Annotated in this window: 36 protein-coding genes and 4 pseudogenes; 19 read left to right on the forward strand and 21 right to left on the reverse strand. The window is 68.8% G+C overall.

The annotated features are described in order from the left end of the window. Nucleotides 1-96: 96 nt before the first annotated feature. Nucleotides 97-315 carry a hypothetical protein gene (locus ACFY1L_RS54370; protein WP_351330819.1) on the forward strand — a complete coding sequence of 73 codons (219 nt, stop codon included), beginning with the start codon at nt 97-99 and terminating at the stop codon, nt 313-315. An 826-nt stretch (nt 316-1141) separates the two neighbouring features. Here ACFY1L_RS54370 and ACFY1L_RS54375 read toward each other — a convergent pair. The 3 genes and pseudogenes from ACFY1L_RS54375 to ACFY1L_RS54385 form a co-directional block, all read right to left on the reverse strand. Beyond that, on the reverse strand, nt 1142-1810 hold the full coding sequence (locus tag ACFY1L_RS54375; RefSeq protein WP_388843012.1) for an alpha/beta fold hydrolase: 669 nt from the start codon (nt 1808-1810) through the stop codon (nt 1142-1144). A 956-nt stretch (nt 1811-2766) separates the two neighbouring features. Further along, nucleotides 2767-3162: pseudogene (locus ACFY1L_RS54380) on the reverse strand (transposase); the annotation flags it as partial. Between the two features lie 137 nt (nt 3163-3299). Further along, nucleotides 3300-3875 (reverse strand): transcriptional regulator, encoded by a 576-nt coding sequence (locus ACFY1L_RS54385; protein ID WP_388843044.1) that lies wholly within the window; start codon nt 3873-3875, stop codon nt 3300-3302. Nucleotides 3876-4306: 431 nt separating this feature from the next. Between ACFY1L_RS54385 and ACFY1L_RS54390 the strand changes: the two genes are divergently transcribed. Further along, complete coding sequence (locus ACFY1L_RS54390; protein WP_388843013.1) at nt 4307-4858, forward strand: hypothetical protein; 552 nt, start codon at nt 4307-4309, stop codon at nt 4856-4858. On the opposite strand, the gene ACFY1L_RS54395 is transcribed toward ACFY1L_RS54390, so the two are convergent. After that, nucleotides 4815-5561, reverse strand: a complete 747-nt coding sequence (locus ACFY1L_RS54395; RefSeq protein ID WP_388843014.1) for an IS5 family transposase — start codon at nt 5559-5561, stop codon at nt 4815-4817. The two genes, ACFY1L_RS54390 and ACFY1L_RS54395, sit on opposite strands and share 44 nt — an antisense overlap. Between ACFY1L_RS54395 and ACFY1L_RS54400 the strand changes: the two genes are divergently transcribed. Continuing rightward, complete coding sequence (locus ACFY1L_RS54400) at nt 5556-6911, forward strand: IS4 family transposase (protein ID WP_388843015.1); 1356 nt, start codon at nt 5556-5558, stop codon at nt 6909-6911. The two genes, ACFY1L_RS54395 and ACFY1L_RS54400, sit on opposite strands and share 6 nt — an antisense overlap. A 17-nt stretch (nt 6912-6928) precedes the next feature. Here ACFY1L_RS54400 and ACFY1L_RS54405 read toward each other — a convergent pair. Next, nucleotides 6929-7167 (reverse strand): annotated as a pseudogene (locus ACFY1L_RS54405) (transposase); the annotation flags it as partial. A gap of 386 nt (nt 7168-7553) precedes the next feature. Between ACFY1L_RS54405 and ACFY1L_RS54410 the strand changes: the two are divergent. Both ACFY1L_RS54410 and ACFY1L_RS54415 read left to right on the forward strand, forming a co-directional pair. Further along, on the forward strand, nt 7554-8423 hold the full coding sequence (locus tag ACFY1L_RS54410; RefSeq protein ID WP_388843016.1) for an IS5 family transposase: 870 nt from the start codon (nt 7554-7556) through the stop codon (nt 8421-8423). Between the two features lie 256 nt (nt 8424-8679). Further along, complete coding sequence (locus tag ACFY1L_RS54415; protein ID WP_388843016.1) at nt 8680-9549, forward strand: IS5 family transposase; 870 nt, start codon at nt 8680-8682, stop codon at nt 9547-9549. 270 nt (nt 9550-9819) lie between these two features. Here ACFY1L_RS54415 and ACFY1L_RS54420 read toward each other — a convergent pair whose 3' ends face one another. The 3 genes from ACFY1L_RS54420 to ACFY1L_RS54430 are packed head-to-tail and all read right to left on the reverse strand — an operon-like array spanning nt 9820 to nt 12311. Next, nucleotides 9820-10692, reverse strand: coding sequence for a substrate-binding periplasmic protein (locus ACFY1L_RS54420; RefSeq protein WP_388843017.1), 873 nt, complete (start codon nt 10690-10692; stop codon nt 9820-9822). A gap of 30 nt (nt 10693-10722) precedes the next feature. Then, on the reverse strand, nt 10723-11535 hold the full coding sequence (locus ACFY1L_RS54425) for an amino acid ABC transporter ATP-binding protein (RefSeq protein ID WP_119104714.1): 813 nt from the start codon (nt 11533-11535) through the stop codon (nt 10723-10725). After that, entirely contained in the window at nt 11532-12311 is a 780-nt protein-coding gene (locus tag ACFY1L_RS54430) for an amino acid ABC transporter permease (protein ID WP_388843018.1), read from the reverse strand. Before ACFY1L_RS54430 ends, ACFY1L_RS54425 begins: the two co-directional genes overlap by 4 nt. Before the next feature lie 62 nt (nt 12312-12373). On the opposite strand from ACFY1L_RS54430, the gene ACFY1L_RS54435 reads away from it, so the two are divergent. Further along, nucleotides 12374-12580: a hypothetical protein gene (locus ACFY1L_RS54435; RefSeq protein ID WP_388843019.1), complete on the forward strand. Its 207-nt coding sequence runs from the start codon at nt 12374-12376 to the stop codon at nt 12578-12580. Between the two features lie 17 nt (nt 12581-12597). Here ACFY1L_RS54435 and ACFY1L_RS54440 read toward each other — a convergent pair whose 3' ends face one another. The 3 genes from ACFY1L_RS54440 to ACFY1L_RS54450 form a co-directional block, all read right to left on the reverse strand. Then, entirely contained in the window at nt 12598-14226 is a 1629-nt protein-coding gene (locus ACFY1L_RS54440) for an amidohydrolase family protein (RefSeq protein ID WP_388843020.1), read from the reverse strand. Then, nucleotides 14223-14579, reverse strand: a complete 357-nt coding sequence (locus tag ACFY1L_RS54445) for a hypothetical protein (RefSeq protein ID WP_388843021.1) — start codon at nt 14577-14579, stop codon at nt 14223-14225. Before ACFY1L_RS54445 ends, ACFY1L_RS54440 begins: the two co-directional genes overlap by 4 nt. Before the next feature lie 183 nt (nt 14580-14762). Next, nucleotides 14763-16151: a diaminopimelate decarboxylase gene (locus tag ACFY1L_RS54450; protein WP_388843022.1), complete on the reverse strand. Its 1389-nt coding sequence runs from the start codon at nt 16149-16151 to the stop codon at nt 14763-14765. 145 nt (nt 16152-16296) lie between these two features. Here ACFY1L_RS54450 and ACFY1L_RS54455 point away from each other — a divergent pair, with 145 nt between their 5' ends. After that, complete coding sequence (locus ACFY1L_RS54455; RefSeq protein WP_388843023.1) at nt 16297-17322, forward strand: Lrp/AsnC family transcriptional regulator; 1026 nt, start codon at nt 16297-16299, stop codon at nt 17320-17322. A 480-nt stretch (nt 17323-17802) separates the two neighbouring features. Here ACFY1L_RS54455 and ACFY1L_RS54460 read toward each other — a convergent pair whose 3' ends face one another. The 3 genes from ACFY1L_RS54460 to ACFY1L_RS54470 all read right to left on the reverse strand — a co-directional run bounded on the left by ACFY1L_RS54460 (nt 17803) and on the right by ACFY1L_RS54470 (nt 20234). Then, nucleotides 17803-18045 carry a transposase gene (locus ACFY1L_RS54460; RefSeq protein ID WP_388843024.1) on the reverse strand — a complete coding sequence of 81 codons (243 nt, stop codon included), beginning with the start codon at nt 18043-18045 and terminating at the stop codon, nt 17803-17805. 222 nt (nt 18046-18267) lie between these two features. Then, nucleotides 18268-19356, reverse strand: coding sequence for a maleylacetate reductase (locus ACFY1L_RS54465; RefSeq protein ID WP_388843025.1), 1089 nt, complete (start codon nt 19354-19356; stop codon nt 18268-18270). Continuing rightward, nucleotides 19353-20234 (reverse strand): dioxygenase, encoded by an 882-nt coding sequence (locus tag ACFY1L_RS54470; RefSeq protein WP_388843026.1) that lies wholly within the window; start codon nt 20232-20234, stop codon nt 19353-19355. Before ACFY1L_RS54470 ends, ACFY1L_RS54465 begins: the two co-directional genes overlap by 4 nt. Nucleotides 20235-20649: 415 nt before the next feature. Between ACFY1L_RS54470 and ACFY1L_RS54475 the strand changes: the two genes are divergently transcribed. The 4 genes from ACFY1L_RS54475 to ACFY1L_RS54490 all read left to right on the forward strand — a co-directional run bounded on the left by ACFY1L_RS54475 (nt 20650) and on the right by ACFY1L_RS54490 (nt 26057). After that, nucleotides 20650-21681 (forward strand): AraC family transcriptional regulator, encoded by a 1032-nt coding sequence (locus ACFY1L_RS54475; RefSeq protein ID WP_388843027.1) that lies wholly within the window; start codon nt 20650-20652, stop codon nt 21679-21681. Between the two features lie 294 nt (nt 21682-21975). Then, nucleotides 21976-23499 carry a streptophobe family protein gene (locus ACFY1L_RS54480; RefSeq protein WP_388843028.1) on the forward strand — a complete coding sequence of 508 codons (1524 nt, stop codon included), beginning with the start codon at nt 21976-21978 and terminating at the stop codon, nt 23497-23499. Between the two features lie 204 nt (nt 23500-23703). Next, the gene (locus ACFY1L_RS54485; protein ID WP_388843029.1) at nt 23704-24435 is read left to right on the forward strand and encodes a response regulator transcription factor; all 732 of its coding nucleotides are present in this window, start codon (nt 23704-23706) and stop codon (nt 24433-24435) included. Further along, nucleotides 24432-26057, forward strand: a complete 1626-nt coding sequence (locus tag ACFY1L_RS54490) for a sensor histidine kinase (protein ID WP_388843030.1) — start codon at nt 24432-24434, stop codon at nt 26055-26057. The genes ACFY1L_RS54485 and ACFY1L_RS54490 overlap by 4 nt, the downstream gene beginning before the upstream one ends. Before the next feature lie 27 nt (nt 26058-26084). On the opposite strand, the gene ACFY1L_RS54495 is transcribed toward ACFY1L_RS54490, so the two are convergent. Further along, entirely contained in the window at nt 26085-27071 is a 987-nt protein-coding gene (locus ACFY1L_RS54495) for an Lrp/AsnC family transcriptional regulator (RefSeq protein WP_388843031.1), read from the reverse strand. A 143-nt stretch (nt 27072-27214) separates the two neighbouring features. On the opposite strand from ACFY1L_RS54495, the gene ACFY1L_RS54500 reads away from it, so the two are divergent. The 6 genes and pseudogenes from ACFY1L_RS54500 to ACFY1L_RS54525 all read left to right on the forward strand — a co-directional run bounded on the left by ACFY1L_RS54500 (nt 27215) and on the right by ACFY1L_RS54525 (nt 33255). Continuing rightward, on the forward strand, nt 27215-28300 hold the full coding sequence (locus ACFY1L_RS54500; protein ID WP_388843032.1) for an urea transporter: 1086 nt from the start codon (nt 27215-27217) through the stop codon (nt 28298-28300). 44 nt (nt 28301-28344) lie between these two features. Beyond that, nucleotides 28345-29307 carry a dihydrodipicolinate synthase family protein gene (locus ACFY1L_RS54505; protein ID WP_388843033.1) on the forward strand — a complete coding sequence of 321 codons (963 nt, stop codon included), beginning with the start codon at nt 28345-28347 and terminating at the stop codon, nt 29305-29307. 125 nt (nt 29308-29432) lie between these two features. Continuing rightward, nucleotides 29433-29660 (forward strand): annotated as a pseudogene (locus ACFY1L_RS54510) (tautomerase family protein); the annotation flags it as partial. 220 nt (nt 29661-29880) lie between these two features. Then, nucleotides 29881-31173 carry a PucR family transcriptional regulator gene (locus ACFY1L_RS54515; protein ID WP_388843034.1) on the forward strand — a complete coding sequence of 431 codons (1293 nt, stop codon included), beginning with the start codon at nt 29881-29883 and terminating at the stop codon, nt 31171-31173. A gap of 203 nt (nt 31174-31376) precedes the next feature. Further along, complete coding sequence (locus ACFY1L_RS54520; protein ID WP_388843035.1) at nt 31377-32600, forward strand: acyl-CoA dehydrogenase family protein; 1224 nt, start codon at nt 31377-31379, stop codon at nt 32598-32600. 79 nt (nt 32601-32679) lie between these two features. Then, nucleotides 32680-33255: a flavin reductase family protein gene (locus ACFY1L_RS54525; RefSeq protein WP_388843036.1), complete on the forward strand. Its 576-nt coding sequence runs from the start codon at nt 32680-32682 to the stop codon at nt 33253-33255. A 56-nt stretch (nt 33256-33311) separates the two neighbouring features. On the opposite strand, the gene ACFY1L_RS54530 is transcribed toward ACFY1L_RS54525, so the two are convergent. Further along, nucleotides 33312-33518: a hypothetical protein gene (locus ACFY1L_RS54530; RefSeq protein WP_388843037.1), complete on the reverse strand. Its 207-nt coding sequence runs from the start codon at nt 33516-33518 to the stop codon at nt 33312-33314. Between the two features lie 74 nt (nt 33519-33592). Here ACFY1L_RS54530 and ACFY1L_RS54535 point away from each other — a divergent pair, with 74 nt between their 5' ends. Further along, nucleotides 33593-34366, forward strand: coding sequence for an SDR family NAD(P)-dependent oxidoreductase (locus ACFY1L_RS54535; RefSeq protein ID WP_388843038.1), 774 nt, complete (start codon nt 33593-33595; stop codon nt 34364-34366). 472 nt (nt 34367-34838) lie between these two features. On the opposite strand, the gene ACFY1L_RS54540 is transcribed toward ACFY1L_RS54535, so the two are convergent. From ACFY1L_RS54540 to ACFY1L_RS54555, 4 genes are read right to left on the reverse strand one after another with little or no spacing between them, the layout of a single operon-like run. After that, entirely contained in the window at nt 34839-35606 is a 768-nt protein-coding gene (locus ACFY1L_RS54540) for an SDR family NAD(P)-dependent oxidoreductase (protein ID WP_388843039.1), read from the reverse strand. A 39-nt stretch (nt 35607-35645) separates the two neighbouring features. Then, a complete protein-coding gene (locus tag ACFY1L_RS54545; RefSeq protein WP_388843040.1) occupies nt 35646-36650 on the reverse strand; it encodes a transketolase family protein in 1005 nt (334 codons plus the stop codon). Then, nucleotides 36647-37537: a transketolase gene (locus ACFY1L_RS54550; protein ID WP_388843041.1), complete on the reverse strand. Its 891-nt coding sequence runs from the start codon at nt 37535-37537 to the stop codon at nt 36647-36649. Before ACFY1L_RS54550 ends, ACFY1L_RS54545 begins: the two co-directional genes overlap by 4 nt. 20 nt (nt 37538-37557) lie before the next feature. Next, a complete protein-coding gene (locus ACFY1L_RS54555) occupies nt 37558-38910 on the reverse strand; it encodes an MFS transporter (RefSeq protein ID WP_388843042.1) in 1353 nt (450 codons plus the stop codon). Nucleotides 38911-39117: 207 nt separating this feature from the next. On the opposite strand from ACFY1L_RS54555, the gene ACFY1L_RS54560 reads away from it, so the two are divergent. Continuing rightward, entirely contained in the window at nt 39118-39792 is a 675-nt protein-coding gene (locus ACFY1L_RS54560; protein WP_388843043.1) for a GntR family transcriptional regulator, read from the forward strand. 428 nt (nt 39793-40220) lie between these two features. Here ACFY1L_RS54560 and ACFY1L_RS54565 read toward each other — a convergent pair. Further along, nucleotides 40221-40411: pseudogene (locus ACFY1L_RS54565) on the reverse strand (hypothetical protein); the annotation flags it as partial.

Consider the following 40411-nt stretch of genomic DNA (forward strand, 5'->3'; position numbering starts at 1 on the left):
CGGCGACACGACAGACCACCACTCCCACAGGAACACCGACCCTACGCCCGACCAGCGAAAACACCGTTCTCAAGCCCGGAAAGACAACAGCTTCTTATGGTCACCGTTCTGCGGACCCGGATCGTCTCGGTCTGGGAGGCCGTCCGGCCGTTCGTGGAACGAGAGCGGGAGCTGCGAGGCGAGGCCGGCGGAGGCTCATACATGTCGATCTTCGAGGAGCTGGCGCGACTGGCGGCAGAGCTGCCACCAGAACACGTCTTCGACAGAATGACACAGACCCGCAGACGACCAACACGCTCCTGGCTGCGCGGCTGAAACGGCCTCTCACAGTCGAGTCGCCACTCCGGACGCGCACGGCCTGTAAGACGGCACAGCTCACTCCATAGCGCACCCACAGCCCCTCGACCTGCTCGGCGAAGGTCACCCAGACGCACTCCGCGCATCGCAGAACAGCCGACCGATGGTCAGCTCGATGGATACCTGCCGCCCGCCCACAGCGCCATCCGCGAGACGGCCCTGATATCCGCTGTGCCATCGCCGGGACGACGCCCCCGCAATCCGGGCACGACACCGGAACCGACCCCGCGGTTCTCGCCACAAGGCACAACACCCCACCCCCGGCACTCACTTCCTCCACCAGCACCCCGCCCAGGTGCGACGATGCGAGCAATTGTCCAATCTTGTGGATCCGCTGGGGTTGATCACGCCGCAAGGGTCTCGGGGCGCTCAACGAGCTGACCTCGTTCCAAGCGGGCTCCGGCTCTGACCAGGGCCACGAGGCGGGTGCGTGCACGGTCCGCCAGCCGCAGGCCGAGCCGGCGATCAGCCGTGGATGGCATTGAGGACGGCGGCAAGCTTTTCGGGCGCACTGATCATGGCCATGCGGCCGGTGTCGAGATCGATGACGTCGGGCCGAAGCAGCGCAATGGCTGCTGGAGTTCCTCGACTTGACCTGCACCTCGGGCTGAGGCCCGAGGATTCTGGCCTTCTCGATCGTTGCTGTGCCGCTACGCGGCACGGGCTTCGGTCGGGAATCCGTGGCTTCCTGTTTCTTCGCGCTGTGCCGGGATTGCTCCCGGTCTTACCGGCGCTCCGCAGAGCAGATGCGGCGACGCTCCGCGTCGCCACCAACAGATTCGCTTCACCCCCGGCGTGAACGCCGGGGCACTGCGAATGAATCCCAGTAGCACTGGTCGCACGTGAGGTGCACGTACGTCCGGGGGATCTCGCGTCTGTAGCCGCTCAGGTTCACGGCCTCGCTCAGCAGGGCGGCCGAGTCGTCGGCCAGCCGGTCCAGGGTGGACGCGGTGGTCGCCTCGTCCATGTCGTTGCACAGCATTGCGGCGGCGCCCTCGCGGGTCTGGTGGTAGACGCCGTCGGCGATGGACTGCTCCACCAGACCCCGCACTCCGGGATCGATCTGGTCAAGCACCCGAGACCTGTCCGTCGGCACCACGGCCGACACGTGGACGACGTGGCGGATCCGGTCAGGTACGAGGTCCAGGACACGCGGGATCGTGACGCCCGCGAAGGAGTGACCGACCAGGACCACGTCGCGCAGATCCTTCGCTTCAACGTCCTCTCGGACCGCATCGGCGCAGTCCGCGAGAGTGACCGTGCCCAGGTCGACTTCGGCCCTGGTCCCACGCCCCGGAAGGTCGACCGCCAACGCTTCCGCACTTAGATAGGGGATCAGCTCGTCCCAACACTTCGCGCCGAAGCTTGCCCCATGGAGCCCCTTCGCCCGGTAGGAGATCCGGTCGTCGCGGAACAAACCGTTGGCGATCTGCGTGAACCGGTCGGCCGCCATCACCGAAGCGACTCAACGACGGACACAAACACGCGGCCGGTGCGTCGTGCAGCACATGCGGAACATCGGTGACGCCGTGGCAGTGATCAGACCTGCCCGCAGACAGCCAGCGACCGAGACGCAAGGCGCAGCGACCCAGCCGACTACAGCTGGGCCACGTCTGGGCGTGGCAGCCTCAACAGCGGCTTGAACGATCGAGCCTCAGACAATGGGGCGGCAGTTTCCGAGCAGCAGGCCGCTGTCAGACCCTTCAGGTTCACTGGTCTGCCTGACCACGAAAGGGCGACCTGATCGAGCTGGTGCACAACGATCCGCAGGGCTGGTTACACAACTACCTCACCAGGACACCTGTACCCGTTCACGCCTTCCAGGGCATGGGGTATCTCTACATCCTGGACGTCACCGGGCCCACCTCATACGTGAAGGTCGGAGCTACCAGCCAGCCCCGCACCCGTCTCGAGGGCTGCGGGCGGAGGCCCATCGGCTCGGTTCCGCAATCGCCAACGTCTGGTTGTCCCCCGGGCATCCCGAGAATCACCGGAGCGAGGCCCTCACCTTGCGCGCGTGCCGCGCGCTCTCCCCATCCGCGACTCCGCGAGGCGAGTAATTCCCAAACATCGCCTTCTCCACTGCGCGCCGTGAAGCGATCAAAGTCGTCCTCGGCCTCCATGGCCAGGGCAGTGCGCTGCCCCTCCAGCGGGCCGCAGGCCTCCACGAGGCTCTCCCCGACCGCGTGCAGAGTGAAGCGCTCCGGGATCGGTGGAGGCTCTATGCGCTGACTCCAGCCGCCGGTTGGGGCTGGTGTTGAGCGTAGTAGTTGGTTTCGTGCTCGTGAGGCGGGATATCGCCAGTCGCGGTGTGGAGGCGTTGGTTGTTGAACCAGTCGACCCATTCCGCGGTGGCACCTCGACCCCGTACATGCCGGCCAGGTGGGAGCGGATGTCCCGCACCGACATGCCCCGCGCATACAGCGACAGGATCTGCTCGTTGAAGCCCGCCAGCCGCCTCGCGTGCTTGGGCACGAGCTTCGGCTCGAAGTCACCATTGCGGTCCCGGGGAATGGCCACGGTGACCGCGCCCGCGTCGGTCAGCACGGTCTTCGGCGAGGTCCCGTTGCGGCTGTTGCCCGAGCCGCGGCCGGCCGGATCATGCTTCTCATAGCCGAGATGTTCGCTCATCTCGGCATCCAGGGCCCGCTCCAGCACAGCCCGGGTGACCTCGGTCAGCAGCCCGCCCTGGCCCAGCAGAGCGGCTCCCGAGGCATCGGCGCGGTCCATCAGCCGCTCGACGACCTCCTCCACCAGCTTGTCCTCGACCGACTCGACAGCCGAGGCATTCTCGTTGTCCGTCATGCCATGTCCGTCCCAGCTGACCAGAGCCCGAGCCTGGGCTCCGGCCAGCCTGTCACATCACGGACTTACACGATCTTTCAGACACGCTCGGGCCTTGAGGCACAGGACACGCGCGAGGGGTCTGATGGAGATTGCCGTCAGGCTGCGAATCCGATGTTGGTGACGTACTCGTATTCGCCCCACTGGCTGCCGAGGTCGACCGTAACGTCGTTGACCCAGGCATCGTCAAGTGCCTCGTCGTCGTCGGCAGCCCAGGCTTCCACAATGCGGTCCCAGTGCCTCACGTTGAGCGTTCGATACTCGATCACGCGCTGAAGGGGCCTGGGTACCTGGCTCTGGTTGAGGGGGTGGAACTCGACGCGGGTACCGCGTCCTTCGCGGTTGAGGCGAGCGAGCAGGTACCGGGCCACGTTGTGGCGGCGCACCGTGTAGTAGGCGGTCTCGATGGCCTGCAGGTTCTTCTTCGACGGGTTGCGCTTGCCGTCAAGCCAGGCCTTGAGGGTGCGGTCGGTGACGGTGAGGCCGGCCTCGCGGGCGGCTGCGCGGGCGTGGTCGGTGCGGGTGAGGTAGTGCAACCGTGCGAGGAGTCCGCGTCGCTGGGTGATCGGGGTGGAAATGAAGTTGGCGAGTGCGTCGAGTTGGCGGGCCACGGCCTCGTGTCCCTTGATGCCGCGTGCACCGAATTTGCCGAAATCGATATTCCTCTCCGGCACCCTCGACTCCTCGCTCGCCGGGTAATTGACGGACGCTCGCAAGCGTCAATCCAACGCAAGGCAATACTACAGGAATTCGGCCCTTGGATTGCCACTTTCGCGGGACCAGTCGGAGGGTAGCAGCGCGTCACTTGTGGCCTCACGAATTCTTCTCATCAAGCGTCACTGAACATGCGCAGTGATCTGCCATAGGTGGGCGGCAGGTGTGTTCTGGTTGACTTCTCCCCCTCCTGGAAGGAGGGGGATACTCACGGCTCGCGCTGTGAGGGTTTCTGCTTCGTCGCCGACTGCCCGCCCGGAGTACTCCGTTGAGGTCTTAGAAGCTGTTGTCTTTCCGGACTTGAGGACTGCGTTTCCGCTGGTCGGGCATAGGGTCGGCGATCCCGTGGGAGTTGTGGCCTGTCGTGCTGTCGCTGCCTGGGAGGTCGTGGATGCCGTCGGTGGTTGGGCTGTTGGAACAGCGTGAGCTGGGTGCTCGCCGTCGTGTGGACGAGCTGCGGGAGGAAGCCGACCGTGTCCAGGCCGAGTTGGCCGTGGCCGAGCGGGAATGGAAGGAGTGGGCCATCGCCTGCTCGCGGGTCGGCGAGGTGCTGGCCCCCGTGGACGAGGGCGGGCGGGACCCCGCCCGGGCCGAGGGGACCGCGCCGGCCGCCGAGGAGCAGACCGGAAAGACGCCGCAGGTGCCGGAGGCAGCGAAGACGAAGTCGCAGGTTCCGATGTGGCGTGAGGGGCTGGCCTGGTCGGTGCTGTCGGTGGACTACCAGCGCATCCTTAGGGCTCTCGCGGACCGGGACCGGCTCCATCAAGGGGCGCTGACCTGCCAGGAGATGGCCGCGGCGTTCGGCATGGACGTGGTGCCGGCACGGGTGGAGGCGCTGCGGTCGAAGGCGAAGCACCTGGTCGCGCGCGGCTGGCTGGCCGAGCAGCAGCCAGGCCGGTTCACGCTGGCTGCGGGCGTGGCCGGGCCAGGCGGCGGGTCATGAGCAGGGCCATCGACCAGTAGACCATCGCCTCGGCGCTGGTGGTGCGACGCTCGTAGTCGCGCACCAGGCGGCGGGTGCGCATGAGGTGGGCGAAGAGACGCTCGACGATCCACCGCTTGGGCAGCACCACGAAGCCGCGCAGGTCGTCGCTGCGTTTGACGATCGCCAGGACCAGGGCGAGCCTGGCCAGGCAGTACTCGACGAGGCTGCCGCTGTAGCCTCCGTCGGCCCAGACCAGCTCCAACTGGTGGTGCGCGTCGGCGACTTGTCGCAGCAGCACCTGGGCGGCGGTGCGGTCACCGGTGTCCGCGGCGGTGACCATCACGCCCAGCAGCAGGCCGAGCGTGTCGACCACGACGTGCCGCTTGCGCCCGTTGATCAGCTTGCCGCCGTTGAAGCCGCGGCTGTCCGACCCGACGACGGCGTCCGCCTTGACCAACTGCGAGTCGATCACGCCGGCCGACGGCTCCGCATCCCGCCCCTCCCTCTCGCGGATCCTCGCGCGCAACCGGTCGTGGAACTCCTTGACCAGGCCGTGGTCGCGCCAGCGGCGGAAGAACGCATAAGCCCGGTCCCACGGCGGGAAGTCGGCGGGCATCGCCCGCCACTTGATGCCGTTGTCGCAATGCCGTTGCTTGAGCGGTGCAAGTAGTTCCTCCCAGGGGTGACCGCCGGGGTGCTGGTTCGTTGACCGGACATGCATCCATGGATCGGGTTATCTGATGAGGTTCGGCTCGGGTTGCTCACCGAGTGGATCGTTCCTGAGTTGGTGGACGAGGTGCTGACCGCGTGCGGTCGGCGGGATACCAAGCCCCGTCCTCTGTCGAGCCGATTCATGGTCTACTTCGTGCTTGCTCTGGCGCTGTTCCAGCAGGACTCCTACGACGATGTCGCGGAGAACCTGGTCGGCGCCCGGGACGAGATGGACCAGTCGGTCCCGAACAAGTCGTCCTTCACCAGGGCTCGGCAGCAGCTTGGGGCCGCACCGTTGGAGGGAGTGTTCCGCCGAGTGGCCGGGGCGATCGCTCCGCCCACTCTCGAGGCCGCGTTCTGGCGCGGGATGAGAGTTGCCGCGGTCGACGGGTTCTTGCTGGACGTACCGGAGAACGACACGACACGCACCGCCTTTGGTGGGCAGGTGGACAGTGCCGGTCGACCCATCGGGTTCCCACAGGCCAGGGTGGTGACGCTGACCGAGACCGGTACGCATGCGACGATCGACGCGCGAATAGGCAGCTTCAAGGGTGGTGGTGGCGAGCCCGCCCTGGCGACAGAGATGGCCGGCAGTGCCGCCGGCATGCTGGTAATCATGGACCGGGCCTTCCCCGGTGTCGCACTGTGGAAGGCATATACGCAGGCCGGAGCGCACTTACTGATCAGAGCCCGCACCTTCGTCGCCGCAAAGCCCATGGAGCTCTTGCCTGACGGGACCTATCTGACCCGGATGAATCTCGCCGGGCAGCGGCGCTCCCATCCGGACGGGGTGACAGTCAGGGTCATCGACTACCAGGTCGATGACGGCGAGACAACCAGGCTACTGACCGACCTGCTCGATCCGGAGTCCTGGCCCGCTGAGGAGCTGGCTGCCCTGTATCACGAACGCTGGGAGGTCGAATCCGCCTACCGGCAGCTGAAGACCTTTCAGCGGGGAAAGACCGAGGTGCTGCGGTCGGCGTCGCCGGAACTGGTACAGCAGGAGATCTGGGCTCACCTGACCCTCCATCACTGTCTGAACCGGATCATCATGAGGCTGGCCGACGGCGAGGGCCTGGACCCCGACCGGATCTCGTTCGTCAAGGTCCTCAAGCACACACGACGCAGCGTCGTCCTCCAGGCAGGCCAATCAACCCGCCGTCTGCGTCAGTTCATGAAGCGGATGGCCACGAAAGTCGTGCGCAAGCTCGACAACGGTCTCCGGCGACTACGCGCAGCAGACCGCTACACCCGCCATCCGGTCTCGCAGTACATCGTGCGCAAGAAAGACCAGGTCAGGCGAGGTACACGACGGGTTCCGGAAAAGGTCATCACCCTCACGCCCGCGATACTTCAGTAGCTCAAGCAACGGCATTGGCCGTTGTCGACCAGGTAGCGGATCGCATCGAGTATCGCCCGGTGGCAGTACGCCTCCGGCTGCCCTCCCGGCCGCGCATCCAGCCAGGCACCGGCAGCAACGGCCGTACCGCCGCCCACTCCGCGTCGGTCATGTCCGTCGGGTAGCGAGACTGCCGAAACCCGTTGTCGGCGGCGTTTCCGAACCGGTGAGCCAGACAGTCACACTCCAGCGTGAGGGAACTGGACGGCCCGGCCATCGACACGGAAGACTGCGGCACCAGGGCCTCCTGATGTTGCTCGGTGATTCGACACCAACGAGCTGTTCAGGAGGCCCTGCTCGTATGCGCCGAACACCCCGCGACCACTCAATCGAGACTCCCGTTCGACAGACTGGAACGACAACAGCTACTTAGAGGTCGTTTTCACCTAATCCATTACGGTGTGTTCGTGTTTCTGCTGTCCGGTGCTTTGGTGCTGGTGAGACTGTCGGGCTGGTGGTGGATGCCGAGACGAATGGTGTGACTCCTGGGGCGGAGGACGGCCTGCGCCTGTCTCATTCCAGGACGCCCGAGTCTGTCCCGTGCTTCGATACGGCCGCACGCACGCCTGGGCGCACGCCCCTGAACGGCGATATCTCCAGGTCATGGCTGACCGTCGCCCGTATCCGAGTGATCTGTCCGATGCCCGCTGGGAGTTGATCGAGCCGGTCCTGAGCGCCTGGCGCTACGAGCGTCACGGCCGGGCCCTGGGTTTTGGCCGGCCGGCCGAGCTCAACCTGCGCGAGATCATGAACGCGATCTTGTACGTGGACCGCACCGGGGTGCAATGGCGCTACCTGCCGCACGACTTCCCGCACTGGAACTCCGTCTACGGCTACTTCGCCAAGTGGCAGAAGGACGGCATCTTCGCCCAGCTCAACGGCGTGTTACGGGAGTTGGTCCGCGAGCAGGAGGGCCGAGGCGCCGAACCCTCGGCCTGCGTGATCGACGCACAGAGCGTGAAGACCTCCACCAGCGTGCCCGCCACCAGCCAGGGCACCGACAGCGCCAAGAGGATCGTGGGCCGCAAGCGGAGCATCGTGACCGACACCCTCGGCCTCCTCCTCGCGGTCCTGGTCACCGCGGCCAGCGTCCAGGACTCCAACGCCGGCACCCACCTGCTTGACCAGGTCGCCACCAACCACCCAACGATCCGCAAGACTTGGGTGGACGGCGGCTACCGCAAGCACCTCGTCGAGCACGCCGCCGCCCTCGGCATCGACATGGAAATCACCGCCCGCGCCCCCGGGACCAGGGGATTCGCCCCGATACCCAAACGCTGGGCGGTGGAGCGGACCTACGGCTGGCTGATGTTGCACCGCCGCCTGGCCCGCGACTACGAGGCCCTCCCGGCCCGCTCCGAAGCCATGATCCACCTTGCCATGACCGACCTGATGGCCCGCCGCCTCACCGGTGAAGTCACCATCTCCTGGCGCGACCCCACAAAACAGAATCAAAGCCCTACTCCAGGATGAAACATCGGGAGAAAACGACCTCTTAGAGGTCGTTTTCACCTAATCCATTACGGTGTGTTCGTGTTTCTGCTGTCCGGTGCTTTGGTGCTGGTGAGACTGTCGGGCTGGTGGTGGATGCCGAGACGAATGGTGTGACTCCTGGGGCGGAGGACGGCCTGCGCCTGTCTCATTCCAGGACGCCCGAGTCTGTCCCGTGCTTCGATACGGCCGCACGCACGCCTGGGCGCACGCCCCTGAACGGCGATATCTCCAGGTCATGGCTGACCGTCGCCCGTATCCGAGTGATCTGTCCGATGCCCGCTGGGAGTTGATCGAGCCGGTCCTGAGCGCCTGGCGCTACGAGCGTCACGGCCGGGCCCTGGGTTTTGGCCGGCCGGCCGAGCTCAACCTGCGCGAGATCATGAACGCGATCTTGTACGTGGACCGCACCGGGGTGCAATGGCGCTACCTGCCGCACGACTTCCCGCACTGGAACTCCGTCTACGGCTACTTCGCCAAGTGGCAGAAGGACGGCATCTTCGCCCAGCTCAACGGCGTGTTACGGGAGTTGGTCCGCGAGCAGGAGGGCCGAGGCGCCGAACCCTCGGCCTGCGTGATCGACGCACAGAGCGTGAAGACCTCCACCAGCGTGCCCGCCACCAGCCAGGGCACCGACAGCGCCAAGAGGATCGTGGGCCGCAAGCGGAGCATCGTGACCGACACCCTCGGCCTCCTCCTCGCGGTCCTGGTCACCGCGGCCAGCGTCCAGGACTCCAACGCCGGCACCCACCTGCTTGACCAGGTCGCCACCAACCACCCAACGATCCGCAAGACTTGGGTGGACGGCGGCTACCGCAAGCACCTCGTCGAGCACGCCGCCGCCCTCGGCATCGACATGGAAATCACCGCCCGCGCCCCCGGGACCAGGGGATTCGCCCCGATACCCAAACGCTGGGCGGTGGAGCGGACCTACGGCTGGCTGATGTTGCACCGCCGCCTGGCCCGCGACTACGAGGCCCTCCCGGCCCGCTCCGAAGCCATGATCCACCTTGCCATGACCGACCTGATGGCCCGCCGCCTCACCGGTGAAGTCACCATCTCCTGGCGCGACCCCACAAAACAGAATCAAAGCCCTACTCCAGGATGAAACATCGGGAGAAAACGACCTCTTAGACGGACTGGAACTGTTCGGCCTTGCGCGTGATGGGCGAATCGAGGCGTCCAGGGCCGAAGAGTGGTTCAGACCGCCCCGCTCCCGATGGAGGTCACCGCGTTGAAGGCGCCTCGCGGACTTCCTCTGAGCGGGGCTCCTGCTACCGGCCGGCGGAAGAGTTCCTGGCCGAAACGGTTGTCCAGGCAGAAGTGATGAGAATCGGTCGGTGGGGGCGCTGCCTCTGAGAGGCGCCCCACGGCCGTGTCACTTCTCGGAAGGGGCCAGGCTGGTGTTCTCGACCTGCTTCGCGAGCTTGGGTCGTTCCTTGATCAGGTCGGCGCTGACCGGGTCCTGGAAGTACTTCTTGTAGAGCTTGATGTAGGTTCCGTCGTCGATCATCGCGTTGATCTGGGTGTCGATGTCCTTGAGCAGCTTCGGGTCACCGTCCTTGCGCATGGGGAAGGCGGTGCCCTGGGGGGCTTCCCGTGTGACGGCGATGCGTACCGGCGACTTCGCGGCGTATGTGTCCGCGACGCCACCACCGAGAATGGCAGCGTCGATGCTTTTGGAGAGCAGCTGGGTGACGAGCGCTGTGTGGTCCTCGAACTTCACCTTACGCACGTCCGGCATGCGCTTGTCCATATAGTCCTCCTGCACTGAGCCGCTGACGACCCCGACCCGCTTGCCGTCGAAGTCCGACAGCTTGGTCTGCTTGTCGCCCTTCCGGGTCAGGATTTTGGTGAAGCCCCAGTAGTACGGGGTGGTGAAGTCGACCTGCTTCCTGCGCTCGGGGGCGGCGATGAACCCGCCGACCCCGATGTCGTACTGGTTGGCGGTCAGGCCGGTGAGCGCGCCCTGCAGGCTCGTGGCCTTGTACTGGACCTTCACGCCGAGGCGCTTGGCTGCCTCGTTCATCAGATCGATAGCGAATCCGCTGGGCTTGCCCGACTCGTCGGTGACCGCGAAGGGCGGCTGCTCGGACACAGTGCTCGCGGTGACCACACCGGGGTAGACCAGGTCCTTGTACTTGGCTGTTCCGGAGTCCGCTGCATTGCTGTTGCCGCCGCAGGCGGTGAGGGGGAGCAGCAGTGCGGTGGTGACGGCGCCGACGAGCAGTGTTCTACGGGAAATGTGCATGGCTGGGACTTTCTGTGCTGGGAGGGCGGTTCAGAGGATTTGGGAGAGGAACTGGCGCAGCCGGGGGTGTTCGGCGCTTTCGAAGATCCGGTCGGGGGTGCCGATCTCGGCGAGGCGGCCGTCGCACATGAAGGCGACGCGGTCGGCGGCCTCCCGGGCGAAGCCCATTTCGTGGGTGACGACGGCCATGGTCATGCCGCCCGATGCGAGATCCCGCATCACGGCGAGTACGTCCTTGACCAGTTCGGGGTCGAGCGCGGAGGTGGCCTCGTCGAAGAGCATCACCTCCGGCTCCATGGCCAGAGCGCGGGCGATGGCCACGCGCTGCTGCTGCCCGCCGGACAGCCGGCTGGGCCGCTGCTCGGCAAAGGCGGCGAGGCCAACCTCCTCGAGGCGGCGTCGTGCGGTGGCGCGTGCCTGTTCGCGGCCCATGCCCTTGACCGAGGTCAGGGCGAGGCTGACGTTGCGCTCGACGCTCATGTGCGGGAAGAGGTTGAAGTGCTGGAAGACCATGCCGACGCGGGAGCGGGCGGCGTCGACGTCGGCGTCCGGCGCGGTCAGACAGGTCTCGCCGAGCCAGATCTCACCACAGTCGGGGATCTCCAGCAGGTTCAGGCACTTCAGCAGGGTGGACTTGCCCGAGCCGGACGGGCCGATCACACAGAGGGTCTCTCCGCGCTGCACATCGAGGGTGACCTCGCGTACCACGGTGTTGGAGCCGTAGCTCTTGCTGAGCCCTTTGACCTGCAGGGCGGCGAGGTCGTCCGGTGTCCGGGGCGCGGCTTCGGTCTTGGCTTCGGGCAGGGGGGCGACTGGGTTCGGACCGGCGGTGGCGGGGGTCATCGGGCTTCTCCTCCGGCAGGCTGGAGCGGGGTGGTGGGCAGGTCCGGATCGGCCGAGGCCGGTGTCTTGTCGGGGCGGGGGCCTTCGCGCAGCCGTCTGTCCAGGTAGTTCACGAAGTAGGTCATGGGGATGGTCAGCGCGAGGTAGCAGATGCCCGCGGCGATCAGGGGTGAGGAGTTGTAGGTACGGGCGACCTCCTCCTGGGCAATGAAGTAGAGCTCGCGCTGTCCGACGGCTAGGCCGAGGAGGTAGACGAGCGAGCTTTCCTTGATGTCCTTGACGAACTGGCCAGTCATGGCGGGCAGCACGCGGCGGATGCCCTGCGGCACCACGACCAGGCGCATCGCCTTGAGATAGCTCAGACCCAGGCTGCGGGCGGCCTGCAACTGGCCGGGATCGACGCTCTGGATGCCGGAGCGGAAGATCTCCGCGGTGTACGCGCCGGAGATGATGCCGATCGCCAGGACCGCGTAGCCGAGGGGGTCGGTGCCGAAGGGGCGGATCCCGGCGGCGGGCAGGCCCACACCGACCAGCATCACCGTGATGATCACCGGAAGGCCGCGGAAGACGTCGACGTAGAGCCGGGCGGGCAGCCTCACCCACCATCGGTTCGACAGCAGCAGCATCGCGGCCGCCAGAGCGATGACCACACCGAGCACGATGGCCCCTGCGGCGATCGCCAACGTGTTCAGCAGGCCCTCGGAGATCAACCGCGGAAACGTCTCGGCGATCACGCCCCAGTCGAAGAACGTGTCGGCCAGAGCATTCGAAGCCAAAGAGACAGGGGACGAGAGGGTCATCACGACTCCTGACCAGGCGCGAAGGAAGAAGCGGAGGCGTGGAACTCCGAGCGGACCGCCCCCTCACCGTCATCGACAGCGCGAAGGTCGGGTATGTGCGGCACAGCGGCGCGGGGAACAGCCGGCTCGCCTCGCTGACGGCGATACCGAAGCCGACGATGAGGATGGTGGCCGGCGGCGGAAAGGTCACGAAGTTCCCGGAACGCGGTGTGCAAGGCTCTCGACTGGGGCTCAGTCGGCTGTGACTGGACGAGGGTGGAACTCACGGGGACCTCCTTGTGTGGTGGGAGAGGGAGCGCACGGCCGTCTTGCGGAGCACCGTGCCAGGGCGGTGTGTCGTGAAGTCGCCATCACGCAGTACGGGGCGGCCGTTGACGAGGACGTGACGAGTGCCCACGGCATAAGAGAGCGGGGCGTCAAAGGTGGCGGTGTCGCTGACCGTCTTGGGATCGAAGACGGCGAGGTCGGCGACCATACCTTCGCTCACGGTTCCTCGGTCGGTGAGGCTGAGGCGGGCGGCGGGCAGCGCGCTCATCTTGCGGACGGACTCCTGGAGCGTGAGGACCTGGCCGTCGCGGGTGTACCGGGACAGGACCCGGGCGAAGGCACCGAAGTTACGGGGGTGGGGGTGGCCGTCGGTGGCGGTGTCCAGGACCGAGCCGTCACTGACGACTGCGCTGCCGGGGTGGCGCAGCACTGTTTCCACATCCGCCTCGGACATTGCATGGTTGACGATCCAGACCTGGGCCTGGTGCGCGCGCAGTACGTCGAGGGATGCCTCGGCCGGATCGCGGCCAGTGGCGGCGGCGATGTCCTGGACCGTGCTTCCCACCCACGAGGAGTAGCGGCCCGGCGGCATCGCAGCGATGACGGTGCATTCGGGAAGGAAGGTGTGCCCGGTCTTCGCCCGGAGTTCCGAAGTGATCGCCTCGCGGGTCTTCGGATTCTCCAGTCGGGCGAGGAGCGCGTGGAGACCGCCGTCCAGCGCCCAGTCGGGAAGGCGCGAGGTGAGCCGGGTGGAGGAGGCGGCGTAGGGGTAGACATCGCACGCCACGTCCACTCCTTCCGCGACAGCGGAGTCGATGAGGGTCAGCGCCTCGTGCACCTTGCCGTGGTTGGCGGGACCCATGGCCTTGAGGTGCGAGATCTGAAGGCGCACGCCGCTGCGTCGGGCGGTTTCCAGAGCTTCGGTCACGGCCTCGACGAGATGGTCACCCTCGTCGCGCACATGGGTGCTGTAGAGCAGTCCGGCCTGCCGAGCCTCGGTGGCCAGCGCCACGACCTCGTCGGTGTCGGCGAACGACCCCGGGGCATAGATAAGTCCGGTGGACAGACCGAACACCCCCTGTTCGGCAGCCCTGGCGAGGAGCTTGCGCATGAGGGCGGTCTCGTCGGCTGTCGCGGGGCGCCGTTCGGTGCCGACTACGGCCACGCGGAGGGCCGCGTGCCCGACGAGCGCTGCGAGATTGACGCACGGTTCGGCCTTCTCCACCGCGCGTGCGAAGCCGTCGAAGTCCTCCCAGGGCATGTCGGCGGTGCTGAGGCCGCCGCGTGCGAGCGTGGTGTCCCACGCTTGGCGCCGCTCGGAGGTGACGGGGAAGGGGGAAGCGCCGCAGTTGCCCGTGACGATGGTGGTGACGCCCTGTCTGATGCACGCTTCGGCGCTGGGCACGTCGCACACGGTGTAGTCGGCGTGCGAGTGCAGGTCGATGAAGCCGGGCGCGACGACGTGGCCGGTGCAGTCGAGCACCTCCCGTGCGGTGGCGTGAGTCGTGGCCCGTCCGAGGAAGACGATGCGGTCGCCACGGATGCCGACATCCGCCCGTCGGACCGGGCCGCCGGTCCCGTCGATGACGGTGCCGCCGACGGCGAGTACATCGAATTGGTTCAACTTTCTTCCTTCGCAGTGGAGTTCGGTTCGGGTACCTGGCAGTGCGCGGCGGTCGGGTGAGCCGTACGAGGATGAGGGCGTACATGACCGCTGCCGGAATGAGGAGCGTCCAGCCCCAGCGAGAGCAGCGCCCTCAGCCCAGTGCCTTGGGCAAAGCGGAGAGCGCCCATCGTGTTCGCGTTGGGGTAGGGGCCGCAGGTGTCGGCCTTCGATCCCCGCAGATAGGTCACCGCCCAGGCGGCAGGTGTGAGGCCGATGCTGGTGCCGAGGAGGGTGGCGATGTCGATGGGTGGCCGGTGGACGAGGAGGATCGCGGCTGGCAGGGAGACCATGGTGGCCGGCAGAAGGTTCATGCCGCACAGCGAGAGCACGGCGTACATGACGAAGGGGAGCAGGTCCCGGATCGTCGGCGCGTGGAACGCAACCGAGTGTCAGTGTGGCGATCAGTCCCGCTACGGCAACGGCGTAGGGTGCGGCCTCCTTGGCCGCGGGCAAACGGCGAACGGGTGTCGTCGGAACTTCGGTCAGTGTCATGATCAGGCTTCTGTCTGTGCGAATCGCGCGTGGGCCGGGGTGCTGTCCGCGTCACTGAAGAGGAGTGCGTCTGCCTGGTCGACGCCGCTTTCCGCCAGGATCTCGACGAGGGTCTGTTCCGGGCGGACCGCGGCGAACCGTATGTCCGACTCGCGCGTGGTGAAGCCGTGTACGGCGGGTCGGGCGAGACTGTTGTACGACCAGGGGGAGGAGAAGTAGTAGCCGCCGGTGTCCAACAGCACCACGACGTCCCCAGGTGCCAGTTCGGGCAGCTTGCGTCCGCGGGCTACGAGGTCCCCAGCGAAACAGCACGGGCCCGCGACATCCTGGACCCGCTCCGGAGCATGCTTGGGCCTGCCGTCGGAGTCGTACACGGCGATCCGCAGCGGCCACGCCTCCGGCATGAAGACGGTACGGGTGGCGATGTGCGCGCCCGCGTGTGTCAGCGCGATGCGGCGGCCGCCGGTGTCCTTGGTGTACTCCACGACCGCGGCCGTGAAGCCGTTCTTGGCGACCAGTGAACGACCGAACTCGGTTACCAGGTCGTAGCGCCCGCCGAGGAGTTCGGGAACGGAGGTGCGCAGCTGCCGAACGTAGTCTGCGTAGGTCGGGCGGATCTCGTCGTCGTCAAAGTTGACCGGCAGGCCGCCGCCGATATCCAGACTGGTCACCTGCTGCCGGCCCGCCATCGCGTTGATCTCCTCGGCGAGTTCGTACGCGGCGCGCACTCCCTGGCCGATGAGTTCCAGGGGGCAGCCTTGCGAACCGACGTGCACGTGCAGCCGAGTGAGCCAGGGACGCTCGGCGAAAGCCTTGAGGATGCGCTTCCGTGCTCCGGCATCTCGCAGTGGCACGCCGAACTTCGAGCTGAGCGAGGCGGTGCTCATCGCGTCGATGGCTCCGGCGCCGACCTGTGGGTTGATCCGCAGCCCGAGCACCGAGGTGCTCTCGCTCACAGCGAGTAGTTCGCCGATGCGGTCCAACTCGGGAAAGTTGTCGGCGTTCACCGCCACTCCCAAGGCGAGCGCGTCGGCCAGCTCGGCACGGGTCTTCGCGGGTGAGTCCAGCACGATGCGTTCCGGCGGGAAGCCGGCAGCGACGGCCTGGGCGAGTTCGCCCGGGCTGGCGACCTCGCACCCCATGCCGGACCGGGCGAGCAGTCGCAGCACGGGGACCAAAGGCGCGGCCTTGGCGGCGAACGTGTGCAGCACTGGTGCGTCGCCAAAGGCCCGTTGGAGGTCGCGCACGGACTCCTGGATCCCGTCGGCGTCCAAGAATCCCGCCGCCACATGGGCGGGGCCGATCAGACCGGACCGCACCGCCTCGCGGACAGCTCGGTCACGCTGCTGTCGACCGCCTTCACTGTCTTGATCGACTTGCGCAATCCTCACGATCTCGGACCTCCTCGGTGCCCCAAGAGTGTTCGGGCCACCAGAATCGGCAGGCTTCGTGGAACGACTACCGAAACGCAGCATTCCGTCACGACAGGCGAACGGGAGGCTTATACGCAGCTCGTACACCGTGATAAGCAGAGGCATGTCGCACGATTCCGTCGATGAGAAAGACCTGGAGCTGATCCATGCGCTCCAGCTCTCCCCGCGCGCCTCCTGGGCTCAGATGGCCGGGGCGCTCGCGCTCGACCCGGTGACTGTGGCACGCCGTTGGGAGCGGCTGGCCGAGGAGGGACTGGCGTGGGTCACCTGTGTGGCCGGCACGGCCCTGCACAGCGAGTTCTGCATGGTGTACATCGAGATCGATTGCATTCCCGGCCGGCTGGACCACATTGCCACCGCGTTGAGTACCGAGCCCCACGTGCGCTACGTCCACCACCTCACAGGCCTGTACGGGCTGCTGGTCGTGGCGACGTTGCGCACATCCGCGGAGGTGTCGGCATGCCTGCGCGGCACGGTAGGGCAGCTGTCCGGTGTCCGGGCGTACCGAGCGGAGATACGGACCGTGGGCTACGGCGAGCCGAGCCGATGGCGTCTGCGCAGCCTCGAACGGTCACAGCGACACGCATTGGAACCGGCCGGCACACCGTCCACGACGGTGGGAGGTGCCCGGATGGACGCTGTGGACCGGAAACTGTTCCGGCTGCTGCACGAGGACGGCCGCATGTCCTACACCGCGCTCGCCGACCGCGCCGGGATCAGCGAGCCCACCGCGCGCCGCCGCGTCAAGCGCCTGCTGACCCACCGGTTGCTCCGGCTGCGCTGCGAGATGGCACAGTCCCTGTCGGGCTGGCCGTACTCGGCCTTCTTGTGGGCGAGCGTGGCACCGCAGCACATGGAGTCCACGGCACGCTCGCTTACGGCGCTCCCTGACGTACGCCTGTGCTGCGCCCTCACGGGAGAGCGGAACCTCCTGCTGATGGTCTGGCTACGGTCCCTCGGAGATCTGCCGCAGTTGGAGGCGACGATCACTGAGCGCTCTCGAAATCTCTCCATAGTGGACCGGGCCGCCTGCCTGCACACCGTGAATCAGATGGGCCGACTGCTCGACAGCGAGGGGCGCAGCGTCGGGTATGCGGCGCCCAATGTGGGGGCGTTCCTGGACGCCTGAGAAGCCGTATCTCAACCGAACGTGATCGCTTGATTTCCGCTGGTCAGGCATGGTCTAGCTCGGAGTCAGGGAGGCATGCGGCGTCTTGTGTCGGCTCCGTGATCGAAGGGTGCACGATGGCGTCGGTGCTGGGAATGCTGGAGGAGCGGGAGACAGCGGCTCGGGTGCGGGTGGAAGGACTGCGGGAGGAAGCCGCGCGGCTGACTGGGGCGTTGGAGGCCGCGGAGATCGAGCTGGACCGGCGGGTGATCGCACGGGAGGAGCTGGTCGAGGCCCTGGCAGCCTCGGCTGCCGAGACCACCGCCGTGACCGGGGTGCAGGCGCAAACCGTGTCGTCGCCCGCGCCGGTGCCGGGCTCGATCGTGCCGCCGTGGCGCGAGGGACTGCAGGTGACGGTGCTGGCGCCCGACTACCAGCGGATTCTGGGCGTGCTCGACGAGCGGCAACCTGCGGGCCAGGGGCCGCTGAAGGCCAGGGAGATCACGGCCAGGCGCTGCTTGATCTGCTCGGCCTCGGCATCGCCCGCCACGAGATCCCGCCCGCGACCAGGTAGCGGACCGCGTCCAGCAGCTGGCGGTGGCAGTAGCTCTCGGGCTGCCCGCCCCTGCTCTTCAGCCAGGCCGGCACCGGCAGCAACGGTCGGACAGCCGCCCACTCCGCGTCCATAGTGTCCGACGGATAGCGGCGCACCCGGTCTGGATGATCGGCTGCGTTGCCGTACACGTGCGCGAGGCAATCACACGATGGTGCAGCCGAGTTGAACTGGACGGGCTCGGACGCGTACAACAACGACACCAGGGCCTCCCGGCACTGCTCGGTCAGATTCGCATCCCCGAGCTACCGAGAGGCACTGTCTTCATGCGCGCACAACACGAAGATCACCCCGGCGGGAAGCATGTTCGACCCACACGCTCCATGATCGGTTGAGATACGGCTTCTAAGCACCTACGCGGTCGGCGTGCCGCTCGTCGGGGGTCGTCCGGCCCAGGCGGCACGCAGGAGGCCGCCGAGGCCTTCCGCGGTCACCTCGCGAGGGTTGGCGTAGGGGTTGGCCAGCGCGACCTGGACGACCCGGTCGATGTCGTCCTCGGCCATGCCGAGTTCGCGCAGGGACCGCGGGGCGCCGAGCCGGCCCGCGAGGCCCCACAGGTACGAGGCCGGGTCGGCGGAGGTGCCCAGAGCGCGGCCGAGCACTGCCACCGCCTTGGGCGCCGCGACCTGGTTGTAAGCGAGGGCGTGCGGGAGGACCACGGTGTGGGTGGGGGCGTGGGGTAGGTCGAGGGTGCCGCCGAGGGCGTGGCAGAGCTTGTGGTGCAGGGACATGGTGGTGGCCCCGAGGCAGGCGCCGCACAGCCACGCGCCGTACTGGGCACGTTCACGGGCCTCGAGGTCGCTGCCGTCGGCGACGACGTCCGGGAGCGCGGCGGCCAGCGCCCGTACGCCTTCCTCGGCCATCAGGTCGATGACCGGGGAGGCGTCCGGGGCGTACAGGGCCTCGACTGCGTGTGCGATCGCGTTCATGCCACTGGCCGCGGAGACGGCGGCGGGCAGGTTCACGGTGAGCGTGGGGTCGTACAGCACCGAGACCGGCAGGACGCGTGGATCGCGGCCGGTGCGCTTGACGCCGTTCTCCGTCAGACCCCACACGGGCGTCATCTCGGAGCCGGCGTACGTCGTCGGGACGGCGATGACCGGCAGGCCGTACCGCAGGGCGACGATCTTTCCGAGGCCGATGGCCGAGCCGCCACCGAAGGCGACGCAGCCGTCCGCGTTCACCTCCTTCGCACGTCGTTGGGCCTCGGCCGCCGACTCGGCGGGCACGTGCATCCGGGCGTGGGGGTGGATGTCCACAGCTCGCGGGCCGATGAGGCCGGCGACGGTCGCGGCGAGCTCCCGCTGTCCGGGCGAGCACAGCACCATGACCCGCTTGAGGCCGGCGTGGTCGATCTCATCGGCGAGCCGGTCGACGGCGCCGGTGCCCATTACCACGCGCATCGGGAGCGCCTGGTAGGCGAAGTCGAGCGGGGTGTTCACCGGGCGCCCTTGTCCGTCTCGGGGTCGACGGTGATGTCGAACTCGGCCATGCGGAAGGGAGCGGTGACCCGGTACTCGAGGGCCTTCTCCTCGTCGTCGATCTGTGGAAAGCCGACGACCAGGCTCTCCTTCACGGCGAAGACGGCGTCCGAGTCCAGGTAGGGGCCATCGGCGACGAAGATGTGCGTTGTAAGCGTTCGGTGGCCGTCGGCCTCGACGATGAAGTGGATGTGCGCCGGGCGGTAGGGGTGGCGTCCGGTGGCGCCGAGCAGCACTCCCACCGGGCCGTCGGTCGGAATGGGGTAGTGGCTCGGCACGACCGTGCGGAACCACACGCGGCCTTCGTCGTCGGTCCTGAACAGTCCACGCCCGTTGCCCAGCGGCTGGACGTCGGGCTGCTGCACGTCGTAGAAGCCGTCCTCGGTGCACTGCCACACGTCGACGCTCGCTCCGGCCAGTGGGCCACCGTCCGCCGACGTGACGCGGAGCGAGACGACACAGGGTGTTCCGGTGCCCATGAGGTCGATGTTGTCGCCGCTCTCGCGCTTGGGGGACTCCACGACGTGGAAGGGTCCCAGGACCGTGCTCTCGGTGCCGCCGCCCTGCTCGTTCACCGTCTCGACCAGCATGGAGACACCCAACACGTCGGAGAGCAGGATGAACTCCTGGCGGGTGGGATCACATTTCTGCCCGACAGCGGTGAGGTGGTCCACCGCGTACTCCCACTCCCGGATCGTGGGGCGCAACTCACGGACGTAACCGTGCAGATGGCGGACGAGCCCTTGGAGCAGTTCACGCAGGCGCCCGTCCGGGGTGTCACGGAAACTGTCCACAGCGGCGGCCGTGATGGCCTCCATCGCCTCGTCGGTGCCAGGCATGACATACCTCCAGTGGTGCGCGTTCCTCGATCGGGGTCGCGACCCCGATGTGCGTCAACTGCCGTTCGCCGACGAGCGCCCGGACCGGCGGACGGCCCTGCCGACCGCCGAAGGCGCAGAGGCCAGCATGCAGGGCAAACGCTCCTCCGCACGCCGGGCGGTGCCAGGCGAACGGGCTGAGGGAAACGCTAGGGAGCCACGGCCGGGGGCGATATCCGCAAAGCGCGACCGCCACCCGAATCGCGCGACGCGTTCCGGACGGCCGCTCCGGGGACGCGGCCAAGGCGGGCTCGGGAAGGACTCGCGTCCACCGCCTGTGTGACGAGGCTCGCACCAGACCGATGACCTGGCATGATCTGCCGGAACCCGTCGATCACCCCTTGTTGCACGGACAGGGCGCGGATAACAATGGCGCATGGGCCGCTCCCCCTTGGCGAGCCACGTGCTGTGCCGCGACTCGGGCTTCGAGGACTTCCGCGAACGCCTCAACGACCTGTTCTACCCCGCCGAAGTCACCCCGCTGTCGGGCCCCGAGGGCCCCGGTGGCGAACTCCGTGGCACACGCACCGAGCACATCACCATCGGCCTGATGACCTTCGGCCAGCGCACGCGTGTCGATCCCGGGCGGACGCCGTCGCACTACCACGTCAACGTCGTCCTCCGAGGGGCCATCGAAGCGGCCACCGGCCACCAGGAAATGGTGGCGACCGCCGGAGACGCGATGGTCTTCACACCGACACGACAGCACCGGCTGCTGAGCTGCGACCACGGCGAGCAACACCTCGGAATCAAGATCGACCGGGGTCTCGTCGAAGCCGAACTCGAGGCCCTCCTGGGCCGCACGCTGCAGGCTCCACTGGAATTCGCGTTCGACTTCGATCTGACCACCGCGACCGGGCGCAGCTGGCGCAGCACCCTGGACCTGTTGCTCGCGGAGTCCGACAGCACCGGCGGGCTCATCGGCCGGCTCCCGGTCCGGCAGCACTTCGAGCGCCTCCTCGTCAGCGGCCTGCTGCTGGCCCAGCCGCACAACTACACGGAAGCGTTGCTGGGTCCGCAGCCTCCCGCCTACCCGCGGACGGTACGCAAGGCCGTCGACCTGATCGAGGCCCACCCCGAGACCCCCTTCACCGTCGGGGACCTGGCCCGGGCGGCGGGCGTCAGTGCCCGGCGTCTCCAGGAAGGATTCAGGGAGCACCTCGGCGTGACTCCGCTGACGTACCTGCGCAACGTCCGCCTGGACCGTGTTCACGCCGCCCTTCTCACGGGTGCCACCGGGGTCACCGAAGCGGCCGGGCGGTGGGGCTTCACCCACCTGAGCCGGTTCTCCGAAGCCTATCGCCGGCGCTTCGGTGTCGCACCCTCACAGACGCTGGCCGGGGCCGGCGGTCAGAACCTCGGCAAGCGGGGGATCCGCGGGTTCAGCGGCGAACGGATGCCGACCTAGCCGATACCGCGGCCACCGCGCTCACCCGGAGGGATCCCCACGCGGCGGAGGAGAACTCTGGGAACTTCCTGAGAAGGGGGCGGCACGTCGGTCGTGGGCGCTGCGTCACCTGCGTCGCTCTCTCACCAACGCTCAGAAACCTCCCAGAACCTCTCGGGAACGTCGTACCGGGAACCGCCAGTGTGTGCGGGTCCCTCGCACGCGGCGCCGTGGTCCCCCGCTCGGCGCCGCGTGTCCCCCGCGAGCGAAGCGGAGAGTTTCCCTATGGCTGCCACCACCCCCCGCCCTCGGACCATGCCTGGTTCCAGCCCGTGGCCTGGTACGGATCCGCGGTCCCCACGCCGCACCGTGCCGGTCCGGCTGATCGGCACGTGGCAGAACGCTCTGGGAGGCGCGGCGGCCGTGCTGTGCGCGGTAGTTGCCATGGCGGCCGTGTCCGCGCTGGCGCTGGCCCTGTTGGACGCGGGATCGTTCGGCTCGCTGTGGTCGCTTTCGATGACCCTGACAGCCATGGCCGTCGGCGGTTCGGTGAGCGCGGGTTCGGATGTCTCCGCGGACACCGGGTCGATGGGCGGTCTGGCTTCCCTTTTCGGCGGTGGTGGCGGTATGGGGCCGTCGATGAACGGTGCGGTCGATGCCGTACCGCTCGGCGTCACACTGGTCGGCGCCGTCGTCCTGTGGATCGCGTTCTCCCGGCGGCTGCGTCAGGGGCAGCAGCGGCGGTTCACCGCCGGTGAACTGGCCGTGCGGGCGGCCGGAGCGGGATCCGCGGCACTGGTGACCTTCATGATCGTGGCCGGCCTCGCAGGAGGATCGGCCAGCATGCCCGCGTCGGCGATGACCGGGATGGGAGGAGTCGGCGGCGACCGGTCTGCCGGTGGATTCGGTGGCGGCGATGGCCTGGGGGATCTCATGGGCAGTGGGAGCGGTGGTGGCCTGGGCGGCCTCATGGGCGGTGGCGGTACGGGGGCAGAGCCGGCGATGTCATACCACGTGAGCGCGGGATCGGCGGGCCTTGGCGCGCTGCTGTGGGTGGCCGTCGTACTCGGTGCGGGATGCCTGATCAGCCGCCGGGTGCGGCTGCCGGTGGGCGGTGCGCTGAACGGGCTGCGCGCCGACTGGGGCCCGAGCCTGTCGGCCGTCGTCCGCACCACCCTGGTCTTGGCGGCCGTTCCGCTGGTGGCCCTGACGGTCGTCGGGACGGTGGCCGGTGGCCGGGCCGGCTCGGCGGCGGGTGCCGTCCTGCTGGCCGCCCCGAACGCCCTGGCGGTTTTCCTGACACTCGGCGTCGGTTCCTCGTGGACGGCCGCGGTGCACCCGGTGCACAGCGACGGCGGCGCCAACCCGCTCGCCGCTCTCATGGGCGACATGGGTGGTGCGGGTGGGATGGGCGGCGGTCGGCAGCCCGACCGTACCGAGCACCTCAGGTCCCTGTCGGCGGGCGGATGGCCGCTGTGGCTCGCGGCCCTCGCGGTGACCTGCCTGATCCTGCTCGCCTGCGCCTATCGGGCAGTTCGGGCCACGCACCCTGCCCGGACCCGCCCTCTGCTCCCCTACCGGGGCCCGCTGTCCGGGCACCTCGCCATGGCCGAGCGGTTCGGTGTCGTCACGGCCGTCGTCCTGGGCCTGGCGGCCTGGCTGGCGGGGGCGTCCGGGAACTTCGGCGTCAGCATGTTCGGCAGTCAGATGGGGGGAATGGAGGCCGAATTGAGCGGCAGCGTGCTGCGGACGGTTGTGTTCGGGCTGCTCGTCGGGGGCCTGGCCGGATTTGCCGGGAGTCTGCTGTACGCGGTGCGCGGTTTGCGTGGGCAGCGGTGACTGGGGCCTTACGTGGTGGTGCCAGGAGGCCTTACGTGGTGATGACAGCCTTCCTTCATATCCTGCAGGGCAGGATCCCGCCCGCCGCGGGGTGCGTGCCTCCTGCCGCGTCCGCGTATCCGGCGGGGCCGGGAGCGTTTCCCGGTCGCCTGGAGGCCTCCTTTGACCCCTGTTGAGCGCTCTGCCCCACCTGGCACCGGCCTCGTGGGCCAGTCCCGCGCAGCGGCCTCGACCGGCGTGAACCTGCTGGTCGTCGACGACGAGCCCACTGTGCGGGAACTGCTGTGCGCGGCCCTGCGGCATGCCGGTTTCACCGTGGCCGCCGCCGGCACCGGCCAGGAGGCCCTGGACCGGGCGGAGGAGGTCTCTCCCGACCTCGTCCTGCTGGACGTCATGCTTCCCGACCTCGACGGCTTCGAGGTGATCCGCCGACTGCGTGAGCGGTACGGGTCGGCCGCGGCGCCTCGCACGGGCCACATCCCGGTCGTGTTTCTCACCGCCCGCGACGCGACCCAGGACAAGATCGAGGGCCTGGTTCTGGGCGGCGACGACTACGTCACCAAGCCGTTCGATCTCCAGGAGCTGATCGCGCGCATCCGTGCCGTGCTGCGCCGCACCAGCGGCGACCCCACCGCGCTGCTGCGTGTGGCCGACCTGGAACTCGACCCGGACGGCGTCCAGGTGGCCCGTGCGGGCGAACCGCTGCGCCTGTCGCCCACCGAGTTCCGGCTGTTGCATTACCTGATGGCCAACGCCGGGCGCACGGTCTCGAAGCCGCAGATCCTCCACCGGGTGTGGGAGTACGACTTCAACGGCGACACCGGCATCGTCGACACCTACATCAGCTATCTGCGCCGCAAGATCGACAACGGTGGTCCGAAGCTCATCCACACCGTGCACGGCGTGGGCTACGTGCTGCGCGGAGCGAAGACGTGACCCGGCCGGGTCGCGTTCGTGGACTGTGGGCGCGCGGGTCCCTGCGCAGCCGGGTGCTGCTGTTGTGCGTCGTTCTGCTCACGGCCGGCTTCACAGCGTTCGCCCTGGTCACCGGAAACGCCCTGCGCGGCTATATGGAGAACCGCGTCGACGCCCAACTCCGCGCCGCCGCACAGGTACTCGCCGTCGTGCCGCCCACGGTGGCGGAGAACGGAGCCGACCGGAAGCCGCCGGCGTACCTCGCCGACTTCAATACGGAGGTCCTCGGCAATCCCGTCATCACGTACGTCACCGCGGCCGGCACCGTCGAGAGCAGCATCGACTCCTTCGCAGGGGCGAACCGGACGAACAGCGCTCATGGTCCGGCACTCCCCCGGCTGGACACGGCCGCGGTCGAGGACCACGGCGGCCACCCCTTCACCGTCGACAGCACGAAGGGCGACGCACGCTGGCGGGTGATCGCCGTGCCCAGACTCGCACGCGCCGCACCGCCGGGGACGACGGTGACGAGCCCTGCGGCCTCCGGCAGTGTGGTCGTAGCCATGCCGATGGACCAGGTCGACGGCACGGTGGGCCGCATGTGGCAGAACTACCGGACCACCGGTCTCGCCCTGCTCGCGGTCCTCGCCGTGGCGGGCTGGTTCGCGGTCCGCTCCGGGCTGCGTCCGCTGTCCCGCGTCGAGCAGACCGCCGCCGAGATCGCGGGCGGTGACCTGTCCCGCCGGGTACCCGAACTAGGCGGGCCGAGAACGGAGTTGGGTCGCCTGGCCGCCGCGCTGAACAGCATGCTCGGGCAGTTGGAGACCGCGTTCGCCGCGCGCGCCGAGTCCGAGGCGCGGATGAGCCGGTTCGTAGCCGACGCCAGCCACGAGTTGCGCACCCCGCTCGCCGGCATCAAGGGCCTGACCGACCTGTACCGCATGGGCGCCCTCCCCGCACGCGAGGACGTCGACGCCACGATGGACCGCATCGCCCGCGAGTCCGAGCGCCTCACCCGGCTCGTCGAGGACATGCTCCAGCTGGCCCGCCTCGACGAACACGCGTTGAAGACCACGGGGAGCCCCACCGGTTCGCACACCCCCGGCATCCCACCCGACCTCGACCTCACCCCCACCGACCTGCGCACCCTCGCCGCCGACGCCTTGCACGACGTACGCGCCCTGGACCCGACCCGCACCGTCACGCTCACCGGACCGGCCGGCGACGGCCCGCCCGCCCCCGCACCGGCCCTCGCCGACGAGGCCCGGCTGCGCCAGGTCGTCACCAACCTGGTCGGCAACGCCGTCACCCACACCCCGCCCGGCACTCCCCTCCGGATCGGCGTCGGTACGGTCGGCGACCATGCCCTCCTGGAGATCGCCGACCAGGGACCAGGTCTCGCTCCGGAGCAGAGCAGCCGTATCTTCGAACGCTTCTACCGCGCCGACACCTCACGCACCCGTGCCACCGGTGGCGCAGGCCTCGGCCTGTCCATAGTCCACTCCCTGATCACCGCTCACGGCGGACACATCGAGGTCGAATCGGCCCCCGACGAGGGCTCCACCTTCCGAATCCTGCTCTCTCGGCTCACAGAGCAACCGACGCCGACGACCCCGCCAGAACTGGCGGTTCGCCGACAGTGACCGCCCTCGCAACGGAGTTCGCCCACCTCATGAGGGTCGGCCGCTCGGCGCGGCGCGTTGTTGCCGGAGCACGGGGGCGAGCACGCCGCTGCGCTTGAACGAGGTGACGACCAGACGGGTGTCGACCGCCTGGGCGGTGGCCAGCGCCGGAGAGTTCGTCACGAAGTCGTAAAGCTCGCTGCGGTCGCGGGTGATGATGTCGGCGAACAACTGGTGTTCGCCCATGATCGCGGCGGCGTACCGGATGCGCGAGTCGTCGGCGAGCAGAGCGCCGATCCGGTCGACGTCATGCGGGCCGGCCTTGATCCACAGCACCGCCTCGGTGCCGAGGCCGAGGTGGTGCGGTTCCACCACCGCGCGAATCGTCAGCCGGCCGTCGCGTCGCAGCGCCTCGAGCCGTCGGCGCGCCGTGGATTCGGCGACGCCGAGCAGGCGCGCCAGCCGGTCGGTCGGGATGCGGCCGTCCTCTGCCACGGCCTGCGCGAGCGCTCGGTCGGCGCTGCTGAGTGCCTGTGGTGCGCTGTCCGCCGACTGCGGTGGCGGGAGGAAGGGACGCAGCGCTTCGATCTCTTGGGGCCGCAGGAGGCCGGGGTGCCACTGGAAGCCTGTGCGGAAGTACTTCATCACCGGCAGTGTCGACATGGCGACCAGGCCGGGCGTTCCGGGCAGATCGTCGTGGAGCAGCGTAGGGAGCGCACCGGGAGCGGTGCACACCTCGGTCACGCAGTCGGCCGGTCCGGTCAGCGTGTAGGTGAACGTCGTGTCGGGGCGGTGCGCGAGCGCCGTTGCGGTGAGGCGGATCGTGTGGGCGGTCCCGCTGATGCTCAGGATCGAGGCCGTGCCGGGGGTCTCCCATCCTGAGATCACCACGGTGCCCGATTCCAGGAGAGCGGTACCCCGTCGGCTGATCGTGCGCTCCGGCTCACCGAGCGCCTCCGCGATCAGGCGCCATGGAGCTCGTCCGTCGATCTGCAGCGCCCCGACGATCCGCCGGTCCAGAGCATCGAGCGTCATCGGCCAACAATATGGCCAGATTCGCGATCTCGCCATCAGTCATTGCCGGTTTGCACCAGGCACAGCGAGTCTTTGGCGGCATCGATGCACCGCGACCGCCCCCGCGTCGCACGGCGTTCTCACTCGATCCCCGGAGACGAACCATGGCAAGCACCGCCGACGGCACAGCCGCACTCTCCTTCACCACGATCGCCCGCGAGGCGGTGACCGGCACGATGCCGTCACTCCGCGAGGCCACGGACCGCCGACCGTGGCTGCGGTTTCTCGATTCCTGCCTGCGCGGCATCGGTCAGGGAGGGCTGGTCGACAACCCCGTCGGCGGCCTGTTCTTCCTGGCGGCGATCGCGACGTTCTCACCGTGGGTCGGTGTGGCCGCGGCGGTGGGCGTGCTCGCCGCGACGGCGACCGCCGAGGTTTTCGCCCTCGACCGTGCACACATCGGCGCCGGTCTCTACGGCTACAACGGAGCCCTGGTGGGCACGGGCCTGGTCACCTTCCTCGGTCCCCAGTGGAGTCTCGCGGTTCTCGGCTACGTCGTCGTCGGGGCGGCGCTGACGACCCTGGTGATGGCGGCACTCGTGGTGACCCTGCTCAAGACATGGAACGTGCGCCCGACCGCGCTGCCGTTCAACATCGTGCTCACCTTCCTGCTGATCGCACTGCTGCACAGCTCGCGCGGGCACGCCGGTCCGCTGGTGTCCGCCAAGAACGTCGGTGCTGTCGACCACGTCAACACCGTGCTGCGCGCAGCCCCCGACGGTCCTGGCGCGAACTCGCTCACCAACGTCTACGAGGCGGTGCTCCACGGGATCGGTCAGCTGTTCTTCCTCGACAGCAACCTCGGCGGCTACCTGATCCTCGCCGGCCTGGTGATCTGCTCGCGTCGGATCGCCGTGCTGGCGGTGCTCGGATCGGCGGCCGCCGTGCTGACCTCGATGGCGCTGGGCATGGACGGCTTCCGTATCTACCTCGGCGTGCCCGGTGTCAGCGGATTCCTCACCTGCGCCGCGTTGGGCGCGGTGTTCCTGCGCCCCTCGATCCGCTCCTACCTGATCGGCGTGGCCGCTGCTGCCGCCAGCGCGGTCTTCCTGGCCGCCCTGACTCCCGTGGTCACCGCCTGGGGACCGCCGGCGGCGTTCTCCCTGCCCTACTGCCTCGTCACCATCCTCGTCCTCTTCGCCAGCGGCGCGCAGCGCACGGCCTCGACGCCTTTGGCGCAAGCCGCGTGACCACCCGCCCCAGCCAGCCCCACCGACCTGCGAAGGAAGCCGTCGTGACCGACACCCCCGCCGACCACATCGACCTCTGGGTCGCGCTGCCCACGCCGTTCCTCGCCGACGGGGAGGTGGATCACGCCGGTCTCCGGCTCAACGTCGAGAAATGCGTCGAAGCGGGCCTGGACGGCCTCTACTGCAATGGCCTGATGGGCGAGGTGTGGGCCCTGGACCCCGACGAGCGCAAGGCGGTGCTCGAGACGATCGTCGAGGCCGGCGCCGGACGCGTCATGGTCAGCCCGGTCACCAGCGGCCGGACACTTGAGGAGTCCCTGGACTACACCCGGCACGCCCAGCAGGTCGGCGCCACGCACGCCGTGCTGAGCGTCCCCGCGGACGCGGCCGGGGACGGCGAGCTGATCGAGTCGCTGGCCGCGGTGATCGGCGCGGTCGACATGCCGTACATCCTGTTCAACCCCGGCCGCGACGGCAGCCGCGCAAGCCTCCTCAGCCCAGGGGCCGTTGCGCAGCTGTGCCGGATCGAGAACATCCGCATTCTGAAGACGACCGCCACCGATGCCGAGAACAACCGGCTCCGAGAGATCGCGGCCGGGACCCACGTGCTCGTCTCCGACCCCCTCGAAGAGCACTTCTTCACCAACATGACCCAGTTCGGTCAGCGGGTCCTCTACTGCGACCCCGAGGGGTACCTCTACCAGTCCGCGCACAACCGGCCGATCCGCGAGTACGTCGACCTGTACCTGGCGGGCCACCATGACCTGGCCAGGCAGCGGTTCGACTCGCTGGCCCCGCTGCGCGCGGTGTACCGCAAGTGGATCATCGGCCCGCTCGAGCACGGTGCGATGCCGAACGCGGCACTCAAGCGCTGGTGCGAAGCCGTCGGGATGGCCGGTGGACCGGTGCGCCCGCACCTGACCGAGCTGAGCCCGGCCCAGCGCGACGAGTTCGACCGAGACCTCGCCGCGGCGACCCAGGCCGTCGCCGGACCGGTCCCTTCCTGACCCATCCCCCCATGACAACCATCCCCCGGATCAAAGGGACACCTGCTCGATGACGCACACCATCGCACACGGCAACGGCACCGCGATCTTCACGAACGAACCCCGGCTTTCCGGCCCACGCCTCCGGGCTCGGCATCCACCGCACACCGAGGGCGGTGGTCATCCGGGTGGTCAGCAAGAGGCGCGGCCCTGAGAAGAAGCAGCGGCTCTACGAGCTGCTGGCCGCGAACCTGGCCCGCGACTGCGCACTCGCGGCCTCCGACCTGGTCGTCACCATCACCGAGAACGAGGCGGAGGACTGGTCCTTCGGACACGGCGGCGCGCAGTTCGTGACCGGGGAACTCCCCAGCTGACAGGTCTGCACGTGGTCCCCGTAATACCGAGACGGCCGTTCCGTCGACGGCCGCTGTCCGCCGACGCGCTCGACGTGGGGTATGCCGGTGACCGGGCTCCCCTGGATGCTGCGCGCGGGCGGTCGAGATGGTCCAATCTTCATATTCATATGAGAGCCGGCAAGCCGAGCCACCTGGACTGGCACAGTCTCGTCGCAGGACGGCCGGACGGGAGGCGGGGTTGGGCGAGCACATCGGAGCGTGGGCGAAGCGGTTGCGCCCGGCCGTGGACGCGGGAGAGCCCACCTGCACGCGCGAAACGGTACGCCGTGCGACCGACCAGGTCGGTGACCTGCCGGTCGCGTGGGCGGTCGGGGTGGCGGCCGACATCGTCCAGGGCAACGCATTCCCGGATCTGGCCGGCGTCGGCCTGAAAGGCCCGCAGGTGCTGCGCTCCGCCATCGAGTCGATCGTCATCTCGACGCTCCTCGCCATCGAGGCCGACGGCCACCCACCGGCCCAGCTCCCGCCCGAGGCCGAGGCGCATCTCGTGGACCTGGTCCACCGCCGGGTTCCTCTCGACCTGCTCCTCACCCATCAGCGCAGGATCCACTCACAGCTGGCCGACCACTTCATGGGCGGCTGCCGCTCCCAAGTAACGGTCCCCGATCTCGCGGCGTCACTCGAGCACGTGTCTCATGTGCTCTTCGAGTTCGCCGACACGTTCGCCACCATGACCGCCGAGTCGTACACCGCCGAGAACGAGCGGTTCCTGAGAAGCACCGCCGCTGCCAGGTACGAGACGGTTCTGACGCTGCTGGCGGGAGAGGGCTCCGCCGCCGCGGCGTCCCGACAGCTGGCCTACCCCCTGACGAACGCGTACCACATCGGCCTGGTGCTGCATCCCGCGACCTCGCCGAGCCATACCGCGGATCACCTGGACAAGGTGGCCCGGTCCCTCCTGCGCGGCATCGGCGCGGACGCTCACCTGGTGGTGTCGGTGGACCGGACCGAGGCATGGGCGTGGGGAGCGTTCAAGGCAAGGCCACCGCGTGAAGAGCCGCTGCTGCCCGGCGGGTCCGACGTGATGGTGGGCATGGCGTCACCTCACCGGGGCGTTCAGGGCTTCCGGCGCACCCACGAGGAGGCCCTCGACGCGGCGCGGGTGGGGGCTTTGGGCATGCCCTCGACGGCGGACGCGAGTGTCGTCCGGTACGACGAGGTCCGGCTGCTCTCGCTGCTGATCGCGGACCCCGACAAGGCCGCTCGCTTCGTGCGGGACGAACTCGGCGCACTGGGATCGAGTGCGGGTTCCGCGCAGGTTCTCCGCCGGACGGTGCGGGTCTACCTCGACTGCCACGGCAGTCCGCAGGAGGCCGCCAAGGAGTTGCAGGTAGCGAAGAACACGGTCATCTACCGAGTCAAGCGGGCCGAGGAACTCCTGGGCCGCTCCGTCAGGGACTCCCAGCTCGAGCTGCACGCGGCGCTCCGCCTCGCGGAGCTGTTTCCCGATCTGGACGACACCGCTCACTGACGGGCACACGTCACGCATCCCGCACGCCGCCATGGCCGTCGGGCCCTTCGCCGCGCCACCGTTTTGGACCCCGGGCCCAATCGGCGTCGAAACCTTGGCGGGTCAGGCATAGAGACCGGTGTCACGCCCGGACTTCAATCAACAGCAGGACGACAGCACCGGCCACCGCTTCGGCGGGTGAGCCGCCGAGGCAAGGAGGCCTCATGACGACTCTTGATGACGTCACGACGTCGGGATCGCAGACGCAGACCGAGGTTCGCGAACGTCTCCTGCAGACCGCTCGCGAGCTGCGGCCGCTCCTGCGTGAGCACGCCGACGAGTCCGAGCGCAACCGCCGTCTGGCCGAGAAATCGGAGCGGGCCCTGCGCGAGTCCGGGTTGTTCCACGCCACGGCGCCCCGCCGGTCGGGCGGGGCCGGCGGAGACGTCCGGACCCTCATCGAGCTGTCGGCCGAGATCTCTCGGGGGGACTCGTCCGCGGGCTGGGTCGCCTTCATCGCCAACACGACCGCGTTCGGCATGGGCCTCTTCCCCGACGACGTACGGGAACTGGTGTACGGCCCGGACCCCCGCAACGTCGCGATCAGCCAGTTCGCCCCCGGCGGGACCGCCGAGAAGGTCGACGGTGGCTACCGCATCAACGGCAAGTGGGGTTTCGCCTCGGGCTGCTACCAGGCCCAGTGGACGCTGAACGCGTTCCTGGTCCTCGACGCGGAGGGGCAGCCCTCGGAGGTGCGGTGGGCGCTGATGCCGCTGGCCGACATGCGGATCGAGGACACGTGGTATGTCGTCGGCATGGCGGGGACCGGCAGCAACACCCTCGTGGCCGAGGACCTCTTCGTCGAGGACCGGTGCACGCTGGACCTCGAGACGTTCATGGGCACGGCTGTCTTCCCGATCTGGCACGAGGACGAGACCAGCTACCGGGCGTCGCTGAACAGTCTCGCGTGTCTCGGCCTGTGCGGTCCGCTGCTGGGCATGGCCGAGGCCGCCTGGGACTTCACCACGGAGAACCTCGGCAAGGGCCGCCCTATCAGCTACTGGGCCTACTCGGATCGCCGGGACGCCCCCAGCTACCGCCTCGCCCTTGCCGAAGCGCGGGTCGCGATCGACGCGGGCAAAATGCACCTGCTCAGGTCCGCCGACGAGATGGACGACGCCGCCCGCGAGGGCCGGGTCCTCGACACGGCGGCCCGGGCGCGGATCCGCGGCGACTCCGAGATCGCGACGCGCAACTTCCGCCAGGCCGTGACGCTCATGCTGGACATCGTCGGCACGAGCAGCTTCGCCCAGTCCAACCCGCTGCAGCGGGTCTGGCGTGACCTGACCGTGGCCAGCGGCCACGGCCTGAACAACCCCCTGCTGAACCGGGAGATCTACGGCCAGAGCCTCGTCGGTCGCGACACCGCGGAGATCGGTTCGCTCTGAGGTCGTCACAGCCGGGCCTTCGCGGCCCGGCCCTCGGGCCTCCAGAACGCGACTCGATACGCCGAAAGGAACTTCCGCCATGACGACACTCGCCATGCCTTCGCCCGCTCACCCCCCGATCCACCTGACCGCGGCGGAGCGGGCGGAGTCACTGCCGGCCGAGACCTTCAGGTCGGCTTTCCGGATGCACCCCTCCGGCGTCGCCGTCGTGACCGCCGGCCTGGGTGGGCGGCCGGTCGCGATCACGGTCAGCTCGCTGGCCTCCGTCAGCGCCGAACCGCCGCTGATCGTCTTCTCCGTCTCCTCGAAGGCCTCCAGCAGCTCGGTCCTGCGGCGAGCCGACAGCGTCGTCGTCCACATGGTGGGCAGCGACCAGCTCTGGCTCGCGCAACTCGGGGCCACCAGCGGGGTCGACCGCTTCGCCGACACGAGTGCCTGGACGCGGTTGGCCACGGGCGAACCGGTCTTCACGGCGGCCCCCGCGTATGTGCGGGGGAAGGTGGTCTCCCGTATCGAGGCGGGAGAGGCCTCGATCTTCGTCGTCCACGCGGTGTCGGCGGCCGTGCCCGAGGGCGCCGCCGAGCCCGGGTCGGCTCCGCTCGTCTACCACTCCCGGTCCTGGCACCGGCTCGACGAACGCTCGAAGCTGGCGTAACCCGGGCTGGCTCCCGTGCCGGGTCCGACAGCCCCGCTTGCTCCCGCCGTGGCGGTTCACGGCGTGCCGGTGAGGTCGCGCGTCACCTCGCGCACTTGCAGCGGGGTGGCCGGGCGCGGGTGGGCGGCTTCGGTGCGCAGGTCGCCGAGAGCGAAGGCGACGCCCCGGCACCAGCGCTCGGGGGCCGCGCCCGTGAAGCCTCGGGCCAGCAGATCATTGGCGCGCTTGGGAGCGTCCCGGAGGACCAGGCGGCCACTCTCCACCAGCCATCAAGGTCAAACACCCCGTCAGCAACACCCGGTCCTCCCGGACCGCCCAGCCTTCTAGGGGAACACTCATGTCCAAAGTGATCGCCGTCTTCGGTGCCGGTACCGGCCTGGGCCTGTCCGTCGCCCGCCGCTTCGGCCGGGAAGGCTTCCGTGTCGCCCTGGTGGCCCGCCGCAAGGAGCGGCTCGATGCCCTCGTCGCACAACTCACCGACGAGGGCATTGAGGCCGTCGCCTTCCCCGCCGACCTCTCCGACCCTGCCGGGATTCTCGCCCTGGTGGACGCCATCCGCGGCCACTTCGGCCGGATCGACGTCGTCGAGTACGGGCCGATCGGCTCCGATCAGGCCTTCACCCCGGCCGCCCGACTGGACGCGGCCACGCTGGAAAGGATCTCCCGGGTGCTCCTCCTGACCCCGGTGGAGGTGTTCCGCGCCGTACTGCCGGAGCTGACCGAACGCGGCGACGGCGCCCTCCTGATGACCACCGGCTACTCGGCCGTGCAGGGCGTGCCTCACCTCAGCGGCCCGGGCCCGGTGATGTCCGCCGCCCGCAACTACGTGTACTCGCTCAACGGCGAACTCGCCGGCACCGGCGTCTATGCCGGCACCCTCACCATCGCCGCCTTGATCACCGGCAGCGAGTCGTTCGAGGCAGCCACCAAGGGCGGCATCGACCTTCCGGACACCGGCGTGCAGTTCCCCGTCGTCCACCCGGACGAACTCGCCGGGCACTACTGGGACATGTACACCCGGCGTGACCGCGTCGAGCAGGCCTACCCGGTGGAGCTGACCCCGCAGACCGCAGTCCCCGCGTTTGCCCCACAGGGCGGCGCCACCGCGTAACCGCCAGGAACCGCACGGCAGTGGCTGCCCGGAGCCGAACAAGCCATGGGGTTCCCTAAGCATCAGCTTCGTCTGTCCGGCGTGGACGAGACGGCGCTCTCACCGTCCGCCAAGGGCTCATCCACGGGAAGATCTCCGCGCACTTGGCCGAGACCCACCACGACGAAGTTCCGTACCTGTGCCACAGCCACCAGGCGGACCGTGACAGCGAAGTCGAAGCAGGCGATCGGCCCCGGGGCCCTGCGTGCCCTCGCCTGCAGCGGCTGGCGGCCCTTCTCGGCCTGGGGCCCCATGTCATGACGCCCTCTGAGTGCCGCCGTCGTCCCGGCCGACGGCGTGCAGCGATCGGCGTCGGCGCGAACGCGTTCGCCACCGTCGCCCCGGAGCCGGCCGAACGGGTCTTGCCCTGGCGACCGTCGGCCGGGAGGTGCGCGCGTGATCCGCGGGCCGGCCTTCCCCGCTCGGGGCTCGGTCAATGGATGTGGGATCCGCCGTTGACGTCGTACGTCACGCCGGTGAGGTAGCCGGACTCGGGCCGGGCCAGCAAGGCGATGACGTCGGCCACGTCCTCGACCGCGCCGATGCGGCGTACCGGAACATCCGCGATCATTGCCGCCTTGCGCTCCTCGTCCAGTTTGCCCTGGGTGATGTCGGTGTCGATCAGGCCCGGGGCGACGGAGTTGACCGTGACTCCGGATGAGCCGAGTTCGCGGGCGAGCGCCTTGGCGAAGCCCAGCAGGGCGGCTTTGGCCGCCGAGTAGGCCACTCCCCCGAACACCCCGCCCCCACGCTCGGCCGAGACGGACGACAGGAAGACGATGCGGCCGAACCCGCGCTCGGCCATCCCGGTAGCCACGCGGTGGGTGACCAGGAAGCTGCCGCGGACGTTGACCTCGAGGATCCGGTCCCACTCGGTGGGCGTGACGTCGAGGAAGCGGGTCGGGGACGTGATCCCCGCGTTGTTGACCAGGGCGCCGACCGGCGGGAGGGCGGCTTCGACCGCGCCGATGGCGGCTTCGACGGCGTCGGCGTCGGTGACGTCCGCCGGAAGGCCCAGGGTTTCCACGCCGTGCCGGACGGCGACTTCCCGGGCGGTGTCCTCGGCGGCCTCCTTGTCCAGGTCGAGGACGGCGATGTGGTAGCCGGCGGCGGCCAGGGCGTGCGCGGTGGCGCGTCCGATGCCGCGGCGGGAGCCGGCGCCGGTGATGACGGCGGTGCGAGGGGTGAGGTCGGTGGCCATGCGGTGCTCCTGAGAAAGGGGGAAGCGGAGTGGACGGGTTCAGAGTTCGCGGCGGACGCGTTCCTTGATCGCCGCGACGGAGAGGCCGTAGCGGTCGTGGAGCGTCGGCAGCGCACCCGCGGCGAGGAATTCGTCCGGCAGCCCGATCGGGACGATGCGCGCCGTCTGCTGGGCGAAGGCCAAGGAGGACGCCACGGACTCGGCGAGGCCTCCGACGACGCTGTGGTTCTCGAGCGTCACCACGAGGCGTCCCTTACCGGCCTCCCGCAGCACCGTCTCGCGGTCGAACGGTTTGATCGTGGGCACGTGAAGGACGGCGACGTCCACCTGGTCGTGCGCGAGTTCCTCGGCCGCGGTCAGGGCACGGACCGTCATCAGGCCGGTGGAGATGAACAGGACATCGCGTCCGCCGCGCAGCTGCGCCGCCTTGCCGAGTTCGAACCGGTAGTCATACTCGTCGAGGACGGTCGGTACGGCGCCGCGCAGCAGCCGCATGTAGGTGGGGCCGGGGTGGGCGGCGAGTGCCGGGACGGCCTGTTCGATGTCGATCGAGTCCGCGGGGTCCACGATGGTCAGGCCGGGCATGCCGCGCAGGATGGCCAGGTCCTCGGTGGCCTGGTGGCTGGGTCCGTAGCCGGTGGTCAGGCCAGGCAGGGCGCCGACGACGTTGACGTTCAGCCGAGGCTCGGCGATGTCGAGGCAGAGGAAGTCGTAGGCGCGGCGGGTGGCGAAGACGGAGTAGGTGGAGGCGAACGGGGTCAGTCCCACCTCGGCCAGCCCCGCGGCCGCGCCCAGCATCACCTGTTCCGCCATGCCCATCTGGAAGAAGCGGTCGGGGTGGGCCTCGCGGAAGACGTGCATGTCTGTGTACTTGGCCAGGTCTGCGGAGAGCCCGACGATGTCGGGTCGTTCGTCGGCAAGCCGGGCCAGCGCGTGTCCGAAGGGCGCCTTGGTGGTGCGCTGGCCCTCCTCGGCGATCGAGGCGATCATCGCGGAGGTGGTGAGTTTGCGCTGCGGAGCCTGGGGCGGTGCCGGGGTGTTCATCGAGCGGTCCCCTCTTCCTGGTCGGCAGTGTGGTGACGCTCCGTCAACTGGTCGCGAGCGAGCTGCCATTCGTGCTCCTCGACCCGCATGAAGTGGGCCTTCTCGCGCGTCTCCAGCATCGGTACGCCGCATCCGATCCGGGTGTCGCAGATGACCACGGCCGGGGAGCCGCGGTGCTCGCGCAGGCCGTCGAAGGCGGCGAGGAGTGCCTCGATGTCGTTGCCGTCCACGCGGACCGCTTGCCAGCCGAACGCCTCCCACTTGGCCGTGACCGGCTCGGTGCGCAGCACGCCCTTGGTGGGGCCGTCCGCCTGCAGGGCGTTGACGTCGACGAGGGCGGTGATGTTGTCCAGGCCGTGGTGGGCGCAGGCGAGCGCCGCCTCCCAGGTGGAGCCCTCGTCCAGTTCGCCGTCGGAGAGCAGGTTGATGACGCGTGCGTCGCTGCCCTGGTGGCGCAGACCGAGCGCCATGCCGGTGGCCACGCCGAGGCCGTGGCCCAGGGAGCCGCCGGAGATCTCCATGCCGGGTGTGTAGGAGGCCATGCCCGACATGGGAAGGCGCGAGCCGTCACTGCCGTAGGTGGCGAGTTCGGCTACGTCCAGCACACCGGCCTCGGCGAGCGCCGCGTACAGCGCGATCGCGTAGTGGCCGATCGACAGCAGGAACCGGTCGCGCTGCGGCCAGTCCGGCTCGGCGGGACGGTGGTTGAGGACGTCCTGGTAGACGACGGCCAGGATGTCGGCCACGCCCAGCGCCTGTCCGATGTAGCCCTGGCCCTGGGTCTCCCCCATGTCCAGCGCGTGCATACGGATGCGGTAGGCGGAGTCCTTCAGGGCGCTGACGCGCCGGGTCGACAGCACCGCTGTTCCGACTGCCTGAGTGGACATCACGTTGATCCTCGTCTCTGTCAGGGGGTAGCAGGGAGAGGGGCTTGGGCGGACGCGGTCACCGCCCGGTCGGCTGCCCGGCGTTCGTCCACGCCCCATGTCTCGCGCGTCACCAGCGCCGCCACCAGGCCCAGCAGCCCGTAGCAGCTGAAGAGGATGGCGGGCCCGGTCCAACCGGTGGCGGAGTAGAGCGCCGTGGCGATCATGGGAGTGAACCCGGAGACCACGGCGGACAGTTGGTAGGCCAGGGAGGTTCCGGCGGTACGGGTCTTGGTCGCGAACAGCTCGCAGAACCAGGCTCCTTGGACACCCGCGAGGGAGTTCTGGCAGACGGCGTAGCTGATCAGGAAGGCGAGCAGGACGAGTGCCGCGGCTTCGGTGTTGACGGACAGGAAGAGCGGGAAGCCCCAGGCAACGCTCACCGCGCAGCCCAGCAGATAGACCGGGCGGCGGCCGATCCGGTCCGACAGGCGGCCCCAGAGCGTGGTGGCGGCGATACCGAGGGCCGCGGCGGTCACCAGGGCGGTGAGGGTGGTGGTGCTCGAGACGTCGGGGGCGTCGCCGTCGTCAAGGTATGACAGCACAAAGGTGACCGAGACGGCGTACCCGGCGGTCTCCGTGATCCGCAGGCAGAAGGCCCGCAGGACGTTGCGCCAGTCCTCTCGGATCACGTCCAGCAGCGGGTTCTTGACGACTTCGCCGGACTCTTTGAGCGCCTCGAACTGGGGTGACTCGTCGATCTTGAGCCGGATGAAGATGCCAACCGCGATCAGGACGGAGCTGAGCAGGAACGGCACGCGCCAGGCCCAGGTGTCGTTGAGGGTGTGTCGGCTGAACAGGAAGGCGAGGTTGGCGAGGAGCAGTCCGACTGGGAAGCCGGCCTGGGTGATGCCCGTGTACAGACCGCGCCGCCGCCAGGGGGCGTGCTCGAAGGTCATCAGGATGGCGCCGCCCCACTCTGCGCCGAAGGCGAGCCCCTGGATCACGCGCACCACGACCAGCAGCACCGGCGCCCAGATCCCGACCATCTGGTACGTGGGCAGGCAGCCGATCAGCACGGTCGCGACGCCCATCAACAGCAGGGAGCCGACCAAGACGGGTTTGCGGCCGACGCGGTCGCCGAGGTGACCGGCGACGATGCCACCCAGCGGGCGTGCCGCGAAGCCGATCCCCAGCGTCGCGAAGGACAGCAGGGTGGCCGAGAGCGGATCGGAGTCCGGGAAGAACACATCACCGAAATAGAGGGCGGCCGCCGTTCCGAAGCCAATGAAGTCGTACGTCTCGATGGTCGCGCCGACCCCGCACCCGACGGCGACCCTCAGACGTTCGGGCGACCCGTGCGCCGTCTGCTGCGGCGCCGTGAACTCAGCCATGCCGATCCTCCTTGATCGTAGGCAAGCGAGCCGTCCCGGGCTCACTGTTGGCTGTCGACTGTTAACAGTCGGGAGATGATGCTGGGCCCGATGAAGAGGCGTGTCAACCCTCACAACGGTCAAACTGCTGACTGTCAACAGACGACAGCTGGACTACTATGATCGCTCGTGGCGTTGAAAGGGGTTTCGACCGTGTCCGGTCAGGCTTTGTCCACTCTCACCCGTTCGACGACCCTCCGGGAGCGCGCGCTCGTGGCCCTGCGGACGGCCATCACCACAGGCCAGTACCGCCCCGGCGACCACCTCGGAGAGGTGGAGATCGCCGAGCACCTGTCGGTGAGCCGCGGCACAGTACGCGAAGCCCTGCGCCACCTCCAGCAGGAGGGGCTCGTCACCGCGGGAGCCCGCGGCATGCTGCGCGTGTCCCAGCTGACCCCGACCGAGGTGCGGGAACTGTTCCAGGTCCGGGAAGCGCTCGAAGGACTCGCGGTGGCGCAGATCATCGCGTCACCACGCATACAGGACGCGGCCGAAGCACTGCGCAAGGCTCTGGAAAAGCTCCACGACGCCTTCGAGTCAGGAGCGGACCTGGCCGCGAAGGTCGAGGCCGATCTCGGCTTCCACCTCCTGCTGTGCGAGCTCTCCGGCAACTCGATACTCCTCAGGACCTGGCGGCAACTCGAGGGACCCATGCGCGTGGTGATCATGAGCGCAGCCGGCGAACGCCGCGATGTGGCCATGTCCGCGATCTCCCACGCGCCCATCGCCGACGCGATCGCACGCGGAGACGCGGCAGCGGCCCAAGAGATCCTGCACAGGCACATGTCCTCGGCGATCGAACAACTGGGCATCGGGCCGGAAGCCACCCCCGAGACCGCCTGACCAACGACCTGGCGGGCGCGCCTCTCTACGGACAACACCTGCGGACGAGCGCGCACGAGGTCGTACCTGACAACCGCCACTGGTCCCCTCACGCGTGCATGCGTCAGGGGACCAGTGGATGACGGGATGATCATTGCCGCACCCGCCGACGCCGTCATCGCCATCCCGTGCCGGCAGGCTGCCCCAGCTCGCTCGACCACGCCGACGTCGGTCAGCCCCCTCTTGCGCGAAATGCCGTTACGGGAGTTGCCCGACCAGGTTCAGGCCCTCCGCGCGGGCCCAGACCGCCAGTTGCTCGGTCGGTTCGTGGTCCAGCCCGGTCAGTCTCGCCAACCTCAGATCCTTCCTGGCAGCGGTAACACCTCACGCCGGATGGGTCGCAATGGCTAAACACAAAGGTCAGGACGGCGCCGGTGCCGATTCATGTGTCAGGCCGCCGGTTGTACCAGGCCGGACTCGTAGGCGTAGGTCACCGCCTGGACGCGGGACCGGGCCTGGATCTTGGCGAGGATATGGCTGACGTGAGAAGCTGTTGTCTTTCCGGGCTTGAGAACGGTGTTTTCGCTGGTCGGGCGTAGGGTCGGTGTTCCTGTGGGAGTGGTGGTCTGTCGTGTCGCCG

This window comes from Streptomyces sp. NPDC001663, from assembly GCF_042893105.1.
Taxonomy (GTDB): domain Bacteria; phylum Actinomycetota; class Actinomycetes; order Streptomycetales; family Streptomycetaceae; genus Streptomyces.

Coding starts and splice junctions, on each gene's coding strand:
- ACFY1L_RS54370 (WP_351330819.1), top strand. CDS start 97: ATGGTCACCGTTCTGCGGACCCGGATCGTCTCGGTCTGGGAGGCCGTC.
- ACFY1L_RS54375 (WP_388843012.1), bottom strand. CDS start 1,810: ATGGCGGCCGACCGGTTCACGCAGATCGCCAACGGTTTGTTCCGCGAC.
- ACFY1L_RS54390 (WP_388843013.1), top strand. CDS start 4,307: ATGCCGTCGGTGGTTGGGCTGTTGGAACAGCGTGAGCTGGGTGCTCGC.
- ACFY1L_RS54400 (WP_388843015.1), top strand. CDS start 5,556: ATGCATCCATGGATCGGGTTATCTGATGAGGTTCGGCTCGGGTTGCTC.
- ACFY1L_RS54395 (WP_388843014.1), bottom strand. CDS start 5,561: ATGCATGTCCGGTCAACGAACCAGCACCCCGGCGGTCACCCCTGGGAG.
- ACFY1L_RS54410 (WP_388843016.1), top strand. CDS start 7,554: ATGGCTGACCGTCGCCCGTATCCGAGTGATCTGTCCGATGCCCGCTGG.
- ACFY1L_RS54415 (WP_388843016.1), top strand. CDS start 8,680: ATGGCTGACCGTCGCCCGTATCCGAGTGATCTGTCCGATGCCCGCTGG.
- ACFY1L_RS54420 (WP_388843017.1), bottom strand. CDS start 10,692: ATGCACATTTCCCGTAGAACACTGCTCGTCGGCGCCGTCACCACCGCA.
- ACFY1L_RS54425 (WP_119104714.1), bottom strand. CDS start 11,535: ATGACCCCCGCCACCGCCGGTCCGAACCCAGTCGCCCCCCTGCCCGAA.
- ACFY1L_RS54445 (WP_388843021.1), bottom strand. CDS start 14,579: ATGAACCTTCTGCCGGCCACCATGGTCTCCCTGCCAGCCGCGATCCTC.
- ACFY1L_RS54455 (WP_388843023.1), top strand. CDS start 16,297: ATGTCGCACGATTCCGTCGATGAGAAAGACCTGGAGCTGATCCATGCG.
- ACFY1L_RS54470 (WP_388843026.1), bottom strand. CDS start 20,234: ATGCCTGGCACCGACGAGGCGATGGAGGCCATCACGGCCGCCGCTGTG.
- ACFY1L_RS54475 (WP_388843027.1), top strand. CDS start 20,650: ATGGGCCGCTCCCCCTTGGCGAGCCACGTGCTGTGCCGCGACTCGGGC.
- ACFY1L_RS54480 (WP_388843028.1), top strand. CDS start 21,976: ATGCCTGGTTCCAGCCCGTGGCCTGGTACGGATCCGCGGTCCCCACGC.
- ACFY1L_RS54495 (WP_388843031.1), bottom strand. CDS start 27,071: ATGACGCTCGATGCTCTGGACCGGCGGATCGTCGGGGCGCTGCAGATC.
- ACFY1L_RS54500 (WP_388843032.1), top strand. CDS start 27,215: ATGGCAAGCACCGCCGACGGCACAGCCGCACTCTCCTTCACCACGATC.
- ACFY1L_RS54520 (WP_388843035.1), top strand. CDS start 31,377: ATGACGACTCTTGATGACGTCACGACGTCGGGATCGCAGACGCAGACC.
- ACFY1L_RS54525 (WP_388843036.1), top strand. CDS start 32,680: ATGACGACACTCGCCATGCCTTCGCCCGCTCACCCCCCGATCCACCTG.
- ACFY1L_RS54535 (WP_388843038.1), top strand. CDS start 33,593: ATGTCCAAAGTGATCGCCGTCTTCGGTGCCGGTACCGGCCTGGGCCTG.
- ACFY1L_RS54540 (WP_388843039.1), bottom strand. CDS start 35,606: ATGGCCACCGACCTCACCCCTCGCACCGCCGTCATCACCGGCGCCGGC.
- ACFY1L_RS54545 (WP_388843040.1), bottom strand. CDS start 36,650: ATGAACACCCCGGCACCGCCCCAGGCTCCGCAGCGCAAACTCACCACC.
- ACFY1L_RS54550 (WP_388843041.1), bottom strand. CDS start 37,537: ATGTCCACTCAGGCAGTCGGAACAGCGGTGCTGTCGACCCGGCGCGTC.
- ACFY1L_RS54555 (WP_388843042.1), bottom strand. CDS start 38,910: ATGGCTGAGTTCACGGCGCCGCAGCAGACGGCGCACGGGTCGCCCGAA.